The organism is Streptomyces sp. NPDC033216 (genome assembly GCF_055577115.1).
The window spans coordinates 1-55,481 of record NZ_JBVIQK010000026.1; the positions used below are offsets into that span (position 1 = coordinate 1).

Genomic DNA, 55,481 nt, shown 5'->3' on the forward strand with positions numbered 1-55,481 from the left:
CGGCACCACCCTCACCGCCGGAATGGTCGGAGAGTCCTTCGCCTCGCCCGAGCCGGTCAAACACCCGGCCCAGGACGACGGATGGGACTTCTGACCGAGCTCCGTGCACCCACCTGCCGACCGTCTCCCGGCCAGGGCCCGACCGACGTGCTCGACGCGCTCGGCCGACCGTGACCGCCGGGCCTCCGAGAGGATCCCTCCCGTGTCTGCCACCACCGCCCCGCGCCGTACCCTCGCGGCCCTGGCCGCGCTGCCGCTGCTGGTCCTCGCCGGCTGCGGTTACGGGTCCCAGGCCACGGACAGGGGCACGGCGAAGATCGCTCCGCAGGCGGAGAAGACCGACGGTCTGGACTCCGTGATGATCGGCTACTTCGGCAACGTCACCCACGCCACGGCGCTGGTGGGCAACGGCAAGGGCTTCTTCCAGAAGGAGCTGGGCGCCACCGAGGCGAAGTACGCGGTGTTCAACGCCGGCCCGTCCGAGATCGAGGCGCTGAACTCGGGCTCCATCGACATCGGCTGGATCGGCCCCTCCCCCGCGATCAACGGCTATGTGAAGTCGGGCGGCACCAACCTGCGGATCATCGGCGGTTCGGCCTCCGGCGGGGTGAAACTGGTCGTCGACCCGGACAAGATCAAGTCTTTGCGGGACGTCAAGGGCAAGAGGATCGCCACCCCGCAGCTCGGCAACACCCAGGACGTGGCCTTCCTCCACTGGGCCGCCGAACAGGGCTGGACGATCGGCCCGATGACCGGCAAGGGCGACGTCACCCTCGTCCGCAGCGACAACAAGGTCACCCCGAACGCCTTCCGGGCCGGCGCGATCGACGGCGCGTGGGTGCCGGAGCCGACCGCCTCGAAGATGGTCGCCGAGGGCGGCAGGGTGCTGCTCGAAGAGGCGTCGCTGTGGCCGGACGGGCGGTTCGCCACCACGAACATCATCGTGTCGCAGCGGTTCCTGAAGGACCATCCGAAGGCCGTCGAGGCCGTGCTGAAGGCGTCCGTGGAGACCAACCGGTGGATCAAGGGCCATCCCGAGGAGGCCAAGGCCGCCGCCAACGAGCAGATCGAGAGCGACACCGGCAAGGCGCTGCCCGCCGAGGTCATGGACCCGGCCTGGGAGTCGCTGGAGGTCACCGACGACCCCCTGGCCGCCACCCTCGCCGCGCAGGCGGACCACGCCGTCGAGGCCGGTCTGCTCGAGGAACCCGACCTGCGGGGCATCTACGACCTCACGCTGCTCAACAGGGTCCTCGCGGCCGAGGGCGAGGCCACCGTCGACGACGCCGGGCTCGGCGACCGGCGGTAGGCCCGGATCACGACCACCGACCAGGAGGTGACGACCATGACCACGACCCTCGCCAAGGCCGCCGAGGCCACCGCCGCGACCGAGGTGGCCGAGGCCACCGCGCCGGCCGGGTACGCCGCCCGGATCGCGCATGTCTCCAAGTCGTTCCCGGGCCCCGCCGGAGGGCAGCTCGTGCTGGACGACATCAGCCTCGACATCGCCCCCGGCGAGTTCGTCACCCTGCTGGGGGCCTCGGGCTGCGGAAAGTCCACCCTGCTGAATCTGGTGGCCGGTCTGGACAGACCCAGCGCCGGCACCATCGACACGGACGGGCGTCCCGCCCTGATGTTCCAGGAGCACGCCCTGTTCCCGTGGCTGACCGCGGGCAGGAACGTCGAACTCGCCCTGCGGCTGCGCGGCGTGCCCAGGTCCGAGCGCCGCGAGCGGGCCGAGGAGCTGCTGGAGCTGGTCCGGCTGAAGGGCGCGTACCGCAAACGGGTGCACGAACTGTCCGGCGGCATGCGCCAGCGCGTGGCGATGGCCCGGGCGCTCGCGCAGGAGAGCCGACTGCTGCTGATGGACGAGCCGTTCGCCGCCCTCGACGCGATCACCCGGGACGTGCTGCACGACGAGCTGACCCGCATCTGGCGCGAGACACACCTGTCCGTCCTGTTCGTCACGCACAACGTGCGCGAGGCCGTCCGGCTCGCCGAGCGCGTGGTGCTGCTGTCGTCCCGCCCGGGACGCGTCGCCCGCCAGTGGACGGTGGAGATCCCGCAGCCGCGCCGCATCGAGGACACCGCCGTGGCGGAACTGTCCGTCGAGATCACCGAAGAACTGCGTGGGGAGATCCGCCGCCATGGCCGTCGCTGACACCTTCGTCAAGGACGGCGGCAACGATCTCGCCGGCCTGGAGGCGGGTCTGGACGCGCTGGAGACGGTGCACACGGTCCGCACCCCGTTCCGGCAGATCCTCACCGAGAGGATCATGCCGCCCGTCATCGCCGTCGCGCTGGTGCTGGCCGTCTGGCAGGCACTCGTGTCCTTCGGGATCGTCGATGATCCGGCCAAGCTGCCCGCCCCCGCCGCCGTGTGGCACGTCCTGCGGGACGCCTGGCTGAAGGGCGAACTGCTCGGCTACATCTGGACGTCCGTCTCACGCGGCCTGTTCGGCTTCCTGCTCGCCCTCGCCATCGGCACCCCGCTGGGAGTGGTGGTGGCGCGGGTGCGGTTCGTACGGGCGGCGATCAGCCCCGTCCTGTCCGGACTCCAGTCACTGCCGTCGGTGGCGTGGGTGCCCCCCGCGGTGATCTGGCTGGGCCTGAACGACCGGATGATGTACGCCGTCGTCCTGCTCGGCGCCGTTCCCTCCATCGCCAACGGCCTGGTCTCCGGCGTCGACCAGGTGCCCCCGCTGTTCCTGCGCGCCGGCCGCACCATGGGCGCCACGGGGCTGAGAGGCACCTGTCACATCACCCTGCCCGCCGCGCTGCCCGGTTACGTCGCGGGACTCAAACAGGGCTGGGCGTTCTCCTGGCGGTCACTGATGGCCGCCGAGATCATCGCGTCCTTCCCCGACCTCGGCATCGGCCTCGGCCAGTTGCTGGAGAACGGCCGTAACGCCAGCGACACGGCCATGGTCTTCGAGGCCATCGTGCTCATCCTCGTCGTCGGCATCGCCATCGACCTGCTGATCTTCAGCCCGCTGGAACGCTGGGTCCTGCGCAGCCGCGGACTGCTGGTGAGGAGCTGAGACCCGCCTCCAGCGAGGCTCGACCGATGACCCGCCGCTCCTTGAGACGCGTCGCCCAAGGTGGCGGTGAAGGGTTGGCCGGCGAAACGGAGACCGACATGCGGGCACGGCGCTCATCCGCACTGAGGGCCATCGGCAGGAGCCTCGGTGAGGGGGTCATGTGGATGGGATTCGGATGGTACGGATCGCCTCTGCCCCACCCCTGGACGGGATACGTGATCCCGCCCGCCGAACAGCCGTGCCTTCCCCCGTTGTCGGAGGAGGAGTTCGCCCGGTGGACCGCGCTGGTCGAGGACCTGTGAGAACCGACCGCGACCGTCGTACCGCGCCCGCCGTCCGGACTCGACCGAAGAGAAGGAGACCAGGGTGACCACCACCGGGTCGGCCACTGCCCACGTTCCCGTGCAGAAGCGGCGCGTACTCAAGCTGTTCCGCCCGTACCGCAGGAGCCTGCTGTCCGTCGCGTTCCTGGTCGCGGGCTCCTCGCTGGTCTCCCTCGTCAACCCCTTCCTGATCCGCGAGATCATCGACGTGGCGCTGCCGCAGGGCAGGACCGGACTGCTGTCCCTGCTGGCCCTGGGCATGGTCGTCGTCGCGGTCGCGAACAGCTCGTTCAACGTGTGGCAGACCTATCTGTCCGCCAAGGTCGGCCAGCTGGTCATGCACGATCTGCGCACCGCCGTCTACTCCCATCTCCAGCGCATGTCGCTGGCCTTCTTCACCCGGACCCGTACCGGTGAGGTCCAGTCGCGCATCGCCAACGACATCGGCGGGATGCAGGTGACCGTGACGACCACCGCGACGGCGCTGGTGTCGGACGTGACGACCGTCCTGGCCACGGTCACCGCCATGGCCCTGCTCGACTGGCGGCTCACGCTGGCGTCGCTGATCGTCCTGCCGGGCTTCGTCTGGGTGAGCCGCCGTGTCGGCGACGAGCTGCGCGTCCTCACCCGGTCGCGGCAGCGCCAGTTCGCCGACCTGTCGTCCAACGTGCAGGAGTCGCTGTCGGTCAGCGGCATCATGCTCGGTCACACCATGGGCCGTTCGCGTTCGCTCAGCGACGCGTTCGCCGCGCAGTCCCGCAAGCTCACCGACACCGAGGTGCGCGCGAGCACGGCGGGCCTGTGGTACCAGTCCACCATCTGGGTCGTCATGGCGGCCATGCCCGCGGTGATCTACTGGGTGGCGGGGCTGACCGCGAGCGGCGGCCGCATGGCCGTCTCCATCGGCGAGCTGGTCGCCTTCGCGACCCTCCAGCAGATCCTGTTCCGGCCGGCGCAGCGGCTGCTGACCATCGGTCTGGACATCCAGAGTTCACTGGAGTTGTTCGGGCGCATCTTCGAGTATCTCGACCTGCCCGTCGACGTCGCCGAGCCGGAGCGGCCGGTGGTGCCGGCGAGCCTGCGGGGCGAGGTGCGGCTGCACAACGTCGGCTTCCGTTACGCGGGCGCCGAACGGCCGACGCTGGACGGCATCGACGTGACGGTGCCCGTCGGGCGCAGCCTCGCCGTCGTCGGGGAGACCGGCTCGGGCAAGACGACGCTGAGCTACCTCATCCCGCGTCTGTACGACGCCACGTCCGGCACCGTCACCATCGACGGCGTCGACGTGCGCGACCTGTCCTTCGACACGCTCGCCACCGCGGTCGGCGTCGTCTCCCAGGAGTCGTACCTCTTCCACGCCTCGGTCGCCGACAACCTGCGGTTCGCCAAACCCGACGCGACGGACGAGGAACTCGTCGCGGCGGCGCGGGTGGCGCACATCCACGACTATCTGATGTCCCTGCCCGACGGCTACGACACGGTGGTCGGCGAGCGTGGCTACCGGTTCTCCGGCGGTGAGAAGCAGCGGCTGGCGATCGCCCGCGCCATTCTGCGCGACCCGCCGGTCCTGGTGCTCGACGAGGCCACCAGCGCACTGGACACCCAGACCGAGCGGGCCGTCCAGAAGGCCATCGACGCGGCGAGCGCGGGCCGTACCACCATCACGGTCGCGCACCGGCTGTCGACGGTCCGCAACGCCGACGAGATCATCGTGCTGGAGCGGGGGCGCATCGCCGAACGCGGCACCCACGACGAGCTGCTCGCCCTCGGCGGCCACTACGCCGCGCTCGTCCGCCGGGACACCGAGATGGCGGCCGTGTAGGGCGCGACACCCCCGGCGGCCGGACCCGAACTCCTCTGGCCTGGACGCGACTTCGAGCGGCTCTACAGCGTTCATTGCCTACCATCCGGCGAATGGAGACTGCGTCTGCCGAAATACCAGACTCGCCCGTACTCAAGCGGCGCACCCTGCTGCGCGGTGGTGCCGTAGCCGGCCTGGGCGCGCTCGTGCCCGCGTACTCCGTCTTCGCCGCGCCGGACGACCCGGGCGCCGGCGGTGCCGAGCCGTCGGCGGACGGACTGATGCTGACGAAGTTCAGGGACCCGTTGCGCACGCCGCCGGTGCTGCGGCCCGTCGACCGCGGCGGTCACGACGAGCTGACGGTGCGCATGCGCACCGCCGACGTCCGGCTGCACTCGGAGCTGCCTCCGGTACGGATGTGGACGTACGAGGGGAGCCACCCCGGTCCGACGATCGAGACGGTCCGCGGCCGCCGGCTCCGGGTCGCCTGGGAGAACCACCTGACGGGGAACATCCCCGTCACCGCCGTCGACTTCGGCCTGCCCGGCGGTCCCGCCCCCGACCCGCTGTCCAACTACCCCGGCACCGAGGGCTGCCAGGAGGTCCCCGGGGTGGCCGGCCTTCAGCCGTGGGCCGCGGTCCACCTGCACGGCATGCTGACCGGAGGCGGCAACGACGGCTGGATGGAGAACCTGGTGGGTCCCGGCGACGTGCAGCTGTCGGCGTACCCGAACGACCAGGCCGCGACGACGCTCTGGTACCACGACCACACCCACCATGTGAGCCGCTTCAGCGTGTACGCCGGTCTCGCCGGCCTGTTCGTCTGCCGCGACGAGGAGGAGCGGGCGCTCGGCCTTCCCAAGGGCAGGCACGAGGTGCCGCTGGTCCTCAGCGACCGCAACTTCGCGCTGGACGCGTCGGGCGCGCTCACCGGACGCCTGGTCCACAAGGTGGAGATGGTCGGCACGAAGCTCATGCGTGCCCACGCGGCCCCCTACACCCTGGTCAACGGCGTGATCTGGCCCTACCTCGAGGTGGACCCGCGCTGGTACCGGTTCCGGATCGTCAACACGGCCAACTCCCGGATGTACCGGTTGATGCTGCTGGCCGACGGCCGGCCCGTCCCCGGCGCCTTCCAGGTCATCGGCACCGACCAGGGTCTGATCGACAAGCCGCTGCCGGTCGACGGAGCGCTCAACCTCTCCTCCGGCGAACGTGCCGACGTGCTGGTTGACTTCAGCGCGTTCCGCGGCCGGTCCCTGAAGCTGGTCAACACGATGGAGGGCGTGCCGCCAGGCGAGTCCAGCGCCCGGCACGATCTGCTGGAACCCGACGTGATGCAGTTCCGCGTCGCCGACCGCGGGTCCGCCGGCCGCTTCACGCTGCCCACGGTGCTCTCGCCCACCTTCGAGCGGCCCGCCCACCACGACCTGCCGCACGGCAGCGCGCCGCGGTGGGTGGTGCTGGTCGGTCCTGGCTCGGCGAACGTGCCCGAGCTGTGGGAGATGGAGGAGGTGGCGGAGGCCGACGCGGCGGGCATCACGTTCCCCTCCGCCGGGATCGTCCAGGTCAAGGACGCCGCGGGGGTGGTCACGACGCTGCGCCGGACGGCCATGGACTACGACGACGGCCGTGCGTTCACCGTGACGCACGGCAGCGTGGAGATCTGGAAGTACCTCAATCTCGCCGCCTCCCCCCACCCCATGCACATCCACCTGGCCCACTTCCACGTGCTGTCCCGCGAGAACTACGACGTGACCGGGTTCGACCGGACGGTCCGCGGTTCGACCGGGCCGATCGCGTTCCTCGGGACGGCGGAACTGGAGCCCCACGAGCGCGGGGAGAAGGACACCATCAGGGTGGGGACGGCGGGTCAGATCCGTCCCGGCCCGAACGGCACCCCGGGCGAGCTGGTCACCGTGGCGGTCCGCTTCCCGGTCGTCGGCAGGGGGGTCCACCACTGCCACATGCTGGAGCACGAGCAGCACATGGTGCGCCCGCTCGTGGTCGGCCCCGCCGCCCACCACCACGCGGGCGGCCACCACTGACAGCGCGACGAGTGCCCGCGGCGGTGGTCGGCGCGGGCACTCGGGGAACCGAGCAGGGGCTGGGCACCGAGCGGTGCCGTGCGCGGCGAAAGCCTGGGCGCGCTGACCGGCGGCGCGGTCAGGCGGCCTTACGGATGATCTCCACGGCCCCGGAGTCCAGCAGCGTCCGGACGGCGGACTCGCCGTCGGCGACGTCCAGGTCCATGTCGTGGAGGCGGCCGATGACGTTCCGCACGACGTTCTCCGGCTGCGTCTTCTCGGTGCCCTCCCAGACCAGCTCCGGGAAAACGGTCAGATAGACCTTGTCGTTTCCCTGGCTGTAGATGTTCACTTCCATGACGTCACGGAGAGCCATCCGGGCTTCGTAGATCAGGTTGTTCATGTGCCACCGACTTTCGGTATCCGGTTTCTGAGGCTTCCTGGCCACACGTTCCGATCTCATCATGGTCAGCGGCCGTAGAGTGCGCAACGAGGTCCGGAGAATACGCCGTTCAACTGCGGGAAATCCGCGATCGAACGGGGTTGCCAATTGCCGGTGTTTGACAGAAAAGAGCCGCGCTGCGGACCATCGGTACTGTTCGCAAATGCCGCAGGCCGCATCCCACGAAAAGCATCCGGAGTGCCATGAAAATCCTGTTCATAACCACGGGCAGCCAGGCCACCTACTATGCCGCTGCTCCGCTGGCGACGGCCGCGCGCAACGCGGGCCACCACGTCATGCTGGCCGCCCACGAGCCGTGGGTGGAGACCGCGGAGGCCATCGGCCTTCCCACCTTCTGTTTCACCGTCGACCCGATCCGGCACTTCATGCGGATCAGCAACCCGGGCAAGGGGCTGCGGTTCCCCCGGGAGCTGGGCGACGAGGAGATGTTCGGGCAGGGCCGGGGCTTCGCGCAGATGGGTCTGGCCGGGGTGAAGTCCCTGCTGGAGCTGGCCAAGGACTGGACCCCGGACGTGGTCGTGGGCAGCTCGCAGAGCTACGCCGCGATGCTGCTCGCCGCCCACCTGAAGGTCCCGTACGTGCGCCACATCGAGTACCTGGGCATTCCGCTCACCGGTATCGACCCCGGCGCCGAGGCGGAGCTGCGGCCCGAGATGGAGCGGCTGGGCGTGGACGGGCTGCTCAAGCCCGATCTGCTCCTGGACTCGACCCCGCCGTCGCTGCGGCCCTCCCACGACCCGGCCGCGCAGCCGATGCGTTGGATCCCCAGCAACCCGCAGCGCCGGCTGGAGCGGTGGATGTACACCCGCCCCGAGGGGCGCAAGCGCGTGGTGATCACCTCCGGTTTCCGCAGCCTGATGTTCCGCGACCCGGGGTGGTCCATGCCGCTGCTGGTCAAGGAGCTGGACAAGCTGGGTGCCGAGGCGCTGATCGCGGCGAACCCCGGCGCGGTCGAGCGGTTCGGCTCCGAACTGGGCGACGCGCGCGTCGGCTGGATCCCGATCGACGTCACCGCCGCCACCTGTGACCTGGCGGTCCACCACGGCGGCGCGACCACCGCCACGACGCTCATGGCCAACGGCGTGCCGCAGCTGGTCATCCCGGAGAACCCGCCGGAGTTCCCGCCGAACTACCACCGGGAGGCCATCGCCAAGGCCATCACCGACTTCGGCGCCGGCAAGACCCTGTGGCCCCAGGCGCAGGAGCCCGACAAGGCGCCGGGCGAAGTGATCGCCGCGGCCTGCAAGGAGCTGCTGGAGAACCCGAGCTACACGGAGCGCACGCAGTTCATCGCCAAGGAGATCTCGACGCTGCCCACGCCCGCCGAGATCGTGCCCAGGCTGGAGGCGCTGGTCTGACGGCCGGCGCGTCGGCCCCGGCAACGCCAGTCGCCCTGGGACCGCGGAGGACCTCTCCGTCGGTCTCAGGGCGACTGGCGTCGGTGTGTGCGGGTGTGTGCGGGAGAGAGACGGCCGGGCCGCGGCCCGGTCAGCGGGCGGGGCGGCCGGACCGGCGGTGAGCGGGCGGGGCTGGTGCCGGCGGGCGGGCCGGCGGGCGGCCCTGGGGGCGGCGGGCGAGCCTGCGTGGGGCCGGCGGGCGGGGCTGCCCGAGGCTCAGCAGGCGGCCCTGGGGCGGGCGAGCGGCTGGGGCCGACGGACGGGCCCGCCTGGCCAGCGCCGGCCGACAGACCTGCCTGAGACCAGCGGACAAGTCTGCCTGGGGTCAGCAGGCGGGCCTGGAGCCGGCGGACGGGCCTGCCCGAGGCAAGCAGAAGGCGGCCGACAGGCTTCCCCGAGGCCGGCCGGCGGGCCCGCCTGGGGCCGGCCGGCGAGCCCGCCCCGGGTCAGCGGGCGGCGAGGGTCTCGATCTCGCGCAGCACCTCGTCCGGGGTCGGCAGTGCGGCGGCCTCCGCGGCCAGGGCGCGGGTCCGCTCCGCGTAGCGGGGGTCGTCGAGGATCTCGCGGCAGCCCGCGACGATCACCTCGTCCGGATCCTGTCCCGCCCCCGGCCGGTGCCGGTCCACCAGCACGGCGGCGCCGAAGCCGCTGACGGCCTCCGCGACGGCCTTGCCGTAGCCGTTGTCGGGAACGATCAGCTGGGGCACTCCCGCGTGGATCAGCGTCATGGCCGTGGTGGCACCGCCGTGGTGGACCGCGAGGTCGCAGGTGGGGGCGACCACGTCCAGCGGGATCCAGCCGATGCGTACGTCGCCCAGTTGCGCGCCGTACCGCTCGGCGGCCTCGGGAAGCGCCGCGATCAGCACCTCGACTCCCGCCCCGGTCAGCTCGTCCACCAGCCGGCGCAGCGAGTCGCCGGGGGTGTCCAGCAGCAGGTTGCGGGTGCCCGCGGTGATCAGTGCCCGGCGGCGGCCCTCGGGGCGGGTGTACATCCACGGTTCGACCCGGCGCTGGCTCACCCGGGGGACCCAGCGCATCGCCCGCGCGGCGGGAGCGCCGGACGGGCGCAGCGACGGCGGGCACAGGTCGATGAAGAGGTCGGGTGCCGGCAGCTCGCCCAGGCCGAGGCGCTCCAGCTGCGGCTCGAGTTCCGCCACCGCCGTACGGTCCCGGCGCGCCATCGGGGCGATGTGCCAGATGTGGCGGACATAGGGCACCTTGAGCCGGGCCGCGAGCACCCGGGGGACGTGGGACAGGCCGCCGACGACCAGGTCGGGGGTCCACTGCCGCGTCAGGTCCAGCAGCGCGTCGATGCGGACGGTGGCCGTCATGGCGTCCTGGCCGTAGCGCATCCGCTCGGGGGTGATGCAGACCGCGGGAAGCCCGACGGACTGTGCGGCCGCCATCAGCGGTTCGTCGGCTGCCAGCAGGATCTCGTGGCCGGCGTTGCGGGCGGCGGCGGCGAGGGGGGCGACGCCGAAGACGGCCGCCTGGCTGCCACCGACGGTGAACAGTATTTTCATGGCTGTCGCACTTCTTCCGTTGGGGATTGCAGGGGTCTGCGGGACGCGGTGCGGGACTCAGCCGGCCTGGGCCATCTCCATGACGTACCGGCCGTAGGAGGAGTTGGCGAGGCGGCTGCCGAGCCGGTAGCAGGACTCCCGATCGATGTAGCCCATGCGCCAGGCGATCTCCTCCAGACAGGCGATGCGCACGCCCTGGCGGTGTTCCAGCACCTGGACGTAGTCCCCGGCCTCCATGAGCGCGTCGTGGGTTCCGGTGTCCAGCCAGACGAAACCGCGGCCGAGCGGAATCAGCTGGGCCTCGCCGCGCTCCAGGTAGACGCGGTTGAGGTCGGTGATCTCCAGCTCGCCGCGTTCGGAGGGCCGCAGCTGCCGGGCGATGTCCACGACCTGGTTGTCGTAGAGGTACAGCCCGGTGATCGCCATGTTGGTCTGCGGATTGGTGGGCTTCTCCTCCAGGGCGATGAGTCTGCCCTGCTCGTCGAGGGTGCCGACGCCGTAGCGCTCGGGGTCGCGCACCGGGTAGCCGAACAGGACGCAGCCCTTGATGTCCCGCGCGGCCCGCTGGAGCATGGGCCCGAACTCGTAACCGTGGAAGATGTTGTCGCCCAGCACCAGCGCGACGGAGTCGTCCCCGATGTGGTCCGCGGAGACCAGGAACGCGTCGGCGAGCCCCCTGGGCTTGTCCTGCTCCGCGTAGGTCAGGGTGATGCCCAGCCAGGAGCCGTCACCCAGCAGCCGCCGGAACATCTCCGAGTCCTCGGGCGTGGTGATGATCTCGATTTCGGTGATCCCCGCCAGCATCAGAGCAGAAAGCGGGTAGTAAATCATCGGCTTGTCGTAGACCGGGAGCATTTGCTTGGAGACCCCGAGAGTGATCGGATGGAGCCTCGTGCCATTGCCGCCGGCCAGGATGATGCCCTTCACCGTGGCGCCTCCTCAGTAACTTCGTGCCAATTAGGCAGTGCCCGCACTTTATCGGCGTCGGCCACCCGGCCGAAAGGCTCCTCGGCGCCCTCCGCCTCGAATAGCCTCTTTGTTGACAGGCGTGGGTCCGCTTACTCAGGCTGACGGCATACCGGTTCAGGCATGCGCATTTACTGTCGTCGTTTAGGTGGACCTGTGGAAATCGAAGATCTGACGCCCGTTCTCGAATCCGAGCAGAGGGCCGGTATCGGCATCATCGGATGCGCCGACATCGCCGTGCGCCGAGCCCTCCCCGCGATCCGCCGGTCGTCGTTCCGGCTCGTGGCGGTCGCGAGCCGCTCCCGCGAGAAGGCCGAGACCGTGGCGGGCGCCGCCGGTTGCGCGGCTGTCGAGGGCTACGAGCGGCTCCTGGAACTGCCCGGCATCGACGCGGTCTACATCCCCCTGCCCAACAGCGAGCACGCCAAGTGGGCGCGGCGGGCGCTGGAGGCGGGAAAGCACGTCCTGCTCGAGAAGCCCGCGGTGCCCGCCGAGGACACCGCCCGGGACCTCGTCGCGCTCGCCGAGGAGCGCGGGCTGGTCGTCATGGAGAACTTCGCGTTCCTCCGGCACCCCCAGCACGAACAGGCGCGGGCTCTGGTGGCCGACGGGGCGATCGGGCAACTGCGCTCCTACAACGGCGCCTTCGGCATTCCGCCGACCGATCCGCGCGGGATCAAGTACCAGGCGGACCTGGGCGGCGGGGCACTGTGGGAGGTCGGCTGCTACCCGGTGCGCGCGGCCCAGGAGTACCTCGGGCCGTCCGCGCGGGTTCTGGGGGCCGGCCTGAAGTCCGATCCGGAACTGGGCGTGGACGTCTCCGGGGCGGCGCTGCTGGGCGACGACGACGGCGTCACCGCGAACTGCTCGTTCGGCCTGTCCCACGGCTACCGGTCGACCTACGAGCTGTGGGGGAGCGAGGGGCGACTGGTCCTGGAGTGGGCGTTCACGCCCTCGGTCAGCGCCCGCCCGGTGCTGCGGTTGCAGCAGAAGGACCGCGAGACGCAGATCCTCGCCCCGGCCTCGGACCAGTTCCTCGGCGTGTTCACCACGTTCCACGACGCCGTGCGCGACCCGGCGGCGCGGGCGGAGCACCACCGCGACCTGGTGCGGCAGGCGAGGCTGATGGCCGGCGTCCGCGCGCACGCCCTCGGTGGGAAGACCCGGTGAGCGGCGGCCGGTGAGGGCCGCCGGGCGCCCTGGGGAACGAAGAACGGCGGTCGGCGTCCGGGGACGCCGACCGCCGTTCTTCGCGCACTACCGTCCGCCGCCCCGTGCCGCGGTGAGCGGGCGCGGCGGGCACTGTTCGTAGGTGGGCAGCAGGCCGGCCGCCGCCGCCTCGGCGAGGGTGGGCGCCGCGGCGTCCTTGTCCGAGCGGATCGGCGGTTCCTTCAGGTCCCACGGCAGGGCGAGGGCCGGGTCGAGCGCGTCGATGTCGATCATCGTCCCCGGCACGTACTCCTGCGAGCAGAGGTAACTCATGCAGGTGTCGTCCGTGAGGGCGAGGAAGGCGTGCCCGACCCCGTCCGGCAGGTACACGGCCGTCCCCGTCTCCGGGCTCTGGAGAGTGACGTCGTAATGGCCGAACGTCGGCGAGCCGACCCGGAGGTCGACGGCGATGTCGAGGGCGCTGCCCCGCACGCACGTGACGAACTTGGCCTGGCCGGGCGGGACCGTGGTGCCGTGGATGCCGCGCAGGGTGTTGCGCCGGGACACCGAGTAGTTGACCTGGCGGACCGTGAACTCCCAGCCGCTCTCCGCCAGCAGGGCACTGGCCCGCACGGACTCGAAGAAGTGGCCCCGGCGGTCGCTCAGCGGCTCGGGTTCGACGCGGTAGGCGCCGGGGACCGTCATTTCCGTTATCAGCACCGAAGGCTCCTCGCCGGCTCAGCCGGTGGCGGCCGGGGCGCCGGCCGCCCGGGCGATCCGCTGCCGCATGGAAGCGGTGTCGTTGGTGCGCGGGAAATCCTCCCGCGGGACGTCGACACCGAGGAAGGCGCACAGTGGCTCCCAGCCCTGCTGCACGTCGTAGACGAGGACGTTGTCCGCGCCCAGGGCGCGCACCACTTCCTCGTTGTGCCGGTGGTAGACCTCGATGGCGTGGTCCTTGTCGGAGAACCGGCCGCCGAACAGCCCGTCCCAGACCATGGTGCTGGTGACGCGGAACAGCCGGGCCTGCGGGCTGCCGGGCTCCGGCGGGTTCGCCATGCTCCGCAGGGCGAACTGGTACAGGGTGTCGTGGGTGCTGCGGTACCAGCTCTCGGCGTCGCGCACCGTGAGAATCACCTTGGCTTCGGGGAACGCCTCGCTGATCTGCCGGTAGTAGACGGCGCAGGGGCCGTCCACCGCGGAGCGGTAGCCGTCGAAGACGGCCGCCCAGTCGGGGCGCTCGCCGTCACAGACGATCCGCTCCCACCGCCGCAGCCGCTCCGCGTCGCCGACGATGTCGAACATGTGGAAGGAGGGGCCGAGACCGAGCCGGTCCAGGGCCACCTTCAGTGAGGTCGTACCGGTCCTGCCCAGACCGGCGTTGATGAGCTTCAGCACGGTGCCGTCTTCCCTTCCTCAGCGCCAGGCCGCGGCTTCCTGGCGGGTGGCGACGTTCACCCGGTTCCAGAAATTGACCAGGCCGATGTGCATGACGAGTGCGCCGAGCTGCTCGTCGGTGTAGTACTGGGCGGACTTCTCCCAGACCTCGTCCGACGCCATGTCCTGCGGGTCGGTCATCAGCGTGACGGCCTCCGCCATCTCCAGCGCGCAGCGCTCGGCCTCGTCGAAGCAGGACTCGGCCCGCCAGTCGGCCACCCTGGGCAGCCGCGCGTCCGTCTTCTCCGCCTGCTCCGGGTCGTCCGAGAACGTGTAGACGCGGCCGTTGATCTCGCTGACGCGCAGCCGGACGAGGTCGAGGGTGCTCTGCGGCACGCCCACCTTGCCGATGACCTCGGTCAGGTCGAGCAGGGGCTGTAGGGCGCCGGGAACGACCAGGGAGGGGTTGTCCATCCGTGGAGTCATCGGGTCTTCTCCTGTGCGGTATGCGGGAATGAGTCGGTTGCTCGCGGCGGCCTCAGACGGGGATGCCCTCGATGACCGAGATCGGCGCGCTGGTGGGAACGGCCCTGGTGAGCTTGAAGCCGGCCTTGGCGAACAGCTCCGTGTACTCGGCGAGCGTGCGTTCCTGGGCGCCGAGCATCAGCATCAGCCAGAGGTCGATGGTGTTGCCGAGGTGCTTTTCGTTGTTCTCCGGGATCACGTACTCGATGACGAGCAGCTTCCCGTCGGGGGCGATCGCCTCGCGCGCGTTGCGCAGCGCGGTGACGGCGTCGGCCTCGGAGAAGTCGTGGATGATGTGCTTGAACACGTAGGCGTCGCCGCCCGTGGGCAGCTTGTCGAGGTAGCCGCCGTGCTCGATGGTGAGCCGGTCGGCGACTCCGGCCGCCTCGAAGAGCGCCGGCGAGTCGACGGTGGCGACCTCGGAGTCGTACAGCACGCCCTTGACGTCCGGTGCCTGCTCGAGGATGCCCGCCAGGAGGTTGCCGCGGCCGGCGATGACGTCCACGACCGTGCCGAACCCGGAGAAGTCGTAGGCGGCCAGGATCGGGTCGGTCTCCGAGGCCGACAGTCCGCCGAACGCCTGGAAGAACACCCGGGCGTAGTCGGGGTTGGCGTGGAAGAAGTCCAGCGCGCCCATGCCGCGCAGCTTGGGCAGGTTGGCCTCGCCGGTCTCCACGGTGTCGAACAGGTGGCCCCACTCCTCCCACAGCGTGGGGTGGCTCATCAGCAGGGCGAAGCCGCGCATCGAGTCCGGTGCGTCCTCCCGGAGGCTGTCGGACATCGGGGTGTTCTCGTACCGGCCGTCCGGGCGGACCGCGAACACCCCGTGGCCGGCGAGCGCGCGCAGGACGCGGTGGGTCGCCTTGGGGTCGGACCCGACTCGCGCCGCGATGTCCTCGGCGGCCAGCGGGCCGTCGGCCAGCACGTCCGCGACGCCGAGCCGGGCCGCGACCGAGATCGCCTGGGTGATCACCGCGCCCTGGACGAGATGGAGCAGTGAGTACGAGTCTGACTGGTCACGAACCTCGGGCAGCACGGACATGCCTTTCCTTTCGGAGCGCCTTTTTCGCGGATTCCAGACAATAGGTCGGCGATTTGAGAAACCGCAACTTCCGCATTCCCGCAATGACTCTCGGACGTTCAACCGGGGAATTTGAGCGGTTGAACAGGCCCCGTCCAGCACCGCTCCAGCGAAATTCCGGCCCCGCTTGCCAAATTGTTCCGGCCCGGCTACATCGAGGAGGCCACGTTGCGGCACGACACCCCAACCCCGGTGGATTTCTGGTTCGACCCGACCTGCCCCTGGGCGTGGCTGACCTCCCGCTGGATCCTCGAGGTGGCCCGGCAACGGCCCCTCGAACTGCGTTGGCACCTGATGAGCCTGACCGTGCTCAACGAGGGGCGTACCGACCTGCCCGAGCGCTGGCACCGGGACCTCGCCGTGCGGCTGGAGCCGGTGCGGGTGTGCGCCGCCGCCGAGCAGGCCTACGGCTCGCAGGTGCTGGGTGGGCTGTACACCGAACTCGGCACCCGGTTCCACCTGGAGCGGGCGCCCAAGGAACACGCCACCTACGCGGCGGCCCTGACCGCCGCGGGCCTCGACCCCGGCCTCGCCGACGCGGCCGGCTGCGACGCGTACGACGGCGCGGTGCGCGCCTCGCACCACGACGGCATCGGCCGGGTCGGCACCGATGTGGGCACACCCGTCGTCGCGGTCGGGGACGTGGCGTTCTTCGGCCCCGTGGTGACCCCCTCCCCGCGGGGTGAGGCCGCGACGCGGCTGTGGGACGGCGTGCTCGCCGTCGCGGCGACCGACGGGTTCTTCGAGCTCAAGCGCACCCGCACCCGGGAACCGGTCTTCACCTGAGCGGCGTCAGCGGGCCGCCGCGGCCACGGGGGCCGTCCAGTTGTCGGCCAGCCAGCTCTCCAGCGTGACCAGGCCGGGCCGGGTGCGGCGCAGTTCCTCGAGGTCGGCGCGGTAACCGTCCCGCTCGAACCAGTCGAACATGTTGGCGAGGTCGGGGCGGGCGTCGCGCAGCGGCTCGATCGGCAGCCGCTGGTAGCGGACCGGGACGCCGGAGGCCGCCTCGAAGGCCGCGGCCATCTGCGGCCCGGTCAGGGCGTCGCCGGCGATCTCGACCACCTGGCCCAGCCAGGCGTCCGGGTCCTCGAAGGCGTCCGCGGCGAACACGCCGATGTCGCTGGTAGCGATGAGCTGCACCGGGATCCGCGGGTCCAGCCACATGGCCAGCACCAGTTCGCCCCCCATCGGGCGCGGGGCGATGTCGAGCAGGATGTCGTGGAACATGACCGGCCGCAGCACCGTCGTCGGCAGGTCGAGGGTCCGCAGGTACTGCTCCACCCGGTGCTTGCTCTCGAAGTGCGGGACCCGGGTGTCGCGGTCCGCGCCACCGACCGAGCTGTAGACGAAGTGCCGCACCCCGGCCCGCACCGCGGCGTCCGCCACCGCCCGGCCCTGCCGCTCCTCGGCCTCGACGCCGCCCGGCCCCCGGAAGGTCTGCACGCTGAACACCCCGTGCACGCCCCGCATCGCCTCCGTCAGCGACGCCTCGTCGTCCATGTCGCCGCGGACCAGGACCGCGCCCGCCTCCCGCAGCGCCCGCGCCTCCGCCTTGGCCGGGTCGCGGACCAGGGCGTGCACGGTGTGTCCGCGCCGCAGCAGTTCGCGGGCCACCGCCCCGCCCTGCCGGCCGGTCCCGCCCAGCACCAGGATCGTTCCGTCAAGCGCCACTGTCTGTCTCCATGTCTCGTGCCCGCCGGAGACTCGTCCGGCGGTGCGATCGGATTGCGGCGGGCCGCGGGGCGGCCGCCGCGCGTCGGGGGGCGCGCGCTACCAGGGGACGGGCCCCTCGTCCGCCAGGCACGCGCCCGACGGGCCGGACTCGTCCAACAGGGCCAGCCGGACCACGACGGCGGCCCCTTCGGCGGGGGTGCGGTGGCCGCGGTGGTGGTTGATGTCCGTGGCCACCACTCCGGGCAGCGCCGCGTTGACCTTGACCGGGGTCCCCCGCAGCTCCTTGGCGTAGGCGACCGTGACCGCGTTCAGCGCGGTCTTCGACGACTGGTAGGCGATCATGTTCACGCCCGCCAGCGGGGAGTCCGGGTCCGAGTTCAGGGTCAGCGACCCCACGTGGCTGGACAGGTTGACGATCCGGCCGGCCGGGGAGCGGTGCAGCAGCGGCAGCATCGCGTGGGTCACGGTGACCACGCCGAAGACGTTGGTCTCGTAGACCTCCCGCAGGTCGGCCGCGGTCGCCTGGCTCGGCGCGCCGGTGAAGCCGCCCGCGGTGCCGGCGTTGTTCACCAGGATGTCCAGGCGGCCGTGGCGCCGTTCGATCTCGCGGGCGGCCTCGGCCGCACTGTCCGGGTCCGTCACGTCGAGCCGCAGCGTCGTCGCGGCGATGCCGTCGGCGGCCAGCGCGTCGGCGGCCTGCTTGCCGAGCGTCTCGTCGCGCGCGCCGACGATGACGACGATCCCCCGCGCACCGAGCTGCCGCGCCGCGGCGAATCCGATGCCCTTGTTGGCGCCGGTGACGAGGGCGATCTTCTCGTCTGTCACGTCAGCTTCCTTTCTGCGGCCGGAAAATGCGCCCATTCGCCATGGGAAGAAGCGAAAACCGAAGGCACCCGTCGATATTGCTGCGGTGCGGACCGTGCGCTCAAGTGTTCATCGTCGCGTTCAATCGCGCCGACTCCACGGTCGAACACCGGCCGGCAGTCACGGAATTCCGAATCGTTGCGGCCGGAGATTGCCCTGAGTAGCTTCACCATGGCCAACTATTGCCACAGCGCAGAGGGCCTCAAAGAATGAAAACAACTGACGTCATAGTGGTCGGTGCGGGGCCGGTCGGCCTGATGCTGGCCGGAGAACTGCGCCTGGGCGGAGTGGACGTGGCCGTCTACGACAGGCTGCCCGCCCCCACCGAGGAGTCCCGGGCACTCGGCTTCAACCGGCGGGCCGCCGAGTCACTGGACCAGCGCGGACTGCTGCCACGCCTGGGCGCGTTCCGATGGGGCCCGATGGGTCACTTCGGCGGAGTCCGCTTCGACCTCGACATGCTCGACGAGGACCACAGTGGGGTGCTGGGCCTTTCCCAGGCCAGGACGGAAGAGGCGCTGGGCGGCTGGCTGGCCGACCTCGGCGTGCCGGTGCGCCGCGGTCACGAGGTGACCGGTCTGCGCGAGACGACCGACGGTGTCGTGGTGTCCCTCGACGGTCCCGACGGCCCCGGCGAGGAGACGGCCCGCTACGTGGTCGGCTGCGACGGTGCGGGCAGCACCGTGCGCGGGCTGGCCGGCATCCCCACCACGGGCTGGGAGCCCACCCGGGGCATGTACACCGCGGAGATCACCGGCATCACCCCGCGCCCCCGGCCGATCGGCGAGCGGCTTCCCGGCGGCAGGATGGTGGTGTGCACCCCGCTGGGCGAGGGCCGCTGCCGGGTGGTCGTCCACGACCCGGACCTGCCCGCCCGTCCGGAGCCGGGTGCGCTGACGTTCGCCCAGGTCGCCGACGCGTGGCGGCGGCTGACGGGTGAGTCGATCGACGACGCGCGGTGCCTCTGGCTGTGGGCCTCGGGCAACTCCGCCGCGCTGGCGCAGGAGTACCGGCGCGGCCGGGTGCTGCTGGCGGGCGACGCCGCGCACGAGATCCCCCCGCTGGCCGCCTGGGGACTGAGCGCCGGGCTACAGGACGCGGTGAACCTCGGCTGGAAGCTGACGGCGACGGTCAAGGGCTGGGCCCCCGAGGGCCTGCTGGACACCTACCACGCCGAACGCCACCCCGTTGGGCGGCAGTTGATCCGCAACGCCCGCGCGGCCGCCAAGCTCTACCTCGGTGACGAGGCCATGGACCCGGTTCGCGAGGTCGTGGGCGAGCTGCTGGCCCACAAGGACGCCGCCGAGCAGGTCGCCGGGGTCGTGAGCAGTCTCGGCATCCGCTACGACCTGGCCAAGGGCGAGCACCCCCTGCTCGGCCGGCGCATGCCCCCCGGGACCACCCTCACCCTCACCGACGGCACCCGCACCCGCGTCGCCGAACTCCTGCGCACCGGACGCGGCCTGCTCCTCACCACCGACGACACCACCGCCCGAGCCGCCCACGGCCACACCGACCGCGTCGACGCCGTCACCGGAACCTGGACCACCCCGCCCCACACCCCCCTCGACGCCGTCCTCGTCCGCCCCGACGGCTACGTCGCCTGGACCTCCCCCGGCACCACCGACGACCTCACCCAGGCACTCGAGCACTGGTTCGGCACCGGCCGCATCGCGCAGTCCGCCGGCCGGTGAGCGCCGTCGGCACCCTTCGAAGAGGAGTGAACACATGGCCAGGGATGTAATCGTCGTCGGGGCCGGCCCGGTCGGGCTGATGACGGCGGGCGAACTCAGACTCCGCGGCGTGGACGTCGTCGTCTACGAGCGGCTGCCCGCGCCGACGCGCCAGTCGCGCGGCGCGAGCTTCACCAAGCGCACCGCCGAGTGCTTCGACCAGCGGGGCCTGCTCGACCGGCTCGGTGCCACCGAGCCCGCCGACAGCCACTTCGGCGGGGTGCCGATCGACCTCGGCATGCTGGCGGAGGACCACTACGGGCACCGGGGGGTCTCCCAGTTCCGCACCGAGCGGATGCTGGAGGAGTGGGTGGGCGAACTCGGCGTGCCGGTCCTGCGCGGCCTGGAGGTGACCGGTCTGCGGCAGGGCGACGACGATGTCGTGGTGACCGTGGAGGGCCCCGACGGGGCGTCCGAGGAGAGTGCCGCCTATCTCGTCGGCTGTGACGGCGGGCGCAGTACCGTCCGCAAGCTGGCCGGGATCGGCTTCCCCGGCACCGACGGCCGGCGCGGCTTCCTCACGGCCGACGTCACCGGGATCGACACCCGCAGACGGCGCATCGGGGAGAACCTGCCGGGCGGCAGCATGGTGATGGCGATGGACCTGGAGAACGGCGTCACCAGGGTCGTCGTCCACGAGGCCGGTACGCCGCCGCCCCGCGACCGTGACGCGATCGCCTACGCCGACCTCGCCGACGCCTGGCAGCGGCTCACCGGCGAGTCCATCCACCACGGGGAGTGCCGCTGGATCAGCTGCTTCACCGACGCCTCGCGGGCCGCCGCCGAGTACCGGCGCGGCCGGGTGTTCCTGGCGGGCGACGCCGCGCACGTGCAGCCCCCGGCGATGGCGCAGGGGCTGAGCGTGGGCGTGCAGGACGCGGTGAACCTCGGCTGGAAGCTGGCGGCGACGGTCGAGGGCTGGGCCCCCGAGGGCCTGCTGGACACCTACCACGCCGAACGCCACCCCGTCGGCGAGCAGTTGGCGCGCAACGCCCGCGCGGCGATCGAGCTGCGGCTCACCGGCGAGGAGATGGACCCGGTTCGCGAGGTCGTGGGCGAGCTGCTGGCCCACAAGGACGCCGCCGAGTACGCGGCGGGCATGCTGAGCAACCTCGGCATCCGCTACGACCTGGCCAAGGGCGAGCACCCCCTGCTCGGCCGGCGCATGCCCCCCGGGACCACCCTCACCCTCACCGACGGCACCCGCACCCGCGTCGCCGAACTCCTGCGCACCGGACGCGGCCTGCTCCTCACCACCGACGACACCACCGCCCGAGCCGCCCACGGCCACACCGACCGCGTCGACGCCGTCACCGGAACCTGGACCACCCCGCCCCACACCCCCCTCGACGCCGTCCTCGTCCGCCCCGACGGCTACGTCGCCTGGACCTCCCCCGGCACCACCGACGACCTCACCCAGGCACTCGAGCACTGGTTCGGCACCGGCCACCGGCCCTCCAGCCGCCCTCGACCGAAGGGCTGGGGGTCCCGGCCAGACTGCCAGGACCTGTCTTGACGCCGGGCGCCGGCGCCGAGACGGCCTCTACGACACTAACCACGAAGGATCTGGTGGAATGGCTGGCACCGAACAGGATCAGGTGAGTGGAAAGCCCCATGTGGTCGTCATCGGGGGTGGCATCGCGGGACTGGCGGCGGCGTTCCAGCTCCGCGACGAGCCGGTCCGGGTGACGGTCCTGGAGGCGTCCTCCCGGCTCGGCGGGAAGCTGTCGGTCTCCGAGGTGGCGGGGGTCCCGGTCGACGAGGGGGCCGAGTCGCTGTACGCCAACCGGCGCAGGACGACCGGGCTGATCGCGGACGCCGGACTCGGCGAGAAGATCATGTCGGCCGGCGTCACCGCGTCGGCGATCTGGACCGGGGGAGAGATCCGGCAGCAGCCGGACCGTCAGTTCATGGGCGTGCCCTGCGACATGGACGACCTCGCCAGGTCCGGTGTGGTGTCCGCGGCGGGCGTCGAGAGGGCCCGGCAGGACCTGGTGCTGCCCTCGTTCGACCGGGAAGGCGACGTCTCGGTCGCGGACTACGTGGGCGGGCGCTTCGGCCAGGAGGTCGTGGACCGTCTGGTCGAACCGTTCCTCGCCGGTGTGTTCGCCGGCCGCGCCGCGGACCTGTCGTTCGAGGCCACGCTGACGCCGCTGGCGAAGGCCTCCCGTTCGCACGTCTCGCTGGCGGACGCGGCGGGCTCGCTGACGCCCGTGCTCGCCGAGGGGCAGAAGCCGCCGCCCGTGCGGGTGGCGACCCTCGACGGCGGGTTCGGCTCGCTGCCCCCCGTGCTCGTGCGCGAGGTGCTGAAGGCGGCGCCCGACGCGTCGGTGCGCACCGACGCCCCGGTCCGGGAGCTGGCGCGGACCGCGGACGGCTGGCGGGTGACCGTGGGCACGGCCGCCGGCCCGGAGCACATCGAGGCGGACGCCGTCGTCATCGCCGTTCCGGCCGGCCCCGCGGGCAGGCTGCTCGCCGGGGTCCCCGGAGCCGCCTCGGCCGTCTCGGCGTTCGCCGAGGTGCCGTACTCGAACGTGGCGGTGGTCACCCTCGCCTACCCGCGCGCGGCGTTCCCGGGCGGGCTCTCGGGCCGCGGGTACGCCGCCTACCGGGTGCCCGCGGTGGAGGGGAAGGCGGTCAAGGAGGTCACGTTCACCACCGTGAAGTGGCCGCATCTGGCCGGTGAGGTGGAGATCGTCCGCTGCTCGATCGGCCGGTTCGGCGAGGAGGACCTGCTGCGGCGCGACGACGCCGACCTGGTGGCGCTGGCGACCGCGGAGCTGGCCGAGGCCACGGGTGTGCGGGGCGCTCCGGTGGCGAGCCGGGTCAGCCGCTGGGAGGACGCTCTGCCGCAGTACACCGTCGGCCACTTCGAGCGGGTGCGGCGGATCCGCGACACGGTGGCCGCCCAGCCCGGCCTCGCCGTGTGCGGCGCCCTGTACGACGGTGTGGGCGTCGGTGTGTGCATGGCCTCCGCGCGGCAGGCCACCGAGCAGGTCCTGGCCTGGGTGAAGCAGAACGCCGCCGCCCGCTCGGCGGCGGTCGGGGCCTGAACCGGCCCCACGGAACACCGAAGCGGCCGTGCCCGATGCCGGGCACGGCCGCTGCTGCTTGGCGTCGCTCGGGTCAGCGATCCAGCACCGCGGCGAACACCTCCGCCAGGACCTGCTCCGGATCCTGGCTGCCGTCCGTGCTGCGCCAGGCGACGTGCTGGTCGGGACGGACCAGGAGCGCGCCGGCGTCGGTGATCTCCCGGACGGCCTCCCAGCCGCCGTCGACGTCGTCGTACTCGCCGCCGACGCCGATGCGGACCGTGCCGATGCGGACGGAGAACTTCTCCGCCACGCGCGCGGCCGCCTCGACCCACGGCGTCCCCTCCGGGCCCGTGATCAGCGTGAAGTCGGTCCTGCCGGTGAGGTCGAGCGTGGACAGACGTCGGCCGCCGGAGGTGATCCAGGCGTGCGGGAGACGGTGTCCGGGGCGGGACGTCGGCCGGTGCTCGTTGCGCATGGGGACGCGGCCGGGCGGCCGGCTGCCGTCCGGGACGAGAGCGCCGTCCTCGTAGTGGAAGCCGACCTCCATGTCGAGGGACTGGCATCCCCCGCGGTGGGTGTGGAAGATCTCCAGGGCGCGCGCCCGCACGGTGTCGCCGAGCGGCGAGGGGTCGAAGTACGCCTCGAGCCGCTCCTTGCGCCGCCCCGCCGGGATGTTGTGTCCGGCGCCGACGGCGTCGATGACCGCCTGGTGGTGGACGGCGGCGGAGACCGCCCAGTCGACGTTCTCCCGACCCACGGGCCGGCGCTCGGCCTCGTAGGTGTCGATCAGGCCGTCGCTCGCGCGGCCGCCGAGCACCGCGGCGAGCTTCCAGGCGAGGTTGTGCGCGTCCTGGATGCCGGTGTTGAGGCCGAGACCGACGGCGGGGGGCTGGCGGTGCGCGGCGTCGCCGGCGATCAGCACGCGGCCGACCCGGTAGCGGTCGGCGAGGTGCGCGTGCACGATCCAGTCCGTCACCTTGTGCACCGTCACCTCCAGGTCCGGGATGCGCAGCAGCTCGCGGATCCTGGGGACGACGGTCTCGTTGTCCCAGCGTCCGGGCGGGCCGGGGGCGAAGTGCAGGCCCCACTGCTCGCACTCCTTGCCCCAGCGCGGCCCCATCTCGATGAGGTTGCTGGACAGGTCGGGGCTCTCCGGGCTGAGGAAGTGCGTGATGAGCGTGCCCTCCTCCCACCACTGGGACAGGTCGGCGGAGAAGTACACGGTGGTGGTGTTGACCAGTCCGGGCGGGCCCTGCATCTCGATGCCGACCTCGGCTCCGACCATGCGGCCGCCGTCGGCCCCGATGAGGTACTGCGCCGTGACGGTGGTGACCTCCCCGGTCTCGAGGTCGCGCACCTCCGCGACGACGTGGTCGCCCTCGTCGGAGAAGGAGGTCAGCTCGTGGTGGAACAGGATCCGCCCCGGATTACGCTCCTCCGCGTGCCGGCGCAGGATCGGCTCCAGCCACATCTGCGGCAGCTTGGCGGGCAGGAGGGGCCCGGCCGCCGCGTAGGTCTCGCGCAGTTCACCGCCGCCGAAGGCGTCCATCTCGTGGATCAGGCGCCGGTCCAGCGGCCCGTCACCGGCGAGCGTGGTCTGCCAGCGCACCTTGCCGAACTTCTCCAGTGGCGCCGCCTCGGCGAGCACGTCGTCGGCGACACCGTGCTGCCGGAAGATCTCCATCGTGCGCTGGTTGAGGTAGTGGGCCTTCGGAACCCTCGATGTGTCCGGGTGCCGTTCCACCAGCAGATGATCGACGCCCTGGTCGGACAGGAAGACGGAGGCGGACAGGCCGCATCCGCCACCGCCCACGATCAGAACCGGAACCTCGATGGCTCCCATATTCGCCCCTTTAGGATCGACCGATGCCTTGCCAGTCGCAGCCTGGCAAAGTCCTCTTCAGCACCGGTCAAGCACGACTGGACCGCAGCGGCGCCGGCCGGTCACGCGGGTGACCGGCCGGCGCGTTCGGGACGGACGGACCGGGGTGCGGCGGGTCAGCCGAGCCAGCCGCCGTCGCGCATGAGGGCGCGTCCGGCCAGTTCGTTCGCCTCCCGCCAGGCCTGGATGCGCCGGGGCCGGATGCGGAAGTACTGGTAGGGCTCGTCGAGCTTGCGCGGATCGAACCCGGTCTTGGCCGCGAAGGCGTCGCCCAGCTCCTCGCCCAGCTCGGTCACGTCCACCGGCTCCGCGACACCGTCGACGATCACGACGTCGCGCGTCGGCCCGAGGCCGAGCCGCACCCGGCCGTCCGCCAGCAGGTTGCGGCCGGTGACCGAGTCGCGGGGCGTGGAGACGAGGATCGCGGTCCCGTCCCAGAGGTAGGACAGCGGGATCAGGTGGACGCCGGCTGCGGCACCCGCCGTGGCCACCCACAGATCGACGTCGTTCTCCAGTCTCGCCCGAGTGTCCCGCAGCCTCTCCTCAAGTCCGCGCGCGGGTGGCTTCGTTGTCATGCTTCCTCCGTGGGTGTCGGGGGCGGGTCCCCTCCGGGTGGTCTTCGCCGGCCGGCCGGGTCTCGGACACGGCGGCCGCCACGGCCGCCAGCGCCCGGACGGCCGCGCGTACCCCGATCATGTCGTGCGCCCGGTGGGTCACGAAGCGCACGTGTCCGTTCGGCAGCGGCAGGACGCGCACGCCGTGGCCGGCCAGGCGCTCGGCGCACTCGCCGGCGGCCAGTCCGGGCAGCCGCGCCATGACGATGTTGGTCGGCCGCGGCGGGCGCATCACCTCGACGCCGGGCACCGCGGCGAGCCGGGCGGCGAACGCGGCGGCCGTCTCGTGGTCGGCGGCCAGGTCGGGCAGGCGATCGAGCGCCACCAGGGCAGCCGCCGCGAGGACGCCCGCCTGGTGCAGGGAGCCGCCCAGCCATCCCCTCAGCTCGCGGGCGCGGGCGACGTACTCGCGTGATCCGCACAGCAGCCCGCCGGCGGGGGCGCCGAGTCCCTTGGAGACGGAGAAGGTGACGCTGTCCGCCGGCCCGGCCAGCCGCGCGGGCGGCACGCCGAGCGCCACGGCCGCGTTCGCGAGCCGGGCACCGTCGAGGTGGAGGTGCGCGCCGTGCCGGTGGGCCGGCGCGGCCGCGGCCCGCGTCGCCTCGGCGTCCAGGGCGTTGCCGGAGCACATCATGCTGGTGTTCTCGACACAGACCACGGTCGGCGGGTCCGCCCGGGCGGCGAGCAGCGCGGCCACGGCGTCGGGGTCGGGCAGGCCGTCGGGGCGCTGCCGCACCGGCAGCAGCTCGATCCCGCCGAAGCGGCGCAGCCCGTCCGACTCCAGGAACGCCATGTGGGTGTCCGCGCCGGCGATCACCCGCGGGGCGGGCGATCCCGGCGGGCCGGACGCGGCGAGCGGGGCGAGCAGGTTGGCCATGGTGCCGGTGGGCGTGAACAGCGCGGCCTCGGTGCCGAGCAGGCCGGCGACCCGCTCCTCCAGCAGGGTGACCGTCGGGTCGTCGCCGTACACGTCGTCCCCGACCTCCGCCTCGGCCATCGCCCGGCGCATCCGCGCGTCCGGCACGGTGCGGGTGTCGCTGCGGAAGTCGAGGTGCGGGGAGCCGCTTCGCGCCATGGCTCTACCGCCCCGGCCGGTGGGCCACCCAGACGGCACGGGGCCTGGTGTAGCCCTCCACCGCATGGAGGCCCAGCTCCCGGCCGTATCCGGACTGGCCGAGGCCCCCGACGCTGACCGTCTCCTCCGTGTCGCCCCAGGTGTTGACCCACACCATGCCGGCGCGCAGGGCCCGGACGAAACGCTCGGCGCGGTGGGCGTCCGAGGTCCACACCGACGCCGACAGGCCGTACGCGGTGTCGTGCGCGAGGGCCAGGGCCTCGTCGTCGGTGCCGAACGACGCGACGGACAGCACCGGCGCGAAGATCTCCTCCCGCCAGGCGCGGCTGTCGAAGGGCACCCGGTCGACGATGGCCGGATGGACGAAGAACCCGCCGTCGAGGTCGTGCAGGACCGAGGAGCGGCCGGGCGGGAGGATCACCCGCGCGCCCTGCGCCGCCGCCTGCGCGACCACCTCGGCCGTACGGTCGGCGGCCGCCCGGCTGATCAGCGGGCCGAGATCGGTGCCGGGATCGGCCGGCCGGCCGACCGTAAGGGCGGCCGCCAGCTCGGCCACGCGGCCGACGAACTCCCCGTGCACGGCCCGGTCCACGATCAGGCGTGAGCCCGCCACGCACACCTGACCGGTGTTGCCGGTGAAGCCGGTGACGACGGCCCGCGCCGCCGCGTCGAGGTCGGCGTCGCGGAAGACGACGACGGGGCTCTTGCCGCCGAGTTCGAGGGAGACGGGCTTGAGGCCGTCCGCGCAGCGCCGCGCGACCTCGCGCCCCGCCGCCGTCGAGCCGGTGAAGGTGACCATGCCGACGGCCGGCTGCTCGCACAGCAGCCGGCCGGTCGCGGCGCCGCCGTAGACGGCGGTGAGCACGCCTTCGGGGAGCACGTCGCCGGCGCGGCCGACCAGACGGCGGATCGACAGTGGCGTCTCGGGCGCCGGTTTGACGACGACCGTGTTGCCGTGGGCGAGCGCGGCGGCGATCTTCCAGACGGCCAGCAGGAGCGGGTAGTTGTTCGGGGCGATGGCCGCGCACACCCCGACCGGCACCCGGTCGGTGTAGGTGCGCATGCCGGGGCCCGCCGGATGGGTCTCCCCCACCGGGTACCGGGCCGCCGCCGCGAACCAGTCGACCACCTGGGCGGCGAAGTCGACCTCTCCCAGGGCGCGTGCGGTGGGCTTGCCCGCGCTCAGCCGCTCCAGCGCCGCGAGTTCGTCGCGGTCCTCGCGCAGCAGGTCCCCCAGTTCGCGCAGCAGGCCCGAGCGCCGGGCCGGGGAGGTGTCGGCCCAGACCTCGTGGAACGCCTTCCCGGCCCGGCCCACGGCGGTGGCGACGCCGGACACGTCGGTGTCCGGCACGTGGGCGACAGTGCGGCCGGTGGCGGGGTCGAGGACCGGACGGCCCGCCGGGGTCACCCCAGCACCGCCGCGTCGCCGGCGAGCCGGAGCGCGCGGTCGATCTCGCCGACCAGGCCGTGGAACGCCTCCGGGCCGAGGCCCGCCCCCGCGCTGCCCAGCAGTCTGAGGTCGTACCCGTCGGGGTGCTGCCACCACGCGTCGCAGGCCCCGAACTCGGCGCTGAGGTAGCCGAGGTGGACCGGGCGGCCGTCGAGTTCGCGGATCTCGGCGGTGGCGGGGTGCTTGTCCCGCTGCGGTGGGAAGGCGAGCCGCCCGCCGCCGGTGGGCTGCGCCGTCAGGCGCAGCTCGCCGCCGGACGGCGAGGAGTAGACGACCTCCAGTTCGCGGACGGCGGCGCCGTCGCCGAACGTGGCGGCGCTCTCGGCGCGGAACTCGCCGGCCGTCACCGGCACGCCCTGGGCGGTGAGGAAGTCCACGACCTCCTCGGACGGGACCCAGTCGCCCTCGTGCTCGCGCCCGCGCCGGTGGAAGTGGAAGACGCCGGTGGGCACCGACACCATGTCGGCCGGGTACCTGGCCCAGTAGCTCAGTTCGGCGAACGGGGTGGCCAGCACCCTCGGCACGGCGTCCGGCACGGCCGGGCGCAGCGCGGCGAACAGCGTGACCAGCTCGTCGTCGGTGAACTCGCCCTCCAGCACGGACAGTTCGACCGTGGTGCGGGCCAGCCGGGCGCTCGCGGCCCGGTGGCCCAGGTAGTCGGTGCCCAGCCAGACCACGCGGCCCTCGCCGATCTCGGCCGGCCGGGTCTCGCTGCCCCACAGGCACGGGTGGTCGGCGGCCGGGAACGCCCAGTCGTACAGGAACTGCTTCAGGCGCAGGCGCCGTCCCCCGCCGGCGATCTCGGTGCGGTAGCCGGCGGGGTTGGCGTCGCTCCACGGGGTACGGCCCTCGGCCTCCACGCGGCCGGGGGGTGCCTCGCGGCGCAGTGTTCCGATGCTGGTGTCGCATCCCTCGGGCAGCCGGGACGGCCGCCACAGCACGAAGTTGCAGCAGTCCTGGGCGCGCGTCTCCTCGATCGCCGGGGGCACCCGGTCAAGATCGGCCGCGCGGTCCAGGACCTGCCAGCGCCACGGGGGTACGGGACTGCTCACCATGACTCCTCGGGTGGGTGCGAAGCTCCGCGAGGTGGCCGAGCCAGGCGGAGGTCGAAGCAAGGAACATCCACTCGCCGACGCCCAGCTCGGCCCGGAGCCCGGCCGGCAACGGCGGCAGGCCGAAGGGGGCGCCGAGCCCGTCGGCGAGGTCGGCCAGCCGGCGGACGTAGCGGGGGTCGGTGGGGGTCGGGAAGCCCTGTTTGGGGCGGTGGCGCACCGAGTCGGGCAGCAGGTCGGCGAGCGCCTCCTTGAGCAGTCCCTTGTGGCTGCTCCCCGGCTCGCCGGAGTCCTTCAGGTGCTCCGGGCAGCGGAAGGCCAGCTCGGCGAGGGCGACGTCCTGGAAGACGGGCCGGTCCTCCAGGGTGAAGGTCGCCGACGTGGCGTCGACCATGTCGTTGACGTAGACCAGGAAGCGCCGCAGCAGGTGGTGCCGGCCGCGTTTGAGCGGGGAGGCCGTCTTGATCGCCCGGTACTCGTCCATGGTGCGCTCCCACACCAGGTCGGTGACGGCCGTCATGTCGACGCCGAGTTCCCGTGCCATCCAGCTCACCAGCCGTGCCCAGACGGGCCGTTCCTCGGAGTACAGCTGGTGCGTCAGGTAGTGGCGCCCGTGGATGAAGGTGGGCGCATAGGGGTCGACGACCGGGAAGTACCGGCCCGCCTGGTACCCCCACAGCTCGTCGGCGCCGTGGCCGGAGTAGACGACCACGTTGCGGTCGCGGGAGATGGCGCCGTAGAGGTGGTGCATGGCCAGCTCGGCGCCGTGCAGCAGCGGCCGCATCAGCCGGGTGGGCAGGACGGGAACCAGCTCGGCGGCGTGGTGGCGGTCCAGGTCGCACACGGTCAGCGGCACGCCCAGACGCTCGGCGACCTCGGCGGCGTGCACCGCGTCGTCGCCCGAGCCGCCGATGCCGTCCTGGTAGCGCAGGACGTACCCCTCCACGGGCACGCCCAGCGCGGTCAGGGCCGCCACGGCCGCCGTGCTGTCGACGCCGCCGCTGAGCACCGCCGCCCGCGGGACGTCGGACACGGCCCGCTCGGCGATCGCCCGGTCGAACGCGGCACGGATCTCCTCGGCGCTCACCAGGCCGTCCACCGGCGTGGGCCGCCAGTATCGGTGGGTGCTGGTACCAGGGCGGTCGACCGACAGGTACTCGGCGGGCTGAAGGGCCCGCACGCCGCGCAGCCAGGTGTGGTCGTCGGCCGCGTCCATACGGATCCAGGAGCGCAGGACGTACTCCTCGGGGTCCACCTCGGGGGTCACCAGGCCGGTGCGCAGGAGCACTCCCGGCTCGGAGGCGAAGAGGAGCCCGCCGTGGGTGAAGGCGTAGAACAGCGGTTTCACGCCGAAGTGGTCGCGGGCGAGCACCACGCGGCCGGTCCAGGTGTCGTGCCAGGCGAGGGCGAACATGCCGGACAGCGGCCGCAGCGCGGCCGCGGGGTCGTCCTCGCGGCACACCTGCTGGAGGACGAACTCGGTGTCACAGGTGGTGCGGCGGGGCCACAGCGGCGCGGCGGGCGAACGGGAGCCGTAGACCTCGCCGTTGTGCACCAGGACGATCCGTCCGGTGGGATCGGTCATCGGCTGGTCGCCCGCCTCGGTGCGGTCGCGGATCGCCAGGCGCGTCGCGCACAGCATGACGGTGCCGCAGGCCGAGACGTACGGGGCGCAGGCCGCCTCGCCCCGGTGCGCCATGGCGCCGGTCATGGTCCGGCCGAGCGCGTCCATCCAGTCGGCGTCCCGGCGTCCCTCGAAGCTGATGAAACCCGCTATGCCGCACATCTGCCGGCCTCCGTCTCGCCCCACACCCGCCACAGCTGGGCCAGGGCCTCGGTGAACACGTGCTCGATGCCGTGGTGTCCGCCCTCGTGCTCGCGGTAGACGTGCGGGACGCCGAGCGCGTCGAGGGCGGCGTGCAGCGCGCGGACACCCCAGTGCATGCCGTAGTCGTCGCGTTCGCCGACGCTGAGGTGGAGCAGCCCGAGTCCGGCGAGCCGGCCGGCGTGGGCGGGGAGCATCCGCACCGGGTCGTGGCGCAGCCACCGTTGCCACACCTCGTCGCGGAACAGGCCGGTGACGGGGTCGCACGGCAACGCGTCGGCGGGCGTGGTCCCCGGTGCGTCGGCGTAGCACACGCCCATCGCGACGATGCTCATCGCCACCATGAACGGCACGTCGTGCGGGCCGGTGTCACGGCGGCCCAGCAGCTCCTCGACGCCGCCGGCCGCCCGGACGGTGTCCAGCGCGGCGGGCAGCAGCGGCAGGTAGCAGTGCTCGAACCCGGCGTCGGGCGAGAAGGCGAGCACCGCCGAGAACAGCTCGGACGTCATGCCGGCGACCAGCGCGCCGTATCCGCCGCTGGACTTGCCCGCCACGGCGCGTCCGGCGGGCTCCGGCAGGGTCGCGAACCGCCGGTCCACCTCGGCGACGACCTCGGCGAGATGGCCGGCGTAGCGGCCGCAGGCGGCGGAGTCGATGTACTGCGAACCGCCGTAGGCGGTCGTGCAGTCGGGCACGACGAGCAGTGCCGGCGGCACCCGGCCGTCCGCCATCGCGCGGCTGAGCCGGTCGGCGACGGAGCCGCCGAAGGCGAGCGCCCGGCCGGCGAGGCTGGGGTGGGCGCCGAAGCCCGGCAGCCAGTACACCACCGGGTACCGCCGGACGCCGTCGTACCCCGGCGGCAGGTGCACCTCGATGCGGCGGCGGTGCGGGTCGCCCAGCGGGTTGCCGCGCAGACAGGCGCTCTCGTGGTCGAGCACGACCGGCTCGCTCATGGCCTGCTCTCCTCCCGCACCGCGCGCTCCACGTGGCGGGTGTAGAACGACGGGTGGTGGAAGACCGCGGAGAGCAGCACGCCGTCGCTGGCCCACAGCCCGAAGGAGCTGCCGAACAGCAGGTCGGCGTCGAGCATGGCCTCGAGCGTGGAGGCCGCCATCTCGGTCCAGCCCTCGCCGCCGGCGAGATGACCGCGGGCCGGTCCGGGTCCGAGCCGTGTGACCCGGCCGGCCACCGGGTCGAGCAGGAAGGACGTCTCGCCGCCGTCGTCCTCGTGCAGCGAGACGACGTGGCGCCCGGCGCCGTGGTCCAGCGCCCGGTACCAGTAGTCGGTCGCCACCAGCCGGTCCAGCAGCTCGCGCAGCATGTCCTCGGCGTCGCGGGTCTGACGGCCGTACCGGTCGACGGAGGCGTCGAACGGCGGCACGGGGGTGTCCGGGTCGAGCGTCACCGCGGCGTAGACCTCGTCGAAGTCGTACGCGCCGGGTGCTACCGGCCCGTCGGCCAGGGCGGCCTTGCCGTCCTTGACCTCGATCACCTGGCCCGGGCCCCACAGCAGGCCGTCGCGGCCCAGCTCGTCCAGGCGGCGCAGGGCCTGGACCGGGGTGAAGGGGAAGATCGTGCGGTTGCACCAGTCGTAGTCGCGTTCGCCGTCGCCGCTGATGCGCCAGCCGAACGAGGAGGGCACGGTCAGGGCCGCGGGGATCGCGTCGACGTACCGGTCGAAGTTGGCGACGGCGCGGGCGCGCACCGCGTCCGGGTCGGTCAGCGGGCGGCGTTCGGTGAGCACGCCGGGCGGCGAGATGCTGTGCGCGGGGATGAACACGGCGTCCGGCGTCGGCGCGTCGGCGCGGCGGAAGGCCGCCACGGTGTCCTCGTGCAGGAGCGCGTCGCCGCACAGCATGACGGCCGCGTCGTCGGTCTGCACCAGCACGCTCATCTCGGGGAAGGACACGGCCGAGGGGAACGTCCGCAGGGTCGCGCCGCCCAGGGTGATCGTGTCGCCCGGCGTCACCGGTTGCAGGTTCTCGTAGCCGAAGCGGCGCAGTGTCCAGGCGATCGCCTGGTGCCCGAGCCCGGACGCGGTCAGCTGCGGCGGCACGGGGCCGGCGGGGTAGATGCAGGTGACCCCGGAGCTCTGGCGCGGGCTGTCGTCGAAGTCCACGTCGGCGCCGTCGACCAGTCGCAGCAGTGAGGGGAAGTGGTGGTGGTCGAAGTGGTGGTGGCTGAGCACCACGTAGTCGATCCCGTCGTCGAGCACCTCGCGGACCAGCCGGTCCGGCAACGCCGGGTGGTGCTCCCAGAAGCGGTCCAGGCGCTGGGTGAGCCACGGGTCGAAGAGGATGCGCTCCGTCCCCGTGTCGACGAGGACGGCCGCGTGGCCGAGGGAGGTCAGTCGCATCAGTCGCTCGTTCCGTACACGCAGCGGAAGCCGACCTCGTTGTGGCGGTCGGTGATCAGGTCCTTGCCCCGGTAGAACGTGGTCAGGCAGGCCGGCGGGGAGGTCCAGGTGCCGCCGCGCAGCACGTGGAAGGCCTCCTTGCGGTTCATGAAGTCCAGCGGGTGCCGGCCCTTGAAGAAGGGGTCCATGTCCTCGCCGGTGTAGAAGTTCGTCCGCGTCAGCTCCCACACGTTGCCCGACATCTGCAAGGCGCCGTAGGGGCTGGCGCCCTGCGGCAGGGCGTCGGCGGGCAGCACCGGGTGGGCGGGGTTGTCGCCCTGCGAGATGGTGACCAGCAGTGCCTCCAGGGAGTCGAGGTCGGCCACCTCCTCGCCGAACGACCGCTCCACGTAGTTCACCCGGTCCGGGTCCCACTGCTCGCCCCACGGGTAGCGGCGGCCGTCCACGCCGCGCGCGGCCTTCTCCCACTGGACCTCGCTGGGCAGCGAGCCACCGGCCCACTTCGCGAAGGCGTACGCGTCGTACCAGTCGATGCCGACGACCGGCAGGTCGGGCGCGTTGAAGCGCGGGTCGTGCCAGTGCGCCGGGCGGTGCGAGCGCTCCAGCGGCTGGTCCGGGTGGTCGAACTCGCCGGAGTCGCCGACCTCGTCGAGGAACGCGCGGTAGCGGGCGTTGGTCACGGTGGTCCGGTCGATGAGGAACGCCGGTACGTCCACGGCGCGCAGCGTGCTGTCGTCCTGCGCCATGCGGAAGGCGTCGGGCTTCTCCTCGGCGCCGATGATCGCCGGGCCGCCCGGCACCAGGACGACGTCGGTGTTGCGCCGGGGGCGCTTGCGCGCGGCCTCGATCCGCGCCCGCATGTCGGAGAAGTACTCGTCCTCCAGGCGGCGCAGTTCGGCCGGGTCGCGGGTGCCGAAGACGGCGATGAGGGCCCGCTTGGTGAGCGCCGCGCCGCAACCGACGGGCTTGCGCGTCCAGTCGGGGCGGGTGAAGTTGCTGGGCCAGCCGGAGATGCGGATGAGGTCGGGGACGGCGGCGGCGATCCGGTGTTCCGCGATGACCTTCAGCGCCGTGAAGGCGACCCAGTCGACGGTGTCGTGGGTGGCGGCGGCCACGGCGGCGTCGGCTGCCGGATCGCCCCCGTGGTGCCTGGCCAGCAGCCGTACCGCGCCGGCCCGCACCGGCCATTCGGGGTGGGTGACCGCGACAGACGCCAGCAGCGGTATACCGTCGGCGGCCCGCCCCCGGTCCTCGGCCAGCGCGACGACGCGTTCCACCGAAGCCCAGTAGCGCTCGTCGGTGGAGTCGTCGATCACCAGCAGTTCGGCGGGAATGTCGATGACTTCTGAAACGCGATTACCTACCATCTCAGCCTCTCTCGGACGACGCGCCGCCCGTACGGATTCGATTCCATACGGGCGGCGCGTTTCGCTGGTCAGCGGATTACCACTTGCTGGTCTCCTGCTCAGCGTCACGGGTGTCGATGAAGTCGCGGTCGCTCATTTGTCACTCCCTCCGCCGTATCGAGTTGTCGCGGACCGGATCGGCCGCTCGGCCCGGAAGCATACGGAGAGCGCGGAAGGCGCGGCAACGGCCTTGATACGCGGACGTTGAACATGAACATTTCCGTGATATGTGCGGCTCGGTTCGCGACGATCCGAGGCGAGGAGAGGGAGAGAAGAATGGGCGACACGCAATACCGTGAAGTGCGGGAAAAGGGATTCGTACGGCTCCCCGGGCTGGCGGCGGGCGAAGCGCTGGCCCGGCTGCGGAGCGCGGTGGCCGACCTGGAGGGGCTCGCCCGCGACCGCACGGTCTCCAGCGGCGACTTCGTCCTGGAGGCGCCCGGCATCGGCGGCTGGGCGGCCTGGCAGCAGGGCGCCGAAGCCCTTCCGGGGGTGCTGAGGTCGGCCGACCGCATCCACGAGCACGTCCCCGAGTTCGAGGCCGTACAGCGGTCACTGGACCTGGCCGGCGTACCGGTCGCGGGGGCCGCCGGGAGTCCGGGCACGCTGGTCAACGCGTTCTTGTGGGCCAAGCCGCCCGTGGTGGGATCGGCCAAGCCCTGGCATCAGGACATCGCCTTCGCGCCGCCCTCGTTCGGCACCGAGGAGCACGGCATCGTGACGATCTGGGTCGCGCTGGAGCCGGCCACCGTGCGCAACGGCTGCCTGGAGTTCATCCCCGGCTCCCATCTGCTCGGGCTGTTCCCGCACACCGGGGACCGTGAGCGCCTGCCCGGCGAGCCGCCGCGGGCGGACGCGGTGGAGCCGCACGTCGCGGACGAGCACCTGCCGCGCACGGCCGACCCGGTCGCCGTACCCCTCGAGCCCGGTTCGGCCGTCATGTTCGACGGCATGGTGCTGCACCGCTCGGCGCCCAACACGACGGCGACGGAGCCGCGCACGGCCGTCAGTTTCGTCTACCGGGTGCCGCGGCCGTCGTGGACCCGGATGGAGCCGGCCGCCGTCGCCCGGGTGTGATGTTCGACCGCGGCGGGTCCGCAGTCGAACGTGGACGTCAGGATCCCGCCGCGCCGTCGAGGGCGTAGAAGGCGGCACCGTCGAGGTGGCGGATCGTGTTCAGGTCGCGCTGCACGACCTCCTCCAGGTCGTGCAGCAGCGTCACGACGAGCGGATAGGTGAGGTCGTCGACCGTGCGGTCGATCTCCTGACCCGGTTTCACCAGCGTGATGAGGCTGTGGAAGCTCTCCAGCCGCTCGATCTCCTCGATGCCCCGGTACTCGCTGAGCACGCCCTTCACCGGCGAGACCATGCCGACGATCGCGCTGTGGCGCCGCACCTGGTACGGGGTTCCGGCGCGGGCGTGGAACCGCTCGGGGCGCAGGTAGGCGTCGACGGTCCACTCCAGCTGCGACTCACCGATGCCGAGGCCGGCGCAGGCCGGGATGCCGCCGCCGGCGATCCGGGCGCCGACCTCGACCAGGCACGGCCCCTGCGGGGTCATCCTGATCTCCAGGTGTGCCGGGCCGTGGCGGATGCCGAGGGCGTCGAGCACCTGGAACGCGTAGTCGCGCAGCGGCTCCACCACCCGGCTCGCCGAGTCGATCAGCGACAGGGCGTCGCAGAGGTCGACGACCCCGTTCGCGCTGAGGCGGCCGGTCCGCCAGACGTCGCACAGGTGGTGGCGGCCGTCCCGGCTGACGGTGTTCACCATGTACTCGGTGCCCGCCAGGTACTCCTGCGCCACCGCCCCCCTGTTGGGCTGGGAGAAGACGTCGTCGGCGTCGGCGAGGGAACGGAAGGCCGCCACCGACTCCTCCGGGGTGTCGCAGAAGAAGACGCCCTGGCTGCCCGCGCTGCGCGGCGGTTTGACGACGACGCGTCCGCCCATTTCACGATGCCAGGCGGCGAGTTCGTCCGCGTCGGTGGCGCGCAGCTGCCGGGCCGCGCGAAGTCCAGCGGCGCGCACGGCCTCGACCATGAGGTGCTTGTCGCGCCGCGCGGTGCTGAGGTCGGTGCCGTTGCCCGGCAGACCGAGCCGCTCCGCGAGCAGGTCCGCGAACTCCACCCCGCTCTCCCCGCCCGCGACCACCGCGACCGGCGCGAACGCCCTGACAGCCTCGACCGTGGCTTCCAGGTCACCGTCGTGGACGATATCGGCGACGAAGTCCTCGGGGACGAACGGCGACGTGCGGTAGACGTACGGCACTTCCCGAGTGCTCTGCACACGGACAAGGGAACATCCCTGTTCCAGGAATGTCAGAACGAGTGAGCGGACCGCGGCGTAGGCGTCGACCATCACGATGCACGGGCGGCCCTCGATGGCTGCTGTCATGTGTTCAAAGTAGAGAGAGCCGCCCCTCGCGAAAAGACGTTCAACTTTGAGATCCTCCCCCTTCGGAGGAGTACCTGATGACGTCTTTTCCCACGGGGTTGCGCTCGCCGCACTGCACTCCGGTATTGCTGTTCGTCAATACATTCGGCAGTTTCCTGGTCCTGGTGAGCCTTTCCACCCTCGTGGGGTCGGCCACCGGGTCGGGGCTGCTCGCCGCAGCCGTGCTGAGCGCGCCGTGGCTGCCCGCGCTGCTGCTGGCCGGGCCGCTCAACCGGATGCTCAACCGGCGCGCCCCGGAGCGGCTCGTCCGGCTGGCCGAGGCGGCGAGCCTGGCACTGACCGCGGCCGCGCTCATGACGCCGGAACGCGCACTGCTCGCGGTCGCCGCCCTGCTGCTGCTGGCCCGTGGGTACTTCGAGGCGGTCACCCGCGCGGCCACCGCGCTCGTACTGCGCGACACGGTGGCGCCGGAGCGGCTGGACCGGGCCAACACCGTGGCCGAGATCGGCAAGCTGACCGGCCTCAGCGTCGGCGCGGCGCTTGCCGGTCCGGCCTCGTCGGTGCTGTCGCTGCGCGGAGTGATCGCGGTGAACGCGGCGACGCTGGTGCTCAGCGCGCTGCTCGCCTGGGCGCTGCCGTCCGCACCGAGGAAGGCCGCCGACGACGCCGAGGACGGTGCCGGGACCACGGCCACCGCCCGCCCGCGCGTCGACGACCCGGTGCTGCGCAGGCTGTTCGCCCGTTTCCTGCTGGTGTCCTTCTGGCAGGGCTTCCACACGGTGGCCGTCACCGTCGTCCCGGTCCAGGTGCTGGGCGGCGGCACCCGCCTGGTGGGTGTGTTCGTCGCCGTCTCCTCGGTGGCCCTGTTCGCCGGCTCGCTCGCCGCCCTGCCGGCCCAGCGCTACCTCTCACGCGTGCCGTCGGCCGCCTGGGCGCTGCTCCCCATGCCGCCCCTGCTGGCGGCGGTGCTGGCCGGCCGCACCGTGCCGACGCTCGTGCTGTACGCGCTTTTCCTGGTCCTCTTCGAGGTGGCCTACCTCCACTACAACAACCGGCTCCTGGCCACGGCCTCCGCTGCCGAGCTGCCGGCGGTGGTGACGCTCCGGGCCACCCTGCTTCCCTCGGGCGTGGCGGTGTCCATCCTGGCGCTGGGCGCGCTCTGCGACCTGGTGGGCCCGCTGTCCACCGCCTCGGTGGTGGCCGTGGTCACCGTCCTCGTCACCGCCTCGACCGGCACCGCCGGGCACGCCTGGAGAAGACGCGTGCGGGACGCCTGACCAGGATGGCAAGGGCCGCGAGGGCCGAGCAGCGCGGCGTTCACCCGTGATCCCCCGTTCCCGACTCCGACTCAAGGAAGTGCCATCGTGCGGGTCCTCATCGTGCCGTTCCCCTGGAAGACGCATGTGTTCAACGTGGTGCCGCTGGCGTGGTCGCTGCACACGGCCGGGCACGAGGTGCGCGTGGCCGCCTGGCCGGATCTGCTCGACGCCGTCACCTCGGCCGGGCTGACGGCCGTGGGCGTCGGGCCCGGCGAGACGCCGGAGGTACGCAGACGGCGGGACCGGCGCCAGACGTCGGACCGTGCCGCCGCGGCGAAGCGGTCTCCGCAGCACGGAGTCGACCCCCTGTTCGACATACGGCCGGACCGTGAGCGGCTGAGCTGGGAGCAGGCCTCCAGCGTCTTCGACGACCTGGTGCTTCCGCAGGCGCGGCGGTCCAACGACTCGATGATGGAGGACCTGGTCGCCGTGGCCCGCGCCTGGCGGCCGGATCTGGTGCTCTGGGGCGCCAAGGCGTTCGCGGGAGCGGTGGCCGCCGAGGCGGTGGGCGCGGTGCACGCCCGGGTGCTGTACTCCGTCGACGTCTACACGCGGATGCGGGAGGACTTCCTGCACGCCAAGGCCCAGCAGCCGCCGGAGCGGCGCACCGACGCGATGCGGGACTGGTTGGCGGGCTGGGCGGGCAGGTACGGCGTCGAGTTCTCCGAGGACCTGGTCAACGGTCAGTTCACCGTCGCCCCGCTCCCCGAGGCTTTCCGGCCCGACGCGCGGCCGGCCACCCTCCCCGTGCAGTTCGTTCCCTACAACGGCCCGGCCGTGGTGCCCGAGTGGCTCGCCGAGCCGCCGGCGGCACCTCGGGTGCTGATGACGTTCGGCGACTCGGTCGACGACGGGCCGGCTCGGCTCCCGCTGCCCGTGGAACGCGTCCAGGAGATCCTCGACTCGGTGGCCGGCCTGGAGATGGAGCTGGTGCTGGGCCTGCCGCCGGACGCCCGGCGGGAGCTGCGCGAGGTGCCGGCCAACACCCGTCTGGTCCAGTCCGTGCCCCTGTCCGAGGTGCTGCCGACGTGTTCGGCGGTGGTGCACCACGGCGGCACCTGGTCGTTCGGCTGCGCGCTGCGCTACGGCGTGCCCCAGTTGCTGATCGGCCGGGCGTTCGACGCTCCGCTGAAGTTCCGGTGCCTTCAGGCGGCGGGCGCGGGGCTGGCCATGACGCCCGCGGAAGTGGACGGGCCCGCGGTCCGTGCCGCACTCGTGCGACTCCTCCACGACCCGGCCCTCCGGGCGAACGCCGTACGGCTGCGGGAGGAGATGCTGGCCATGCCCACGCCCAACGAACTGGCACGGACCCTGGAGACCCTGGTCGCCGCCCACCGGGCCGGCCCAGTGGGTGCCCTGCGCTGACCGGGCGGGCACGGGAGGTTTCCGAGCTGACCGAGCGGACCGGGAGACCAAGACGGGACGGGCCCCGCGTGACGATCACGCGGGGCCCGTCCCGTCGAGGTGCGTCAGGACGCGGGGACCGGGTCGGCCGACGCCTGGCAGACGGCGTCGTTGCCCTCCTGGGAGGCGGGACGGGTACCGTCCCGGAAGAAGTCTCCGACGTACTTGTTGAGGCAGGTGTTGTTGTTCGCCGACAGCGCCGCGCCGACGTTGTGGCCGCCCTTCTCCAGGATCAACCGGGAGTTGGGGAACAGCCCGTGCGTCTCGACGGCGCCGGCGACGCCGTGCGCGGTGTCGAACTGGGGCTGCACCAGCAGGACGTTCACCTGGTCGTCGCCGACCGTCAGCCTGCTCCTCGCGGGCTGCGGCCAGAAGGCGCACGGCGCGTTGTACCAGGCGTTGGTCCAGGTCAGGAACCGCGAACCGGCCTCGTACTGGCGGGAGTGGTCCTCGCTCCAGCGGTTCCAGTTCCGCGGCCAGGGGCCGTCGAGGCAGTTGACCGCGTTGGTCATCGCGTGCCTGTTCTGGTGCGGGAAGCCCGGCGGGGAGTAGCCGGCCCGCAGCGACGTCGGATCCTTGCGCACCACCCAGTCGGAGAGCACCTTCGCGCGCGAGAGCCAGGTCCAGCTGCGGTAGACGACCGGCTCGAAGATGTCCGCCCACTCCGACGGGCCGATCTCGCCGTCCACGGGCGCCGCGCGGAGCGCGTCCTGCCCCTTGTAGTAGTTCGCCTCGACCTCGGCCGCGGTCGTGCCCAGGTGGTAGACGCCGTCGTACTTGGCGACCCAGGCGAAGAAGATCTCGGCGTTGCGCTCGGACAGCACGTTCTTGCGCAGGCTGCCGCGGTATCCCACGTTGCTGGGACGCACCACGCTGTCCAGCACCATCCGCTCCAGCCGGTGCGGGAACAACGTGGCGTAGACCGAGCCGAGGTAGGTGCCCCAGTCGGTGCCGAAGTAGGTGATCTTCTCCTGGCCCAGCGCGATCCGCATCTGGTCCAGGTCGCGCGCCGCCTCCTCGGTGCCGAGGTGCGCGAGCACGTCGCCGTACTTCTCGCCGCAGCTCTCGGCGTAGGCGCGGGCCCGCTCCACCCACTGCTGCTCGGCGGCGGGCGTGGCGGGCACCGGGTCCGGCTGCGCGTGCCCGGGGTCGATGTAGCCGACGTCGCAGACCACGGCCGGCTCGCTGGCGCCGACGCCGCGCGGGTCGAAGCCGATCCAGTCGTAGGCGGCCCCCACGTCCTTGGCCAGCCCGGTGGTGCCCGCGGCGTACCGGGTGGGCAGGTCACGGCCGATACCGCCGGGCCACTGGCCGCGGTTGAGCACCACGACGCCCTTGTACTCGCTGTCGGGGACGGTGTGCTTGGCCCGGGTCAGCGCCAGGCTGATCTTCCTGCCCTGCGGGGCGTCGTAGTCGAGCGGCACCTGCACCGTGCCGCACTCCAGGCCCTTGAGCATGTCGCCGAGGACCGGATCGCCGCCCGGACACGGCACCCAGTCGACGCTGCCGGCGGCCGGTCCGGCCGCATCGTTCGCCACCGCGACCGGGGCGACGGCCGAGCCCACCAGCGCGGCCGCGATCACCGGTATGACCAACGCAAGCTTTCTCACGTAATTCCCCTCCTAATTCAGCGCGCTCGCAGCGTGGCATCGGCCTGTCGGCTCACGCTCAAGAACGCCTGGAAATCGCCTTGAGGCGACCCGGGGGACCATGCGGCCGCTTCCCGGATTTCCCTAGCATGAAGCGACCGAATTCCAACCCCGGGAGTGAGAATGTCTGACGCGGCCATCCAGGGAATCAAGACCGTGCTGCACCCCGTGGCGGACGTGGCAGCGGCCAAGAAGCTGTACGCCGCCCTGTTCGGCATCGAGCCGCAGACCGACTCGGAGTACTACGTCGGGTTCGACGTCGCGGGTCAGCACATCGGGCTGGTGCCGGCGGGGGCGCAGGACATCACCTCGCAGGTGGCGTACTGGCACGTGGCCGACCTCGACGCGAAGCTGGCCGAGGTCACCGCCGCGGGCGGCACGGTGAGCAGCCCCGCCAAGGAGGTCGGCGGCGGCCGCCGCGTGGCGACCGTCACCGACCTCGACGGCAACGTCCTCGGACTGCTTCAGGACAGCTGACGCCGCCTCCGGCGACCGAGCGTCCCCCGCCGCCCTCGAAGCCCGTCGAGTTCGTCTCGAGAGGGCTTCGAGGGCGGCCGTCCAACCTCACCGGACAGGGTGGGCGAGGGCCGTCGTCCCGTGGGACGGGGTGACGACCGCTTCGACGCGGCGGGTGCGACACCGCCCGGACGGGCGGGACATGAGCGAGGTCCTGCGTGTCGGCCGAAGGTCCGGGGAGGTCTCCGGCTCCGGTGAGGCGCGCGTCCGGGCCGCCCACCGGATTCTCGGGCACCCGGCGACGTGGGGCTCGGCCACCCGGGCACCGGCCGGCCGCCGACGACGCCGTCCCGCGGCGGGCGGCAGGGGCTGAAGCCGGCCGCGCGCGGGGCGGCGAGGGCGGTGCGTACGTCCTGGACCAGCCCTCCGCCGGCCTGTGCCCCGCCGGCCTGTGCCTCGCCGACCCCGAGCAGTTGCTCGACCGGCTCGTCGACCCCGGCACGTCGGTGATCGTCGTCGAGCACCACCAGGGAAAGGGAAAAGGACATGCTCCGAGCGTGGAATTCCGACTGCGATGTGATCGCATGAAAATCCTCGTCACCGGCGGTGCCGGATTCATCGGCTCGCATTACGTACGGACCATGCTCGACGGGGGGTATCCGGGTTTCGAGGACGCGCGTGTCACGGTCCTGGACGCGCTGACCTACGCGGGAAACCGTGACAACCTCCCCGACTCGCATCCGCGGCTGTCCTTCACACACGGGAACATCCTCGACCGGGAGCTGCTGAGCGACGTGCTCGACGGTCAGGACGCGGTGGTGCACTTCGCGGCCGAGAGCCATGTCGACCGTTCGATCGCCAGCGGCGCGGCGTTCGTCCGCACCAACGTGGAGGGCACGCAGGCGCTGCTCGAAGCCTGCCTGGCAGCCGGCGTCGAGCGCGTGGTGCACATCTCGACCGACGAGGTGTACGGCTCCATCGAGGAGGGCGTGTGGACCGAGGAGTCCCCGCTGCTGCCCAACTCGCCCTACGCCGCGTCCAAGGCGGCCTCCGACCTGATCGCCCTGGCCTACTTCCGCACCCACGGGCTGAACGTCTCGGTCACCCGGTGCTCCAACAACTACGGGCCCTACCAGCATCCGGAGAAGTTCATCCCGCTCGCCGTCACCAACCTGCTCGAAGGACGCCCCATACCCGTCTACGGTGACGGCGGGCAGATCCGCGAGTGGCTGCACGTGGACGACCACTGCCGCGCGGTGCAGCGGGTCCTCACCGAGGGCAGGGCGGGCGAGGCATACAACATCGGCGCCGGCACGGCCGTGCCGAACCTGGAGCTGGCCCACCGGCTCGCCGAGCTGTGCGGGGCGGGACCGGACATGATCCAGCACATCACCGACCGCAAGGGCCACGACCGGCGCTACGCCCTGGACCAGGGCAGGATCGAGCGGGAGCTCGGCCACCGGCCGCTGACCGCGTTCGACACCGGGCTGGCCGAGACCGTCGCCTGGTACCGGGACAACCCCAGATGGTGGAAGCCGCTCAAGGAGAGCGGTGGTCGGCCGTGAGCGCCCCGGCACAGCTGGTTCCGCGTGCCAGGACGGGGGTCGCCGAGCGCCTGGCGCTGTCGGCCGCGACGGTCGAGGGGGCGCACACCGCGACCTCCGAGGTGCCGGGCTGGCTGGACCTGAACCGACGCTCCGGCGGGACGGTGGTCCGGCGGATCCCCTTCGCCGCACTCGACGACTGGTCGTTCACCCCGGACACCGGGAACCTGCGGCACAGCAGCGGGCGGTTCTTCACCGTCGAGGGACTGCACGTGGTCAGGCCGCAGGCCGAGTGGCAACAGCCGATCATCGTGCAGCCGGAGATCGGCATCCTCGGCATCCTGGCCAAGGAGTTCGACGGGGTCCTCCACTTCCTGATGCAGGCCAAGATGGAGCCGGGCAACCCCAACCTGGTGCAGCTCTCCCCCACCGTGCAGGCCACCCGCAGCAACTACACCAAGGCACACGGCGGAACCGAGGTGAAGTACCTGGAGCACTTCCTCGCCCCCCGGCGGGAGCAGGTGCTCACGGACGTCCTGCAATCCGAGCACGGCGCCTGGTTCTTCCAGAAACGCAACCGCAACATGATCGTCGAGGTGGACGGCGACGTCCCCGTCCACGACTCCTTCTGCTGGCTCACCCTCGGCCAGATCCTGCGGCTGCTCCGCCTGGACAACGTCGTGAACATGGACGCGCGCACCGTGCTGGCGAGTGCTCCGGCGGTGCCGGCCGAGACGAGGGCGCTGTCGTCCGACTCCGACCTGCTGGCCTGGTTCACCGGGGAGCGGGCCCGGCACGACGTCCACGCCCGTCTCATGCCGCTGCGCGAGATCGCCGGGTGGCGGACCGACGCGTACTCCGTCAGCCGTACCGACGGCAGGTTCTTCCGGGTGGTGGCGGTGTCGGTCGAGGGCGCCGGCCGTGAGGTGGCCGGCTGGACCCAGCCGATCATCGAACCCGTGGAGCGCGGCGTCGTCGGTTTCGCCTACCGGGTCTTCGACGGCGTCCCGCACGTCCTGGCGCACGCGCGCGTCGAGGGAGGCTTCCTCGACACCGTCGAACTCGCGCCGACCGTGCAGTGCGTACCGTCGAACTACACGCCTCTCCCGGCCGAGGACCGTCCGCCCTTCCTGGACGTGATGGTGAACGCCTCGCCCGACCGCGTCCGCTACTCGACGGTGCACTCCGAGGAGGGCGGCCGGTTCCTCAACGCCGAGAGCCGCTATCTGATCGTCGAGACCGACGAGGCGACGACGCCCACCCAGCCGCCCCCGGGATACCACTGGGTCACGCCGGGCCAGCTGAACTGGCTCGCCGAGCACAGCCGCTACGTCAACGTGCAGGCCCGGACGCTGCTCGCCGTCCTCGACGCGGCGGTACGGGACAGCGGCGCGCCCTGAGCGGGACAGTCCGCGAACGACATCAGGCCCTGTCCGGGGGGTTCCGCCGGACAGGGCCTGATGAGGTCCGAAGGGGCTACTGCGCCGCAGGGAGCCGGCTGGTCATCGGGGTCCACTTCTTGGGGTTGATGCGCCAGTCCACCGCCTCCTGCTTGGTGACGACGTTGACCCGGTTCCAGAGGTTGACCAGCCCGATGTGCAGGACCACGGCGGCCAGCTGCACCTCGGTCCAGTGCCTGGCGGCCTCGTCCCAGACCTCGTCCGACACCGGGTCCTCACGGTCGTTGATACGCGTGGCGGCCTCGGCCAGTGCCAGCACCGAGCGTTCGGCGTCGGTGAAGCAGGTCTGCTCCCGCCAGGTCTCCACCAGCGGCAGACGGCGGTCCTCCTCCCCCGCCTCCTCGAACTCCTTGGGCTTCATGGGCAGGTGGACCGTCCGGCCGTTGATCTGACTCACCCTCAGGTGCACGAGCACGAGCGTCTGAAGTGGCACGCCGACGCTGTTGACGGCCTTGACCAGTGCGCGCATGGGCGGAAGAACGTCGGGAACCACCAACGAGGGGTTGGGCATCCGCGGCGACATAATTCTCCTTCGCATGGGGATCGGAAATCAGTTTGCCCTCGGGGTCGCCTTTTCTCAATGAATCGAAATTGCGGCGGCCGGCTCTTTCCGCAGGCGTCCGGCGGCGTGTGCGAGGGCTTGGTGAAGTCGTTTGTCGGCCGTGTGCCCGGATTCCCATTGCACCCCGATCGCGAAGGGGTGGTCCGTGACTTCCACGGCCTCGACGGTCCCGTCCCCGGCCCGACCGGTGACGGTGAGGCCGCTGCCGATCCGGTCCACCGCCTGGTGGTGGTGGCATGCCGTCTCCGGCTCGTCCTCGTCGAGGATGCCGGCGATCCGGCTGCCGGGCAGCAGCTTCAGCGGCTGGCGGCCGAGGGTGAAGGCCTCCGTTCGCGGACGGTGGCCGTCGTGGCCCGTGACGTCCGACAGGTGCTGATGGAGGGTGCCTCCGTGCAGCACGTTGAGCAGTTGCATACCGCGGCAGATCGCCAGCACGGGCAGTTCGGCGTCCAATGCCGCGCGCAGCAGCGCCAGTTCGACGCGGTCGGCGTCCGGGCTCATCACCCGGGTCGCCGGGTGGGCGTCCGCGCCGTACAGCGCCGGGTCCAGGTCGGGGCCGCCCGGGACCAGCAACCCGTCGAGCCGGCCGACCAGTTCCTCGGCCCCCGGCAGCAGCGGCAGCAGCAGGGGCGCGCAGCCCGCCTCGGCCAGGAAGGCCACGTGCGACTGGAGGGCCAGGGCCACGACCAGGTCGCCGCCCTGGAGGGTGACCGGCGCCGTCCGCGCGCAGATGCCGATCACCGGCCGCCGCCGGGCGGGCACCGGACCGTTCGTGACTGAATTCATGACCACCCTCATGGTTTCCGGGTTCAACCGAGGAAAGTAAGCAGATGAAACATACGCTTCCCCGGACAGGCGGAGCCGCCAAAATATCTGTGGCGTGATGCGCGGGCCATCGTTCACGGGCCGCTCCAGGCTGCGACTACTGAACAGATAGCGATCCTGCTATCACAGGTGGCCGGGGGATTTTGCCCCAGCGAAACTCTCGCAGCCATTCAACCGAGGTGACCATGATCGAGGCCAAGAACCTCACGAAACGCTACGGCGACAAGACCGCCGTGAACGACCTGTCGTTCACGGTCGAGCCCGGCCGGGTCACCGGCTTCCTGGGCCCCAACGGCGCAGGCAAGTCCACGACGATGCGACTGCTGCTGGGACTCGACAAGCCCGACGCCGGTGACGCCACCATCAACGGCGTGCCCTACCGCGAGCTGTCCCGGCCGCTGCGGGTGGTCGGGGCGCTGCTGGAAGCGCGCGCCGTCCACACCGGCCGCAGTGCCTACGACCACCTGCTCTGCCTCGCGCAGACCCAGGGCATCGGCCGGCGCCGGGTCGAGGAGGTCATCGAGCAGGTCGGGCTGGCTTCGGTGGCCCGCAAGCGGGCGGGGGGCTTCTCCCTCGGCATGGGGCAGCGGCTCGGCATCGCCGCCGCGCTGCTCGGCGATCCCGCCGCGCTGGTCCTGGACGAACCCGTCAACGGTCTCGACCCCGAGGGCATCCTCTGGATCCGGAACCTGATGAAGTCGCTCGCGGCCGAGGGCCGCGCGGTCTTCGTCTCCAGTCATCTGATGAACGAGATGGCCGTCACCGCCGATCACCTCATCGTCATCGGCCGCGGCCGGCTGGTCGCCGACTGCTCCACCGAGGAGTTCATCGAGCGCAGCACGGAGCGCTCCGTGCTGGTCAGGACGCCCGACGGGGCGCAGCTCGCCGAGCTGCTCAAGCGCCAGGGCGCCACCGTCACCCACACCGACGAGGGCGACCTCGACGTCACCGGGCTCGAGGCTCCGCGCATCGCCGAACTCGCCGCCGCCGACGGCCTGGTGCTGCACGAGCTGTCGACCCGGCGAGGTTCCCTCGAGGAGGCCTTCATGGAACTGACCAAGGACGCCGTCGAGTACGACGCCGGCGTGCCCGCCGCCGGAGGTGTGAAGTGACCGCCACGACCGCACCCGTCGCCGCGTCCGGCTCGGTCGCCGAGGACCGCGAGCCGGGCTTCGGGAGCCTGATGCTCTCGGAGTGGACGAAGATCCGCTCCGTGCGCTCCACCGTCTGGTCGCTCGCCATCCTGGTCGTGCTCACCCTGGTGTTCACCGCGCTGTTCCTCCAGATGGGCATCGCGAACTGGGACAAGACCGATCCCGCCCAGCAGGCGGAGATGCGGCTGGACCCGACGGGCACCATCCTGGGCAGCGGCATCCTGCTCAGCCAGCTGGCGGTGTGTGTGCTGGGCGTGATGGCGATCGCCTCCGAGTACTCCACCGGCATGATCCGTGCCAGCCTGCTCGCGGTGCCCCGGCGGGTGCCCGTACTGGCGGCCAAGGGAGCGGTGTTCGCGCTGCTGGTCCTGGCGGTGGGCGAACTGACCGCGTTCGGCTCCTTCTTCATCGGTGCGCCGATCATGGACGGCAAGGCGCCGGTCGCCATCGGCGATCCGGGCGTCCTGCGGGCCGTCGTCGGCTGCGGCCTCTACCTCGCCCTGCTCGGCCTGTTCGCCCTCGCCGTCGGCGCGATCATCCGGCACACCGCGGCGAGCATCACCGTCGTCATCGGCTTCGTCCTGGTGATCACCCCGATGGCGGGCCTGCTGCCCGGCAGCGTGGGCGAGCGCATCCACGCCTGGCTCCCCACGGAGGCCGGTTTCATGATCACCCAGCAGCACGCCCGCGCCGGCGATCTGCTGGGACCGTGGGAGGGCCTCGGAGTGCTCGCGCTCTGGACGGCCGTCCTGCTGGCCGTCGCGGCGGTGCAGCTGCGGCGCAGGGACGCCTGACCCCCGCGGGCGTCCGCCCCCTCGGCGGACGCCCGCGGAGCCGTGTTTCCAGGCAACGTCGACCTGCCCTCCACTGCGGCTGGAGACCCTCCTGCGACCCTCTTCGGCAGCGGCAGCAGAGAGGGAGTCACAGGAATGTCTCAGAGGAACGCGCAAGCCGTCTCGATAACGAGTGCATTCAGTCTCGTCCGGATGGAGGGCGCCGGATCGTCGGCGCACAGCGAATTCGACCTGAAGAACTTCGAGAAACTCCCGGCACGTGAAGTTCCCATCGCCGCGCTCTCTCCCGGAGTTTCTCTGCGTCAGGGCGGAACGGACGCCGCTCATGTCCGGCTTCTCGTCGATGCCGCGGATTCGGCGGAGCTTCCCCCCATTCTCGTCCAGGTGGACGGCTGCCGGGTCATCGACGGGCTGCACCGGCTGGAGGCCGCCCGGCTCATGGGCGACGAGAGCATCCGGGCCCGTTTCCTCGACTGTTCCAACTCCGAGGCCCTCGTCATCGCCATGAAGGCGAACGGACTGCACGGCCTGCCGCTGTCGCGGGCCGACCGTGTCGCCGGAGCCCAGCGGGTCCTCGGTTCCCACCCCGACTGGTCCGACCGCGCCATCGCGGGCATCGCCGGGCTGAGCGCGAAGACGATCGCGTCGCTGCGCGACCGGTCCGCGGTCGCGACGCCGCAGGGCGGCAAGCGCATCGGCCAGGACGGCAGGCGGCGTCCGGTGGACGCCGGCGAGGGCAGGCGGCGCGCCGCCGAGTACATCGCCGCCCATCCGGACGCCCCGCTGCGCCAGGTCGCCAGGGCCACCGACGTGTCGCTGGGCACGGTGCACGACGTCAGCGCACGGCTACGGCGCGGCGAGGGGCCCGAACGGAACGGGCGGCGCACGCACGCCGCACGCCCGCAGCACGTGCGGCCCGTGCAGTCCGTGCCACCGCCCGACGACGTGCCGGCGTCGGCCGAGGTGGCCGCCGGCGGCGCCCGCCGGGTGCCGCTGCGGGTGGCCGCAAGCGTCGAGGCCGCGCCGCCGCAGCGCAGGAACCACACCGAAACCCCGCCCACCTGGGCGGCGGTGGCGGCCAAGATGGCCACCGACCCCGCCATCCGCTACACCGCGGGCGGCCGGGAGTTGCTGCGCTGGATGCAGTCCCACGCCATCGAGCCCGGTGAGGACGGGCGACGGCTCGTCGACGCCGTCCCGCCGCACTGGCTCGGCGTCGTCGCCCCGATCGCCGAGCACATCGGCAAGGAGTGGTGCCAGCTCGCCGAGCGGATGAAGGCCCGGCAGGAGCTGTGCCGCAAGCTGTCGCCCTCAGGCCCCTGACCGTCGCCCCCAGACCCCTGACCGATGCCCTCAGACCCGGACCGTCGCCCTCACGCCCCTGACGGCACCGGCGCTCCGGACACCACCCGCAGTCGGCTCGCGGCGGCCCGGCCCCGTCCCGGCCCGGCCGAAGGCGGGGTGGTGGCGGCGCATCCGGGGTGCGGCACGACGGTCGACGGTGGTTCGAGATCGGGCAGCGCGAGCAGCACCGGCGGATCGACGGGGCGGGCCGGACGCAGCCGCACCGCCGCGCTGGTGACGTCCCCGGCGGTGACGGTCACGGTCCTGGTGCCGTCGCCCCCGACGAGCGCGGTCCGTACGGCCTGCGGATCGTGACCGGTGCCGACGGCCACCGCCACCGCGAGCAGGTGCCAGCGCCCCTCGGGGACGTTCCGCAGGGAGTAGCAGGACGGACGGTCGCTCGGGACGTCGATGACAGCCGAGGCGACAGCCGGGTACTGGACGACGGCCGTGGCGAAGGCCCCCAGGAACACGCGCGCGTTCCCGTGACCCCGCGGCAGTCCGACCGTGCCGGCGACCGAGCCGTGTCGCGGGCTCGGTCCCGGCTGCGGTCCCGGCACTCCCTCCCCCCCGTCACGGCACAGCCGGCGGAACCGGCCGGGAGACAGGCCGACACCGGTCGTGAAGGAATGGGTGAAAGAACCCAGGCTGGTGTATCCGACCGCACCGCATATTTCCGCAATGGTCATCGAGGTGCCGTCGATCAGCTTCTTCGCCTCGTGAATACGAACCGCGGCGAGGAATTTTCCGGGACTCACCCCGGTCTCCTCCTTGAACACGCGCGAGAAACAGAAACGGCTGAGCAGAGCGTTCCGGGCGATATCCGTGACGGTCAGCGGATCGCCGAATCGCTCGCGCATGTACGCGACCGCCCTCTCCACTGCTGCGTCCATAGCTCACCTCACCACGTGTCGATCCGCTCAACAGGGTGGCTCGTGAGCATCGCGATCCGCTCGAGCCGCACTCGGGAACCGCTACAGGTTCCCGCCAGGAGAACGTCAGGAATCGAGAACCCCGGGGCCGGGCCCACGGCCGCCTGAGCAAGCCGCGCTCCGACATCGGCCGAGAGAGGCTCGGTCATGTGCCACCCCGCCCGGCGGCAGGCACGGATCGCCGCGCAGCACCCGCGTGACCTGGCAATACAGCGCCGCGACCGGATCGACCGGGAGTACCCACGGGCGCTGGACGTCGAGGCTCTCGCCGCACGTCCAGCCGGAGCCGCTCGGCCTCGGACGGGTTCGCCGCCCCCGGCGCATCGCGACGGCCGGGTGCGCCGGCACCCCGGCGCCTTCCCGGCGGCCGGCCGGCAGGCGGCGTCGTACTGCTGTCGGGGCGTCAGGTTCCCCAACTCCGTTGAATACCCGGGGCTAGAGTGATCGGCATGACCTCCCTCGCATCCGTCACCCTGGAGGTGGCCGACCCCACGGCCGCCGAACGCTTCTACTCCGCCGCCTTCGGGCTGGGCCCGCGGTTGCGTCTGCGCGCCTCCGATGCGCCGACGACCGGATTCCGCGGGTTCACGATGTCGATCACCGTCTCCCAGCCGGCCGACGTCGACAGCTTCATCGGCTCCGCCCTCGAGGCCGGTGCCACCTCGCTGAAGCCGGCCTCCAAGTCCCTGTGGGGCTACGGCGGCGTCGTGCAGGCCCCCGACGGCACGATCTGGAAGGTGGCGACCTCTTCGAAGAAGAACACTGGCCCCGCCACCCGGAAGGTCGACGACCTCGTGCTCCTGCTGGGCGTCGAGGACGTCAAGGCGAGCAAGCAGTTCTACGTCGAGCAGGGCCTGTCCGTCGCGAAGAGCTTCGGCGGCAAGTACGCCGAGTTCGCCTCCGACGACGCCGCCCCCGTCAAGCTGGCGCTGTACAAGCGCCGGGGCCTGGCCAAGGACGTCGGTGTGCCCGAGGAGGGCAGCGGTTCGCACCGCATCGTGCTCGGCAGCACCGCCGGCGCCTTCACCGACCCGGACGGCTTCGCCTGGGAGGCCACGCCGGTGGCGTCCGCCTCGGCCTGAGGACGTCCTGTCACGGGGACGGCGGGAACCTGTTCCGGACGGCGGAACCTGTTCCGGGGACGGCCGGAAAACGAACGCGCCCACCGAGCGGTGCCGCTAGCGGGCACCGATCGGTGGGCTGCTGTCCGAGGGGACCTGGGCGCGCCTCAGCCGAAGGAGATCTTGGTACCGACCGGGCCGGTGGCATCCAGGTAGGCGACCAGCTGGCACTGCTGCACGGCGCAGTTGACGGTCACGGACGTACCGGTGCCGGTGCTCCAGTCGGTGGCCGCGAACTGCTTGCGCACGGTGTAGGGCGCGGTGAAGGTGCCGTTGGCACCGACGGTGGCCTTGGCCAGCGTGTCGGTGCAGGTGGTGTTCTCCCGGCACTGCGACACGGCGACCTGGGCACCCGCCGGGAACCCGGTGCCGGTGACGGTCACGGTCTGTCCGTCGGCCAGACCGCTGCTGGGCGAGGCGGTCACCGCCGCGGCCGCGGAGGCCGGAGCGGTCGAGACGGCGAAGGCGGCCACGACGGCGGAACCCAGCATGCCGGCCTTGGTCAGACGCGAGCGGATCTGCATGTTCATCTCCCCATTGGGTGCGGAAAGCGGAAGTGGAACGACGCGTTCTTGTGATCGCGCCTCACCCAGAGTCGACCGGAACGCATGAGACCGGCTCGAAGTCCGCTCGAAGTCCGCTCGACTCTCCGGGAAGCGTGATGCGCAGCGTGCGGCGCTGTGCGCACCGAGGCGGTCGACCGGGCCATGGCTCTCTGATGGGCAGCGTGCGGTGTGTGCGCAGCGCGTGGTTGACCGGGCCATGGCTCCGTGTGATGCGCAGTGTTGCGCGCAGCGCCGTGGTTGACCGGGCGGCGCAGCGTGCGGCGCTGTGCGCACCGTGGTGGTCGACCGGGCCGTGGCTCCCGCCCGCGCGCCGGGGACGTAGCCGGCTCCTGAGCCGAAGTCCGGGGACGGAGCCGAGGCCCTGGAACGGAGATGAACCGACCGGGCCATGGCTCCCGACGCCCGTGTGTCCGGCCCGTGGCCGGCTCCCGCGCCGAAGCCGAGGCGTGCGGAGGTGGACCACCGAGCCGCGCGCCGTCCGGGCAGCCGGCCGCCACCTCGCTGCCGGGGCGCGCGCCGTCCGGGCAGCCGGCCACTACCTCGCTGCCGGGGCACAGGCCGGAACGCCCGTCCGGCGCGAGGCGTACGTCGACGAGATGTCGCCTAGGGGTTGCCGAGCATGAAGCCGACGCCGCGTACCGTCACGATCCAGCCGCTGTCGCCCAGTTTGCCGCGCAGGCTGCTGACGTGGGTGTCGACGGTGCGGCGGGACCAGGAGTCGCCCCAGACCTGCTGGAGGAGCTGCTTGCGCGGGATGACGGTGTCCGGATGCGAGGCCAGCAGGCACAGGAGGTCGAACTCCTTGCGGGTCAGGGCGACTTCCTCACCGCCGACCAGGACCTCGCGGGCCCCCACGTCGATGTGCAGACGGCCGTGCCGGATCTCGCGGGCGGCGGCCGGCTGCCACTCGGCACGCCGCATCACGGCCTCGATGCGGGCCATCAGCTCGCGCAGGCCGTACGGCTTGGCGACGTAGTCGTCGGCGCCCGCCTGCAAACCGAGGACACAGTCCAGTTCGGAGGCGCGGGCGGTGACGATGATGACGGGCACCCGGCTGACGGCGCGGATGGCGCGGCAGACCTCCAGGCCGTCCAGGTCGGGCAGTTCGAGGTCCAGGAGGACGAGATCGGCGTCCTCGTGGGCGCGCAGCGCGGCCTCGCCGCGCCGGACGCCGAAGGCCTCGTGACCGTGCCGGCGCAACTGGGTGACCAGGGATTCGGCGCAGGCGTTGTCGGCGTCGACGACGAGGACGCGGCGGCCGGAGGGCATCGAGACGGCGGCACCGTGGCCGGTGGCCGCCGGCTCGTGGTCCCGCGCGGGCCGGGGGACGGCCGGGGCGGGGCCGACGGGCGGGCGGGTGTCGAGCAGCGCCTGTGCCGATGTCACGGTCATGCCTCCCCCGGGGGTGCGGTGCTGTGCGCGGGTCCCGGTCCCGCCCTGACCCTGAATCTAGGCAAGCGCGGTCGAGCCCCGGTACAGCCCCGGCTGCCCCCGTGAGGAGCGGGGTTCCACCGGCATCGAGGGTCCTACGGGTTGAGTACCCAAGCCGATTCGTGGCGGGTGAATCCGATGTGCGGGTAGTAGTCGACCGCCGCGGGCGCGGACAGCAGCACGAGCTTGGCGTCCGGGGCCTCGCCTCGCGTGGCCTCGATCAGGGCGCGGCCGATGCCGGAGCGCTGGTGGTCCCGTACGACGGCGATGTCCGAGACGTAGGTGACGTAGGAGAAGTCGGAGACGGCGCGCACGATGCCGAGGAGCGTGCCCTCGTCGTCGCGGGCGACCAGCACGAGGTTGGCGTTCTCGACCATGGCCGCGAACCGGTCCCGGTCCCCGACCGGACGCCGCTCGCCGAGGCCCGAGGCCTGGTAGACGCCGAGGACCTCGTCCAGGTCGAGCGCGGCGCCGTCGACCCGGTCAATCTTCCAGCTCATGCAGCTTCTCCAATCGGGTGCGGATCACATCGTGGTGGGTGAGGAAGCGCTCGGGACCCAGTCCGGCCAGGTCGATGCCCTGCTTGGCCAGGGACGCGCCGAAGTGCTCGCCCGTGGCCAGGGTGTGGTTGGCCGCGGCCTGCACACTGCGGTAGGCGCGTTCGCGCTCCATGCCGTCGCCGAGGAGTTCGGCGAGGACCGAGGAACTGTAGACGAGGCCGTCGGTCTGGTCGACGTGCGCCCGCATCCGGTCGGCGTCGACGGTGAGCGAGGCCACCAAATCGGCGGCCTTGGTCACCTGGAAGTGGCCGACACAGAGGCTGTCCGGCAGGATCACCCGCTCCACGGACTGGTGGGCGAGGTCGCGTTCGTGCCAGAGCGCCACGTTCTCCAGTGCGGTGTCGGCGTAGCCGCGCAGCAGGCGGGCCAGTCCGCACAGGCGTTCGCTGGTGGTGGGGTTGCGCTTGTGCGGCATGGCGCTGGAGCCCTGGTAGGCGCCGGTGCGCGCCTCCTCGACCTCACGGACCTCGGTGCGCTGCAACAGCCTCAGCTCCAGGGCGATCTGTTCCACGCAGGCGCCCAGGGTGGCCACGGCCTGAAGGAGCTGGGCGTGCCGGTCTCGGGCGACGACCTGGCTGGGGGCGGGCTCGACGGCGAGGCCGAGGGCGGCGCAGACGTGCTCCTCGACGAGCGGGTCGATCAGCGCGTAGGTGCCGACGGAGCCGGAGACGGTACCGACGGCGACGGCCTCGCGGGCGGCGGCGAGCCGGCGCAGCGAGCGGTCCACGGCGAAGGCGTGTCCGGCGAGTTTGTGCCCGAAGCTGGTGGGCTCGGCGTGCATGCCGTGGGTGCGGCCCACCATCACGGTGTCCCAGTGCTCCAGGGCCCGTTCGGTCAGGACCCGGCGCAACCGCCGGGCGGCGTCGGTGAGCAGGTCCGTGGCGCGGGCCAGGGTGTGGCCGAGCGCGGTGTCGACGAGGTCGTAGCTGGTCATGCCGAGGTGCACCCACCGCGCGGAGGAGTCGGGGATGTCCTCGCAGTAGGCGGCGAGGAAGGAGAGCACCTCGTGGTCGCGTTCCCGCTCGATCTCGGCGACGCGCTCCGGGTCCGGGACACGGGCGCGGCGCATGTCCTCGACCGCCTCGTGCGGTACGCGGCCGAGGGCGGCCTGCGCCTCGGAGGCGAGGATCTCCACCCGCACCCAGGTGGCGTAGCGGGACCGGTCGGAGAAGAGGCCGGCCATCTCGGGCAGCGTGTAACGGGGAATCATGCGAGGCCTTCGTCGGGAGAACAGCGGCTGGGGACAGGGGCTCGGTGGAGGTCAGTAGGCACCGAAGTACTCACGCTGCTCCCACTCGGTGACCTGCCCGGGGGCGGGCGCCGCCTGCA

At 72.1% G+C, this 55,481-nt stretch carries 51 protein-coding genes (1 of these 51 running past the window's edge); 22 read left to right on the plus strand and 29 right to left on the minus strand.

The window, feature by feature from the left end:
• The first annotated feature begins 202 nt into the window (after positions 1-202).
• From ACZ5Y0_RS31525 to ACZ5Y0_RS31550, 6 genes are all read left to right on the plus strand, one after another.
• On the plus strand, positions 203-1,309 hold the full coding sequence (locus tag ACZ5Y0_RS31525) for an aliphatic sulfonate ABC transporter substrate-binding protein (protein WP_469132080.1): 1,107 nt from the start codon (positions 203-205) through the stop codon (positions 1,307-1,309).
• Positions 1,310-1,345: 36 nt separating this feature from the next.
• Complete coding sequence (locus ACZ5Y0_RS31530) at positions 1,346-2,161, plus strand: ABC transporter ATP-binding protein (RefSeq protein WP_469132081.1); 816 nt, start codon at positions 1,346-1,348, stop codon at positions 2,159-2,161.
• Positions 2,148-3,041 carry an ABC transporter permease gene (locus ACZ5Y0_RS31535; RefSeq protein WP_469132082.1) on the plus strand — a complete coding sequence of 298 codons (894 nt, stop codon included), beginning with the start codon at positions 2,148-2,150 and terminating at the stop codon, positions 3,039-3,041. Before ACZ5Y0_RS31530 ends, ACZ5Y0_RS31535 begins: the two co-directional genes overlap by 14 nt.
• Positions 3,042-3,205: 164 nt before the next feature.
• On the plus strand, positions 3,206-3,343 hold the full coding sequence (locus ACZ5Y0_RS31540) for a hypothetical protein (protein ID WP_469132083.1): 138 nt from the start codon (positions 3,206-3,208) through the stop codon (positions 3,341-3,343).
• Between the two features lie 64 nt (positions 3,344-3,407).
• Positions 3,408-5,186 (plus strand): ABC transporter ATP-binding protein, encoded by a 1,779-nt coding sequence (locus ACZ5Y0_RS31545; protein ID WP_469132084.1) that lies wholly within the window; start codon positions 3,408-3,410, stop codon positions 5,184-5,186.
• 92 nt (positions 5,187-5,278) lie between these two features.
• Entirely contained in the window at positions 5,279-7,213 is a 1,935-nt protein-coding gene (locus ACZ5Y0_RS31550; RefSeq protein ID WP_469132085.1) for a multicopper oxidase family protein, read from the plus strand.
• Positions 7,214-7,331: 118 nt separating this feature from the next.
• Here the strand turns inward: ACZ5Y0_RS31550 and ACZ5Y0_RS31555 are convergent, their stop codons facing one another.
• Positions 7,332-7,595: a hypothetical protein gene (locus tag ACZ5Y0_RS31555; protein ID WP_469132086.1), complete on the minus strand. Its 264-nt coding sequence runs from the start codon at positions 7,593-7,595 to the stop codon at positions 7,332-7,334.
• A gap of 242 nt (positions 7,596-7,837) precedes the next feature.
• Here ACZ5Y0_RS31555 and ACZ5Y0_RS31560 point away from each other — a divergent pair, with 242 nt between their 5' ends.
• Positions 7,838-9,013, plus strand: a complete 1,176-nt coding sequence (locus ACZ5Y0_RS31560; RefSeq protein WP_469132087.1) for a glycosyltransferase — start codon at positions 7,838-7,840, stop codon at positions 9,011-9,013.
• Positions 9,014-9,498: 485 nt separating this feature from the next.
• Here ACZ5Y0_RS31560 and ACZ5Y0_RS31565 read toward each other — a convergent pair whose 3' ends face one another.
• On the minus strand, positions 9,499-10,575 hold the full coding sequence (locus ACZ5Y0_RS31565) for a glycosyltransferase (RefSeq protein ID WP_469132088.1): 1,077 nt from the start codon (positions 10,573-10,575) through the stop codon (positions 9,499-9,501).
• Positions 10,576-10,632: 57 nt separating this feature from the next.
• A complete protein-coding gene (gene rfbA, locus ACZ5Y0_RS31570; RefSeq protein ID WP_469132089.1) occupies positions 10,633-11,502 on the minus strand; it encodes a glucose-1-phosphate thymidylyltransferase RfbA in 870 nt (289 codons plus the stop codon).
• A gap of 195 nt (positions 11,503-11,697) precedes the next feature.
• Between rfbA and ACZ5Y0_RS31575 the strand changes: the two genes are divergently transcribed.
• Positions 11,698-12,711: a Gfo/Idh/MocA family protein gene (locus ACZ5Y0_RS31575; RefSeq protein ID WP_469132090.1), complete on the plus strand. Its 1,014-nt coding sequence runs from the start codon at positions 11,698-11,700 to the stop codon at positions 12,709-12,711.
• A gap of 87 nt (positions 12,712-12,798) precedes the next feature.
• Here the strand turns inward: ACZ5Y0_RS31575 and ACZ5Y0_RS31580 are convergent, their stop codons facing one another.
• From ACZ5Y0_RS31580 to ACZ5Y0_RS31595, 4 genes are read right to left on the minus strand one after another with little or no spacing between them, the layout of a single operon-like run.
• Positions 12,799-13,410, minus strand: a complete 612-nt coding sequence (locus tag ACZ5Y0_RS31580; protein WP_469132091.1) for a dTDP-4-dehydrorhamnose 3,5-epimerase family protein — start codon at positions 13,408-13,410, stop codon at positions 12,799-12,801.
• An 18-nt stretch (positions 13,411-13,428) separates the two neighbouring features.
• On the minus strand, positions 13,429-14,088 hold the full coding sequence (locus ACZ5Y0_RS31585; protein ID WP_469132092.1) for a sulfotransferase family protein: 660 nt from the start codon (positions 14,086-14,088) through the stop codon (positions 13,429-13,431).
• A gap of 18 nt (positions 14,089-14,106) precedes the next feature.
• Entirely contained in the window at positions 14,107-14,553 is a 447-nt protein-coding gene (locus tag ACZ5Y0_RS31590) for a carboxymuconolactone decarboxylase family protein (RefSeq protein ID WP_469132093.1), read from the minus strand.
• A 52-nt stretch (positions 14,554-14,605) separates the two neighbouring features.
• Positions 14,606-15,634 carry a methyltransferase gene (locus ACZ5Y0_RS31595; RefSeq protein WP_469132094.1) on the minus strand — a complete coding sequence of 343 codons (1,029 nt, stop codon included), beginning with the start codon at positions 15,632-15,634 and terminating at the stop codon, positions 14,606-14,608.
• A gap of 207 nt (positions 15,635-15,841) precedes the next feature.
• Between ACZ5Y0_RS31595 and ACZ5Y0_RS31600 the strand changes: the two genes are divergently transcribed.
• On the plus strand, positions 15,842-16,459 hold the full coding sequence (locus ACZ5Y0_RS31600) for a mycothiol-dependent nitroreductase Rv2466c family protein (RefSeq protein WP_469132095.1): 618 nt from the start codon (positions 15,842-15,844) through the stop codon (positions 16,457-16,459).
• Positions 16,460-16,465: 6 nt separating this feature from the next.
• On the opposite strand, the gene ACZ5Y0_RS31605 is transcribed toward ACZ5Y0_RS31600, so the two are convergent.
• The 3 genes from ACZ5Y0_RS31605 to ACZ5Y0_RS31615 form a co-directional block, all read right to left on the minus strand.
• Complete coding sequence (locus tag ACZ5Y0_RS31605; RefSeq protein ID WP_469132096.1) at positions 16,466-17,344, minus strand: NmrA/HSCARG family protein; 879 nt, start codon at positions 17,342-17,344, stop codon at positions 16,466-16,468.
• A gap of 99 nt (positions 17,345-17,443) precedes the next feature.
• A complete protein-coding gene (locus tag ACZ5Y0_RS31610) occupies positions 17,444-18,172 on the minus strand; it encodes an SDR family oxidoreductase (RefSeq protein ID WP_469132097.1) in 729 nt (242 codons plus the stop codon).
• Positions 18,169-18,384: a hypothetical protein gene (locus ACZ5Y0_RS31615; RefSeq protein ID WP_469132098.1), complete on the minus strand. Its 216-nt coding sequence runs from the start codon at positions 18,382-18,384 to the stop codon at positions 18,169-18,171. Before ACZ5Y0_RS31615 ends, ACZ5Y0_RS31610 begins: the two co-directional genes overlap by 4 nt.
• Positions 18,385-18,420: 36 nt before the next feature.
• Here ACZ5Y0_RS31615 and ACZ5Y0_RS31620 point away from each other — a divergent pair, with 36 nt between their 5' ends.
• From ACZ5Y0_RS31620 to hemG, 3 genes are read left to right on the plus strand one after another with little or no spacing between them, the layout of a single operon-like run.
• Positions 18,421-19,905 (plus strand): FAD-dependent monooxygenase, encoded by a 1,485-nt coding sequence (locus tag ACZ5Y0_RS31620; protein ID WP_469132099.1) that lies wholly within the window; start codon positions 18,421-18,423, stop codon positions 19,903-19,905.
• A 34-nt stretch (positions 19,906-19,939) separates the two neighbouring features.
• The gene (locus ACZ5Y0_RS31625) at positions 19,940-21,460 is read left to right on the plus strand and encodes an FAD-dependent monooxygenase (RefSeq protein ID WP_469132100.1); all 1,521 of its coding nucleotides are present in this window, start codon (positions 19,940-19,942) and stop codon (positions 21,458-21,460) included.
• 58 nt (positions 21,461-21,518) lie between these two features.
• Complete coding sequence (hemG, locus tag ACZ5Y0_RS31630) at positions 21,519-22,997, plus strand: protoporphyrinogen oxidase (RefSeq protein ID WP_469132101.1); 1,479 nt, start codon at positions 21,519-21,521, stop codon at positions 22,995-22,997.
• A 73-nt stretch (positions 22,998-23,070) separates the two neighbouring features.
• On the opposite strand, the gene ACZ5Y0_RS31635 is transcribed toward hemG, so the two are convergent.
• The 9 genes from ACZ5Y0_RS31635 to ACZ5Y0_RS31675 form a co-directional block, all read right to left on the minus strand.
• Entirely contained in the window at positions 23,071-24,822 is a 1,752-nt protein-coding gene (locus tag ACZ5Y0_RS31635; protein ID WP_469132102.1) for an FAD-dependent monooxygenase, read from the minus strand.
• Positions 24,823-24,977: 155 nt separating this feature from the next.
• Positions 24,978-25,436 carry a pyridoxamine 5'-phosphate oxidase family protein gene (locus tag ACZ5Y0_RS31640; protein WP_469132103.1) on the minus strand — a complete coding sequence of 153 codons (459 nt, stop codon included), beginning with the start codon at positions 25,434-25,436 and terminating at the stop codon, positions 24,978-24,980.
• A complete protein-coding gene (locus ACZ5Y0_RS31645; protein WP_469132104.1) occupies positions 25,405-26,550 on the minus strand; it encodes a threonine aldolase family protein in 1,146 nt (381 codons plus the stop codon). The genes ACZ5Y0_RS31640 and ACZ5Y0_RS31645 overlap by 32 nt, the downstream gene beginning before the upstream one ends.
• Positions 26,551-26,554: 4 nt before the next feature.
• Positions 26,555-27,958 (minus strand): aldehyde dehydrogenase family protein, encoded by a 1,404-nt coding sequence (locus tag ACZ5Y0_RS31650; RefSeq protein ID WP_469132105.1) that lies wholly within the window; start codon positions 27,956-27,958, stop codon positions 26,555-26,557.
• A complete protein-coding gene (locus ACZ5Y0_RS31655; protein WP_469132106.1) occupies positions 27,955-29,055 on the minus strand; it encodes a hypothetical protein in 1,101 nt (366 codons plus the stop codon). The genes ACZ5Y0_RS31650 and ACZ5Y0_RS31655 overlap by 4 nt, the downstream gene beginning before the upstream one ends.
• Positions 28,994-30,838 carry an asparagine synthetase B family protein gene (locus ACZ5Y0_RS31660; protein ID WP_469132107.1) on the minus strand — a complete coding sequence of 615 codons (1,845 nt, stop codon included), beginning with the start codon at positions 30,836-30,838 and terminating at the stop codon, positions 28,994-28,996. The genes ACZ5Y0_RS31655 and ACZ5Y0_RS31660 overlap by 62 nt, the downstream gene beginning before the upstream one ends.
• Positions 30,826-31,830, minus strand: coding sequence for an alpha/beta hydrolase (locus tag ACZ5Y0_RS31665; RefSeq protein WP_469132108.1), 1,005 nt, complete (start codon positions 31,828-31,830; stop codon positions 30,826-30,828). Before ACZ5Y0_RS31665 ends, ACZ5Y0_RS31660 begins: the two co-directional genes overlap by 13 nt.
• Positions 31,827-33,233: an MBL fold metallo-hydrolase gene (locus ACZ5Y0_RS31670; RefSeq protein ID WP_469132109.1), complete on the minus strand. Its 1,407-nt coding sequence runs from the start codon at positions 33,231-33,233 to the stop codon at positions 31,827-31,829. The genes ACZ5Y0_RS31665 and ACZ5Y0_RS31670 overlap by 4 nt, the downstream gene beginning before the upstream one ends.
• Positions 33,233-34,600, minus strand: coding sequence for a formylglycine-generating enzyme family protein (locus tag ACZ5Y0_RS31675; protein ID WP_469132110.1), 1,368 nt, complete (start codon positions 34,598-34,600; stop codon positions 33,233-33,235). The genes ACZ5Y0_RS31670 and ACZ5Y0_RS31675 overlap by 1 nt, the downstream gene beginning before the upstream one ends.
• Positions 34,601-34,915: 315 nt before the next feature.
• Here ACZ5Y0_RS31675 and ACZ5Y0_RS31680 point away from each other — a divergent pair, with 315 nt between their 5' ends.
• Entirely contained in the window at positions 34,916-35,716 is an 801-nt protein-coding gene (locus ACZ5Y0_RS31680; RefSeq protein ID WP_469132111.1) for a phytanoyl-CoA dioxygenase family protein, read from the plus strand.
• 37 nt (positions 35,717-35,753) lie between these two features.
• Here ACZ5Y0_RS31680 and ACZ5Y0_RS31685 read toward each other — a convergent pair whose 3' ends face one another.
• Positions 35,754-37,031, minus strand: a complete 1,278-nt coding sequence (locus tag ACZ5Y0_RS31685) for an ATP-grasp domain-containing protein (RefSeq protein ID WP_469132112.1) — start codon at positions 37,029-37,031, stop codon at positions 35,754-35,756.
• A gap of 77 nt (positions 37,032-37,108) precedes the next feature.
• Here ACZ5Y0_RS31685 and ACZ5Y0_RS31690 point away from each other — a divergent pair, with 77 nt between their 5' ends.
• Together ACZ5Y0_RS31690 and ACZ5Y0_RS31695 are read left to right on the plus strand one after the other, a co-directional pair.
• The gene (locus ACZ5Y0_RS31690; RefSeq protein ID WP_469132113.1) at positions 37,109-38,308 is read left to right on the plus strand and encodes an MFS transporter; all 1,200 of its coding nucleotides are present in this window, start codon (positions 37,109-37,111) and stop codon (positions 38,306-38,308) included.
• Positions 38,309-38,395: 87 nt separating this feature from the next.
• On the plus strand, positions 38,396-39,715 hold the full coding sequence (locus ACZ5Y0_RS31695) for an activator-dependent family glycosyltransferase (protein ID WP_469132114.1): 1,320 nt from the start codon (positions 38,396-38,398) through the stop codon (positions 39,713-39,715).
• Between the two features lie 104 nt (positions 39,716-39,819).
• Here ACZ5Y0_RS31695 and ACZ5Y0_RS31700 read toward each other — a convergent pair whose 3' ends face one another.
• A complete protein-coding gene (locus ACZ5Y0_RS31700; protein WP_469132115.1) occupies positions 39,820-41,364 on the minus strand; it encodes an alpha/beta fold hydrolase in 1,545 nt (514 codons plus the stop codon).
• 162 nt (positions 41,365-41,526) lie between these two features.
• On the opposite strand from ACZ5Y0_RS31700, the gene ACZ5Y0_RS31705 reads away from it, so the two are divergent.
• From ACZ5Y0_RS31705 to ACZ5Y0_RS31715, 3 genes are all read left to right on the plus strand, one after another.
• Positions 41,527-41,880, plus strand: coding sequence for a VOC family protein (locus tag ACZ5Y0_RS31705; protein ID WP_469132116.1), 354 nt, complete (start codon positions 41,527-41,529; stop codon positions 41,878-41,880).
• A gap of 563 nt (positions 41,881-42,443) precedes the next feature.
• Positions 42,444-43,424, plus strand: coding sequence for a dTDP-glucose 4,6-dehydratase (rfbB, locus tag ACZ5Y0_RS31710; RefSeq protein WP_469132117.1), 981 nt, complete (start codon positions 42,444-42,446; stop codon positions 43,422-43,424).
• Positions 43,385-44,803 carry an NDP-hexose 2,3-dehydratase family protein gene (locus ACZ5Y0_RS31715; RefSeq protein ID WP_469132118.1) on the plus strand — a complete coding sequence of 473 codons (1,419 nt, stop codon included), beginning with the start codon at positions 43,385-43,387 and terminating at the stop codon, positions 44,801-44,803. Before rfbB ends, ACZ5Y0_RS31715 begins: the two co-directional genes overlap by 40 nt.
• Positions 44,804-44,879: 76 nt before the next feature.
• Here the strand turns inward: ACZ5Y0_RS31715 and ACZ5Y0_RS31720 are convergent, their stop codons facing one another.
• Both ACZ5Y0_RS31720 and ACZ5Y0_RS31725 read right to left on the minus strand, forming a co-directional pair.
• Entirely contained in the window at positions 44,880-45,386 is a 507-nt protein-coding gene (locus tag ACZ5Y0_RS31720; RefSeq protein ID WP_469132119.1) for a carboxymuconolactone decarboxylase family protein, read from the minus strand.
• Between the two features lie 54 nt (positions 45,387-45,440).
• Positions 45,441-46,211 carry a gamma-glutamyl-gamma-aminobutyrate hydrolase family protein gene (locus ACZ5Y0_RS31725; RefSeq protein WP_469132120.1) on the minus strand — a complete coding sequence of 257 codons (771 nt, stop codon included), beginning with the start codon at positions 46,209-46,211 and terminating at the stop codon, positions 45,441-45,443.
• 224 nt (positions 46,212-46,435) lie between these two features.
• Here ACZ5Y0_RS31725 and ACZ5Y0_RS31730 point away from each other — a divergent pair, with 224 nt between their 5' ends.
• The 3 genes from ACZ5Y0_RS31730 (at position 46,436) to ACZ5Y0_RS31740 (ending at position 49,521) form a co-directional block, all read left to right on the plus strand.
• Positions 46,436-47,362 carry an ABC transporter ATP-binding protein gene (locus ACZ5Y0_RS31730; RefSeq protein WP_469132150.1) on the plus strand — a complete coding sequence of 309 codons (927 nt, stop codon included), beginning with the start codon at positions 46,436-46,438 and terminating at the stop codon, positions 47,360-47,362.
• Positions 47,359-48,198 (plus strand): ABC transporter permease, encoded by an 840-nt coding sequence (locus ACZ5Y0_RS31735; protein WP_469132121.1) that lies wholly within the window; start codon positions 47,359-47,361, stop codon positions 48,196-48,198. Before ACZ5Y0_RS31730 ends, ACZ5Y0_RS31735 begins: the two co-directional genes overlap by 4 nt.
• 192 nt (positions 48,199-48,390) lie before the next feature.
• On the plus strand, positions 48,391-49,521 hold the full coding sequence (locus tag ACZ5Y0_RS31740) for a nuclease (protein WP_469132122.1): 1,131 nt from the start codon (positions 48,391-48,393) through the stop codon (positions 49,519-49,521).
• A 50-nt stretch (positions 49,522-49,571) separates the two neighbouring features.
• Here the strand turns inward: ACZ5Y0_RS31740 and ACZ5Y0_RS31745 are convergent, their stop codons facing one another.
• On the minus strand, positions 49,572-50,435 hold the full coding sequence (locus ACZ5Y0_RS31745; RefSeq protein ID WP_469132123.1) for a helix-turn-helix domain-containing protein: 864 nt from the start codon (positions 50,433-50,435) through the stop codon (positions 49,572-49,574).
• A 488-nt stretch (positions 50,436-50,923) separates the two neighbouring features.
• Between ACZ5Y0_RS31745 and ACZ5Y0_RS31750 the strand changes: the two genes are divergently transcribed.
• Complete coding sequence (locus ACZ5Y0_RS31750; RefSeq protein WP_469132124.1) at positions 50,924-51,556, plus strand: glyoxalase; 633 nt, start codon at positions 50,924-50,926, stop codon at positions 51,554-51,556.
• Between the two features lie 146 nt (positions 51,557-51,702).
• Here the strand turns inward: ACZ5Y0_RS31750 and ACZ5Y0_RS31755 are convergent, their stop codons facing one another.
• The 5 genes from ACZ5Y0_RS31755 to ACZ5Y0_RS31775 form a co-directional block, all read right to left on the minus strand.
• On the minus strand, positions 51,703-52,125 hold the full coding sequence (locus ACZ5Y0_RS31755; protein ID WP_469132125.1) for an enediyne antibiotic chromoprotein: 423 nt from the start codon (positions 52,123-52,125) through the stop codon (positions 51,703-51,705).
• 639 nt (positions 52,126-52,764) lie between these two features.
• On the minus strand, positions 52,765-53,430 hold the full coding sequence (locus tag ACZ5Y0_RS31760) for a response regulator transcription factor (protein ID WP_469132151.1): 666 nt from the start codon (positions 53,428-53,430) through the stop codon (positions 52,765-52,767).
• A gap of 257 nt (positions 53,431-53,687) precedes the next feature.
• Complete coding sequence (locus ACZ5Y0_RS31765; protein ID WP_469132126.1) at positions 53,688-54,092, minus strand: GNAT family N-acetyltransferase; 405 nt, start codon at positions 54,090-54,092, stop codon at positions 53,688-53,690.
• Entirely contained in the window at positions 54,076-55,362 is a 1,287-nt protein-coding gene (purB, locus tag ACZ5Y0_RS31770) for an adenylosuccinate lyase (protein WP_469132127.1), read from the minus strand. The genes ACZ5Y0_RS31765 and purB overlap by 17 nt, the downstream gene beginning before the upstream one ends.
• Before the next feature lie 51 nt (positions 55,363-55,413).
• Positions 55,414-55,481: the 3' portion of a type I glutamate--ammonia ligase gene (locus tag ACZ5Y0_RS31775; RefSeq protein WP_469132128.1), read on the minus strand. The gene runs 1,426 nt beyond the window's last position; 68 of the gene's 1,494 nt are visible here — the last part of the coding sequence; its start codon lies off the right edge, out of view; its stop codon occupies positions 55,414-55,416.

Excerpts from the sequence above, each read along its gene's own strand:
- ACZ5Y0_RS31530 (WP_469132081.1), top strand. The coding sequence starts at position 1,346 with ATGACCACGACCCTCGCCAAGGCCGCCGAGGCCACCGCCGCGACCGAG.
- ACZ5Y0_RS31535 (WP_469132082.1), top strand. The coding sequence starts at position 2,148 with ATGGCCGTCGCTGACACCTTCGTCAAGGACGGCGGCAACGATCTCGCC.
- ACZ5Y0_RS31540 (WP_469132083.1), top strand. The coding sequence starts at position 3,206 with ATGGGATTCGGATGGTACGGATCGCCTCTGCCCCACCCCTGGACGGGA.
- ACZ5Y0_RS31550 (WP_469132085.1), top strand. The coding sequence starts at position 5,279 with ATGGAGACTGCGTCTGCCGAAATACCAGACTCGCCCGTACTCAAGCGG.
- ACZ5Y0_RS31555 (WP_469132086.1), bottom strand. The coding sequence starts at position 7,595 with ATGAACAACCTGATCTACGAAGCCCGGATGGCTCTCCGTGACGTCATG.
- ACZ5Y0_RS31560 (WP_469132087.1), top strand. The coding sequence starts at position 7,838 with ATGAAAATCCTGTTCATAACCACGGGCAGCCAGGCCACCTACTATGCC.
- ACZ5Y0_RS31565 (WP_469132088.1), bottom strand. The coding sequence starts at position 10,575 with ATGAAAATACTGTTCACCGTCGGTGGCAGCCAGGCGGCCGTCTTCGGC.
- ACZ5Y0_RS31590 (WP_469132093.1), bottom strand. The coding sequence starts at position 14,553 with ATGACTCCACGGATGGACAACCCCTCCCTGGTCGTTCCCGGCGCCCTA.
- ACZ5Y0_RS31595 (WP_469132094.1), bottom strand. The coding sequence starts at position 15,634 with ATGTCCGTGCTGCCCGAGGTTCGTGACCAGTCAGACTCGTACTCACTG.
- ACZ5Y0_RS31615 (WP_469132098.1), bottom strand. The coding sequence starts at position 18,384 with ATGGTGAAGCTACTCAGGGCAATCTCCGGCCGCAACGATTCGGAATTC.
- ACZ5Y0_RS31620 (WP_469132099.1), top strand. The coding sequence starts at position 18,421 with ATGAAAACAACTGACGTCATAGTGGTCGGTGCGGGGCCGGTCGGCCTG.
- ACZ5Y0_RS31625 (WP_469132100.1), top strand. The coding sequence starts at position 19,940 with ATGGCCAGGGATGTAATCGTCGTCGGGGCCGGCCCGGTCGGGCTGATG.
- hemG (WP_469132101.1), top strand. The coding sequence starts at position 21,519 with ATGGCTGGCACCGAACAGGATCAGGTGAGTGGAAAGCCCCATGTGGTC.
- ACZ5Y0_RS31635 (WP_469132102.1), bottom strand. The coding sequence starts at position 24,822 with ATGGGAGCCATCGAGGTTCCGGTTCTGATCGTGGGCGGTGGCGGATGC.
- ACZ5Y0_RS31640 (WP_469132103.1), bottom strand. The coding sequence starts at position 25,436 with ATGACAACGAAGCCACCCGCGCGCGGACTTGAGGAGAGGCTGCGGGAC.
- ACZ5Y0_RS31645 (WP_469132104.1), bottom strand. The coding sequence starts at position 26,550 with ATGGCGCGAAGCGGCTCCCCGCACCTCGACTTCCGCAGCGACACCCGC.
- ACZ5Y0_RS31655 (WP_469132106.1), bottom strand. The coding sequence starts at position 29,055 with ATGGTGAGCAGTCCCGTACCCCCGTGGCGCTGGCAGGTCCTGGACCGC.
- ACZ5Y0_RS31660 (WP_469132107.1), bottom strand. The coding sequence starts at position 30,838 with ATGTGCGGCATAGCGGGTTTCATCAGCTTCGAGGGACGCCGGGACGCC.
- ACZ5Y0_RS31665 (WP_469132108.1), bottom strand. The coding sequence starts at position 31,830 with ATGAGCGAGCCGGTCGTGCTCGACCACGAGAGCGCCTGTCTGCGCGGC.
- ACZ5Y0_RS31670 (WP_469132109.1), bottom strand. The coding sequence starts at position 33,233 with ATGCGACTGACCTCCCTCGGCCACGCGGCCGTCCTCGTCGACACGGGG.
- ACZ5Y0_RS31675 (WP_469132110.1), bottom strand. The coding sequence starts at position 34,600 with ATGGTAGGTAATCGCGTTTCAGAAGTCATCGACATTCCCGCCGAACTG.
- ACZ5Y0_RS31680 (WP_469132111.1), top strand. The coding sequence starts at position 34,916 with ATGGGCGACACGCAATACCGTGAAGTGCGGGAAAAGGGATTCGTACGG.
- ACZ5Y0_RS31685 (WP_469132112.1), bottom strand. The coding sequence starts at position 37,031 with ATGACAGCAGCCATCGAGGGCCGCCCGTGCATCGTGATGGTCGACGCC.
- ACZ5Y0_RS31690 (WP_469132113.1), top strand. The coding sequence starts at position 37,109 with ATGACGTCTTTTCCCACGGGGTTGCGCTCGCCGCACTGCACTCCGGTA.
- ACZ5Y0_RS31705 (WP_469132116.1), top strand. The coding sequence starts at position 41,527 with ATGTCTGACGCGGCCATCCAGGGAATCAAGACCGTGCTGCACCCCGTG.
- rfbB (WP_469132117.1), top strand. The coding sequence starts at position 42,444 with ATGAAAATCCTCGTCACCGGCGGTGCCGGATTCATCGGCTCGCATTAC.
- ACZ5Y0_RS31715 (WP_469132118.1), top strand. The coding sequence starts at position 43,385 with ATGGTGGAAGCCGCTCAAGGAGAGCGGTGGTCGGCCGTGAGCGCCCCG.
- ACZ5Y0_RS31720 (WP_469132119.1), bottom strand. The coding sequence starts at position 45,386 with ATGTCGCCGCGGATGCCCAACCCCTCGTTGGTGGTTCCCGACGTTCTT.
- ACZ5Y0_RS31725 (WP_469132120.1), bottom strand. The coding sequence starts at position 46,211 with ATGAATTCAGTCACGAACGGTCCGGTGCCCGCCCGGCGGCGGCCGGTG.
- ACZ5Y0_RS31730 (WP_469132150.1), top strand. The coding sequence starts at position 46,436 with ATGATCGAGGCCAAGAACCTCACGAAACGCTACGGCGACAAGACCGCC.
- ACZ5Y0_RS31740 (WP_469132122.1), top strand. The coding sequence starts at position 48,391 with ATGGAGGGCGCCGGATCGTCGGCGCACAGCGAATTCGACCTGAAGAAC.
- ACZ5Y0_RS31745 (WP_469132123.1), bottom strand. The coding sequence starts at position 50,435 with ATGGACGCAGCAGTGGAGAGGGCGGTCGCGTACATGCGCGAGCGATTC.
- ACZ5Y0_RS31750 (WP_469132124.1), top strand. The coding sequence starts at position 50,924 with ATGACCTCCCTCGCATCCGTCACCCTGGAGGTGGCCGACCCCACGGCC.
- ACZ5Y0_RS31755 (WP_469132125.1), bottom strand. The coding sequence starts at position 52,125 with ATGAACATGCAGATCCGCTCGCGTCTGACCAAGGCCGGCATGCTGGGT.
- ACZ5Y0_RS31760 (WP_469132151.1), bottom strand. The coding sequence starts at position 53,430 with ATGCCCTCCGGCCGCCGCGTCCTCGTCGTCGACGCCGACAACGCCTGC.
- ACZ5Y0_RS31765 (WP_469132126.1), bottom strand. The coding sequence starts at position 54,092 with ATGAGCTGGAAGATTGACCGGGTCGACGGCGCCGCGCTCGACCTGGAC.
- purB (WP_469132127.1), bottom strand. The coding sequence starts at position 55,362 with ATGATTCCCCGTTACACGCTGCCCGAGATGGCCGGCCTCTTCTCCGAC.